Annotated in this window: 51 protein-coding genes and 1 tRNA gene (2 of these 52 cut by a window edge); 21 read left to right on the forward strand and 31 right to left on the reverse strand. The window is 71.4% G+C overall.

What is annotated here, in order from left to right:
* Both DAI20_RS00510 and DAI20_RS00515 read right to left on the reverse strand, forming a co-directional pair.
* Window positions 1-694 carry the 5' portion of an ice-binding family protein gene (locus DAI20_RS00510; protein ID WP_108248641.1) on the reverse strand. The gene continues 773 nt to the left of window position 1, outside the view, so only the first 694 of its 1,467 coding nucleotides appear in the window; its start codon is at window positions 692-694; the stop codon falls past the left edge of the window.
* A gap of 82 nt (window positions 695-776) precedes the next feature.
* A complete protein-coding gene (locus DAI20_RS00515; protein WP_108248642.1) occupies window positions 777-1,388 on the reverse strand; it encodes a hypothetical protein in 612 nt (203 codons plus the stop codon).
* Window positions 1,389-1,618: 230 nt separating this feature from the next.
* Here DAI20_RS00515 and DAI20_RS00520 point away from each other — a divergent pair, with 230 nt between their 5' ends.
* The 11 genes from DAI20_RS00520 (at window position 1,619) to DAI20_RS00570 (ending at window position 12,567) form a co-directional block, all read left to right on the forward strand.
* Entirely contained in the window at window positions 1,619-2,458 is an 840-nt protein-coding gene (locus tag DAI20_RS00520; protein ID WP_108248643.1) for an endonuclease/exonuclease/phosphatase family protein, read from the forward strand.
* Window positions 2,459-2,467: 9 nt separating this feature from the next.
* Entirely contained in the window at window positions 2,468-3,061 is a 594-nt protein-coding gene (locus DAI20_RS00525) for a DUF2238 domain-containing protein (RefSeq protein ID WP_108248644.1), read from the forward strand.
* Window positions 3,062-3,126: 65 nt separating this feature from the next.
* On the forward strand, window positions 3,127-4,419 hold the full coding sequence (locus tag DAI20_RS00530; protein ID WP_108248645.1) for an O-acetylhomoserine aminocarboxypropyltransferase/cysteine synthase family protein: 1,293 nt from the start codon (window positions 3,127-3,129) through the stop codon (window positions 4,417-4,419).
* Between the two features lie 161 nt (window positions 4,420-4,580).
* Window positions 4,581-5,084 carry a CoA-binding protein gene (locus DAI20_RS00535; RefSeq protein ID WP_240605912.1) on the forward strand — a complete coding sequence of 168 codons (504 nt, stop codon included), beginning with the start codon at window positions 4,581-4,583 and terminating at the stop codon, window positions 5,082-5,084.
* 59 nt (window positions 5,085-5,143) lie between these two features.
* Window positions 5,144-6,388: a type III polyketide synthase gene (locus tag DAI20_RS00540; RefSeq protein WP_108248647.1), complete on the forward strand. Its 1,245-nt coding sequence runs from the start codon at window positions 5,144-5,146 to the stop codon at window positions 6,386-6,388.
* On the forward strand, window positions 6,385-7,098 hold the full coding sequence (locus DAI20_RS00545) for a class I SAM-dependent methyltransferase (RefSeq protein WP_240605803.1): 714 nt from the start codon (window positions 6,385-6,387) through the stop codon (window positions 7,096-7,098). The genes DAI20_RS00540 and DAI20_RS00545 overlap by 4 nt, the downstream gene beginning before the upstream one ends.
* Before the next feature lie 7 nt (window positions 7,099-7,105).
* On the forward strand, window positions 7,106-8,242 hold the full coding sequence (locus tag DAI20_RS00550) for an FAD-dependent oxidoreductase (protein WP_240605804.1): 1,137 nt from the start codon (window positions 7,106-7,108) through the stop codon (window positions 8,240-8,242).
* Between the two features lie 63 nt (window positions 8,243-8,305).
* Entirely contained in the window at window positions 8,306-9,433 is a 1,128-nt protein-coding gene (locus DAI20_RS00555; RefSeq protein WP_159084858.1) for an FUSC family protein, read from the forward strand.
* Between the two features lie 302 nt (window positions 9,434-9,735).
* Window positions 9,736-10,005 (forward strand): GlsB/YeaQ/YmgE family stress response membrane protein, encoded by a 270-nt coding sequence (locus DAI20_RS00560; protein WP_108248650.1) that lies wholly within the window; start codon window positions 9,736-9,738, stop codon window positions 10,003-10,005.
* A 121-nt stretch (window positions 10,006-10,126) separates the two neighbouring features.
* Window positions 10,127-11,491, forward strand: coding sequence for an L-serine ammonia-lyase (locus DAI20_RS00565; RefSeq protein ID WP_108248651.1), 1,365 nt, complete (start codon window positions 10,127-10,129; stop codon window positions 11,489-11,491).
* 149 nt (window positions 11,492-11,640) lie between these two features.
* Window positions 11,641-12,567 (forward strand): sulfurtransferase, encoded by a 927-nt coding sequence (locus tag DAI20_RS00570; RefSeq protein ID WP_108248652.1) that lies wholly within the window; start codon window positions 11,641-11,643, stop codon window positions 12,565-12,567.
* A gap of 95 nt (window positions 12,568-12,662) precedes the next feature.
* Here the strand turns inward: DAI20_RS00570 and DAI20_RS00575 are convergent, their stop codons facing one another.
* Window positions 12,663-14,669 carry a thioredoxin domain-containing protein gene (locus DAI20_RS00575; protein ID WP_108248653.1) on the reverse strand — a complete coding sequence of 669 codons (2,007 nt, stop codon included), beginning with the start codon at window positions 14,667-14,669 and terminating at the stop codon, window positions 12,663-12,665.
* A gap of 1 nt (window position 14,670) precedes the next feature.
* Entirely contained in the window at window positions 14,671-15,504 is an 834-nt protein-coding gene (locus DAI20_RS00580; RefSeq protein WP_108248654.1) for an aldo/keto reductase, read from the reverse strand.
* 68 nt (window positions 15,505-15,572) lie between these two features.
* On the opposite strand from DAI20_RS00580, the gene hrpA reads away from it, so the two are divergent.
* The 4 genes from hrpA to DAI20_RS00600 all read left to right on the forward strand — a co-directional run bounded on the left by hrpA (window position 15,573) and on the right by DAI20_RS00600 (window position 23,164).
* Complete coding sequence (hrpA, locus tag DAI20_RS00585) at window positions 15,573-19,463, forward strand: ATP-dependent RNA helicase HrpA (RefSeq protein WP_108248655.1); 3,891 nt, start codon at window positions 15,573-15,575, stop codon at window positions 19,461-19,463.
* 62 nt (window positions 19,464-19,525) lie between these two features.
* On the forward strand, window positions 19,526-20,719 hold the full coding sequence (locus tag DAI20_RS00590; RefSeq protein ID WP_108248656.1) for a thiolase family protein: 1,194 nt from the start codon (window positions 19,526-19,528) through the stop codon (window positions 20,717-20,719).
* Between the two features lie 3 nt (window positions 20,720-20,722).
* Window positions 20,723-21,484, forward strand: a complete 762-nt coding sequence (locus DAI20_RS00595) for an SDR family NAD(P)-dependent oxidoreductase (RefSeq protein WP_108248657.1) — start codon at window positions 20,723-20,725, stop codon at window positions 21,482-21,484.
* Between the two features lie 216 nt (window positions 21,485-21,700).
* A complete protein-coding gene (locus DAI20_RS00600; RefSeq protein WP_159084859.1) occupies window positions 21,701-23,164 on the forward strand; it encodes an HNH endonuclease signature motif containing protein in 1,464 nt (487 codons plus the stop codon).
* Between the two features lie 588 nt (window positions 23,165-23,752).
* Here DAI20_RS00600 and DAI20_RS00605 read toward each other — a convergent pair.
* Together DAI20_RS00605 and DAI20_RS00610 are read right to left on the reverse strand one after the other, a co-directional pair.
* Window positions 23,753-25,150, reverse strand: coding sequence for an aldehyde dehydrogenase family protein (locus tag DAI20_RS00605; RefSeq protein WP_108248659.1), 1,398 nt, complete (start codon window positions 25,148-25,150; stop codon window positions 23,753-23,755).
* 105 nt (window positions 25,151-25,255) lie between these two features.
* Entirely contained in the window at window positions 25,256-25,744 is a 489-nt protein-coding gene (locus DAI20_RS00610; protein WP_240605805.1) for a GNAT family N-acetyltransferase, read from the reverse strand.
* Between the two features lie 60 nt (window positions 25,745-25,804).
* Between DAI20_RS00610 and DAI20_RS00615 the strand changes: the two genes are divergently transcribed.
* A complete protein-coding gene (locus DAI20_RS00615; RefSeq protein ID WP_108248661.1) occupies window positions 25,805-27,022 on the forward strand; it encodes an MFS transporter in 1,218 nt (405 codons plus the stop codon).
* A 72-nt stretch (window positions 27,023-27,094) separates the two neighbouring features.
* Window positions 27,095-27,928 (forward strand): aldo/keto reductase, encoded by an 834-nt coding sequence (locus DAI20_RS00620; RefSeq protein WP_108248662.1) that lies wholly within the window; start codon window positions 27,095-27,097, stop codon window positions 27,926-27,928.
* 15 nt (window positions 27,929-27,943) lie between these two features.
* Here the strand turns inward: DAI20_RS00620 and DAI20_RS00625 are convergent, their stop codons facing one another.
* A complete protein-coding gene (locus DAI20_RS00625; RefSeq protein ID WP_159084860.1) occupies window positions 27,944-29,215 on the reverse strand; it encodes an MFS transporter in 1,272 nt (423 codons plus the stop codon).
* Window positions 29,212-30,204 (reverse strand): aldo/keto reductase, encoded by a 993-nt coding sequence (locus DAI20_RS00630; protein ID WP_108248664.1) that lies wholly within the window; start codon window positions 30,202-30,204, stop codon window positions 29,212-29,214. The genes DAI20_RS00625 and DAI20_RS00630 overlap by 4 nt, the downstream gene beginning before the upstream one ends.
* Before the next feature lie 138 nt (window positions 30,205-30,342).
* Here DAI20_RS00630 and DAI20_RS00635 point away from each other — a divergent pair, with 138 nt between their 5' ends.
* Complete coding sequence (locus DAI20_RS00635; protein WP_108248665.1) at window positions 30,343-31,305, forward strand: DUF4349 domain-containing protein; 963 nt, start codon at window positions 30,343-30,345, stop codon at window positions 31,303-31,305.
* Window positions 31,306-31,321: 16 nt separating this feature from the next.
* Here DAI20_RS00635 and DAI20_RS00640 read toward each other — a convergent pair whose 3' ends face one another.
* The 12 genes from DAI20_RS00640 to DAI20_RS00695 form a co-directional block, all read right to left on the reverse strand.
* Entirely contained in the window at window positions 31,322-31,972 is a 651-nt protein-coding gene (locus DAI20_RS00640; RefSeq protein ID WP_108248666.1) for a hypothetical protein, read from the reverse strand.
* A 34-nt stretch (window positions 31,973-32,006) separates the two neighbouring features.
* Complete coding sequence (gene arfA / locus DAI20_RS00645; protein WP_108248667.1) at window positions 32,007-33,548, reverse strand: arabinosylfuranosidase ArfA; 1,542 nt, start codon at window positions 33,546-33,548, stop codon at window positions 32,007-32,009.
* A gap of 81 nt (window positions 33,549-33,629) precedes the next feature.
* Complete coding sequence (locus tag DAI20_RS00650; protein ID WP_108248668.1) at window positions 33,630-34,541, reverse strand: carbohydrate ABC transporter permease; 912 nt, start codon at window positions 34,539-34,541, stop codon at window positions 33,630-33,632.
* A complete protein-coding gene (locus DAI20_RS00655) occupies window positions 34,541-35,446 on the reverse strand; it encodes a carbohydrate ABC transporter permease (protein WP_108249653.1) in 906 nt (301 codons plus the stop codon). Before DAI20_RS00655 ends, DAI20_RS00650 begins: the two co-directional genes overlap by 1 nt.
* Window positions 35,447-35,513: 67 nt before the next feature.
* Window positions 35,514-36,869 (reverse strand): extracellular solute-binding protein, encoded by a 1,356-nt coding sequence (locus DAI20_RS00660; protein WP_108248669.1) that lies wholly within the window; start codon window positions 36,867-36,869, stop codon window positions 35,514-35,516.
* Between the two features lie 194 nt (window positions 36,870-37,063).
* Window positions 37,064-38,068 (reverse strand): LacI family DNA-binding transcriptional regulator, encoded by a 1,005-nt coding sequence (locus DAI20_RS00665; protein ID WP_108248670.1) that lies wholly within the window; start codon window positions 38,066-38,068, stop codon window positions 37,064-37,066.
* Between the two features lie 128 nt (window positions 38,069-38,196).
* Window positions 38,197-38,607: a pilus assembly protein CpaE gene (locus DAI20_RS00670; RefSeq protein ID WP_108248671.1), complete on the reverse strand. Its 411-nt coding sequence runs from the start codon at window positions 38,605-38,607 to the stop codon at window positions 38,197-38,199.
* A 167-nt stretch (window positions 38,608-38,774) separates the two neighbouring features.
* On the reverse strand, window positions 38,775-39,545 hold the full coding sequence (locus DAI20_RS00675) for a FadR/GntR family transcriptional regulator (RefSeq protein WP_108248672.1): 771 nt from the start codon (window positions 39,543-39,545) through the stop codon (window positions 38,775-38,777).
* A 42-nt stretch (window positions 39,546-39,587) separates the two neighbouring features.
* Window positions 39,588-40,361 (reverse strand): 3-oxoacyl-ACP reductase, encoded by a 774-nt coding sequence (locus tag DAI20_RS00680; protein ID WP_108249654.1) that lies wholly within the window; start codon window positions 40,359-40,361, stop codon window positions 39,588-39,590.
* Between the two features lie 11 nt (window positions 40,362-40,372).
* Window positions 40,373-41,836 carry an aldehyde dehydrogenase family protein gene (locus DAI20_RS00685; protein WP_108248673.1) on the reverse strand — a complete coding sequence of 488 codons (1,464 nt, stop codon included), beginning with the start codon at window positions 41,834-41,836 and terminating at the stop codon, window positions 40,373-40,375.
* A complete protein-coding gene (locus tag DAI20_RS00690) occupies window positions 41,833-42,642 on the reverse strand; it encodes a gamma-glutamyl-gamma-aminobutyrate hydrolase family protein (RefSeq protein ID WP_108248674.1) in 810 nt (269 codons plus the stop codon). Before DAI20_RS00690 ends, DAI20_RS00685 begins: the two co-directional genes overlap by 4 nt.
* Before the next feature lie 22 nt (window positions 42,643-42,664).
* Complete coding sequence (locus tag DAI20_RS00695; protein ID WP_108248675.1) at window positions 42,665-44,032, reverse strand: glutamine synthetase family protein; 1,368 nt, start codon at window positions 44,030-44,032, stop codon at window positions 42,665-42,667.
* A 238-nt stretch (window positions 44,033-44,270) separates the two neighbouring features.
* On the opposite strand from DAI20_RS00695, the gene DAI20_RS00700 reads away from it, so the two are divergent.
* Window positions 44,271-45,791 (forward strand): amino acid permease, encoded by a 1,521-nt coding sequence (locus DAI20_RS00700; RefSeq protein WP_108248676.1) that lies wholly within the window; start codon window positions 44,271-44,273, stop codon window positions 45,789-45,791.
* A gap of 133 nt (window positions 45,792-45,924) precedes the next feature.
* Here the strand turns inward: DAI20_RS00700 and DAI20_RS00705 are convergent, their stop codons facing one another.
* The 6 genes from DAI20_RS00705 to DAI20_RS00730 all read right to left on the reverse strand — a co-directional run bounded on the left by DAI20_RS00705 (window position 45,925) and on the right by DAI20_RS00730 (window position 51,727).
* Window positions 45,925-46,818 carry a DUF72 domain-containing protein gene (locus tag DAI20_RS00705; protein ID WP_108248677.1) on the reverse strand — a complete coding sequence of 298 codons (894 nt, stop codon included), beginning with the start codon at window positions 46,816-46,818 and terminating at the stop codon, window positions 45,925-45,927.
* Window positions 46,819-46,826: 8 nt separating this feature from the next.
* Entirely contained in the window at window positions 46,827-47,210 is a 384-nt protein-coding gene (locus tag DAI20_RS00710) for a DUF3054 domain-containing protein (RefSeq protein ID WP_108248678.1), read from the reverse strand.
* A gap of 209 nt (window positions 47,211-47,419) precedes the next feature.
* Window positions 47,420-48,436, reverse strand: coding sequence for a LacI family DNA-binding transcriptional regulator (locus DAI20_RS00715; protein WP_108248679.1), 1,017 nt, complete (start codon window positions 48,434-48,436; stop codon window positions 47,420-47,422).
* A 40-nt stretch (window positions 48,437-48,476) separates the two neighbouring features.
* Window positions 48,477-49,382: a carbohydrate ABC transporter permease gene (locus tag DAI20_RS00720; protein ID WP_108248680.1), complete on the reverse strand. Its 906-nt coding sequence runs from the start codon at window positions 49,380-49,382 to the stop codon at window positions 48,477-48,479.
* Window positions 49,383-49,384: 2 nt separating this feature from the next.
* On the reverse strand, window positions 49,385-50,362 hold the full coding sequence (locus DAI20_RS00725; protein ID WP_438501969.1) for a carbohydrate ABC transporter permease: 978 nt from the start codon (window positions 50,360-50,362) through the stop codon (window positions 49,385-49,387).
* 66 nt (window positions 50,363-50,428) lie between these two features.
* Complete coding sequence (locus tag DAI20_RS00730; protein WP_108248681.1) at window positions 50,429-51,727, reverse strand: ABC transporter substrate-binding protein; 1,299 nt, start codon at window positions 51,725-51,727, stop codon at window positions 50,429-50,431.
* Window positions 51,728-51,999: 272 nt separating this feature from the next.
* On the opposite strand from DAI20_RS00730, the gene DAI20_RS00735 reads away from it, so the two are divergent.
* Window positions 52,000-54,012 (forward strand): beta-galactosidase, encoded by a 2,013-nt coding sequence (locus DAI20_RS00735; RefSeq protein ID WP_108249656.1) that lies wholly within the window; start codon window positions 52,000-52,002, stop codon window positions 54,010-54,012.
* A 57-nt stretch (window positions 54,013-54,069) separates the two neighbouring features.
* Here the strand turns inward: DAI20_RS00735 and DAI20_RS00740 are convergent, their stop codons facing one another.
* The 3 genes from DAI20_RS00740 to DAI20_RS00750 all read right to left on the reverse strand — a co-directional run bounded on the left by DAI20_RS00740 (window position 54,070) and on the right by DAI20_RS00750 (window position 55,638).
* Window positions 54,070-54,615 carry a hypothetical protein gene (locus tag DAI20_RS00740; protein WP_108248682.1) on the reverse strand — a complete coding sequence of 182 codons (546 nt, stop codon included), beginning with the start codon at window positions 54,613-54,615 and terminating at the stop codon, window positions 54,070-54,072.
* A 72-nt stretch (window positions 54,616-54,687) separates the two neighbouring features.
* The gene (locus tag DAI20_RS00745; RefSeq protein WP_108248683.1) at window positions 54,688-55,056 is read right to left on the reverse strand and encodes a DUF7882 family protein; all 369 of its coding nucleotides are present in this window, start codon (window positions 55,054-55,056) and stop codon (window positions 54,688-54,690) included.
* A gap of 69 nt (window positions 55,057-55,125) precedes the next feature.
* Window positions 55,126-55,638 carry a mycothiol transferase gene (locus DAI20_RS00750; protein ID WP_108248684.1) on the reverse strand — a complete coding sequence of 171 codons (513 nt, stop codon included), beginning with the start codon at window positions 55,636-55,638 and terminating at the stop codon, window positions 55,126-55,128.
* Between the two features lie 136 nt (window positions 55,639-55,774).
* Here DAI20_RS00750 and DAI20_RS00755 point away from each other — a divergent pair, with 136 nt between their 5' ends.
* Entirely contained in the window at window positions 55,775-56,269 is a 495-nt protein-coding gene (locus DAI20_RS00755; RefSeq protein WP_108248685.1) for a DUF427 domain-containing protein, read from the forward strand.
* A 139-nt stretch (window positions 56,270-56,408) separates the two neighbouring features.
* On the opposite strand, the gene DAI20_RS00760 is transcribed toward DAI20_RS00755, so the two are convergent.
* Together DAI20_RS00760 and DAI20_RS00765 are read right to left on the reverse strand one after the other, a co-directional pair.
* Window positions 56,409-56,481: transfer RNA gene (locus tag DAI20_RS00760), tRNA-Ala, on the reverse strand.
* Window positions 56,482-56,562: 81 nt separating this feature from the next.
* Window positions 56,563-56,961: the 3' portion of a hypothetical protein gene (locus tag DAI20_RS00765; protein ID WP_108248686.1), read on the reverse strand. 600 nt of this gene lie beyond the right edge of the window; only the last 399 of its 999 coding nucleotides appear in the window; its start codon lies beyond the right edge, outside the window; it ends in the stop codon at window positions 56,563-56,565.

Here is a 56,961-nt window from a genome sequence, read left to right on the forward strand (position 1 = left end):
CCGGGGCGGGAGCGGCGGGGGTGGGCTCACCGGGCGCGCCCGTTCCCCGCCCCCTCCAGCGGCGGCGTCGTGTCCCGGTTCCGGTTCCTGGTTCCGCATCTGTCCCCTCGGGAGCGGCGGTGCGCGTGCCGGTGCCGACAGTTGCCGCGGCGGCGGCGATCGCGCCCGCGGTGAGCGCCAGCCAGAGGAGGAGGGCGGGGAAATGACCGTGCCCGAGCCAGACGCTCGGCAGACCGATGAACGGCACGAGCAGTCGTCCCTGGCCGATCACCTGGTCCGCCGACATGGCGACGCTGTCCGGGTCGGCGTTGGCGTCGCCCTTCGTGATGTAGGTCCCGTCCCCGTTGTCCTCGACGATGCGGTGCAACCGCGTGCGGGCGACCCCGTCCGGCTCCGCGGCCGCGGGGTTGCGGAACTGCACGACGCGCCCGAGTTCCGGCGGCTCGCCCTCCGGCAGGGCTTCCGCCAGGACGACGTCGCCGGGCCGAATGTCCGGCATCATCGAGCCGCTCTGGACGACGGACGGGTGCCAGCCGAGCAGGGCGGGTGCGAACGCGATCACCGCGAGCCCGAGCACCGTGGTGAGGTAGCCGCGCGATGCCGAACCCAGCAGGAACCAGCCCCAGCCGTCCCGTGAGAGGACGGCGCCGGAGCCGGTCCGGCCGCGACGGCCGGATGCGAAGCGCTTTCCCATGGGAGGTCCTGTCGGTCGAGGCGATGGCCGGGCGGTCGAAGCACGTGCGGCTGTCAGCCGCGGCTTCGGCCGCGGCTGTCGGCTACTTGCTCTGCAGCTCCCAGACGAGGTCGATGCTCGTGCGGGCCCCCTGCAGGGCGTCGATCTCCTGCTGGGTCATGCCCGTCGTGTCGAACTTCCAGACGCCGCGGTAGGTCTTCTTCTCGCCGGCCGTGCCCGTCGTGCTCCACGCGGAGCCGCCGGTGGCGTAGTCGAAGTTGACCTGCGCGAGGGTGGAGAGCGGCGCGGCGGGAACGGTGTCGGGGGCGGGAACGAAGCCGGTGCAGTCGTTGAACGTGCCGCCGGTGCCCTGCTGGAGGTCGAACGTGATGCGGTTCTCGAGACCCTGCGCCGACTTGGACAGGTTCTGCGTGTACGCGCGCACCTCTCCCGCCACGTTCGAGTTCGAGGTGACCACGATGCACTTCTCGCCGCCCTGTCCGGGGACGAGGTTCTCGATCGTGAACGCCGCGGCGCCCATGTCGTCGTCGGTCAGGGCGACCTGTCCGGCGCTCCAGGCGTTGCCCGCGCTGCGCGTGTTGGACGTGAAGGCCGCCTGCGAGCCCTGGAACACCAGGGCGCCGGCGACGAGGATGGCGGCGGGGCCGACGCTGAGGCCGACGATGGTGCGGACGCGTGCGCTGGGAGCGGTCATGCGCTGGGAGCGGTCATGACGATTCCAATCGGAAGAATGCGGAGGATGTGGCGGGATCCCGCCTCCGGGAATCCGGAGCGCGGTGCGTCCGCGACGAGCCACACGCTACGGCCGGGGTGAAAACCCCTCCTACGCCCCACTACGGGGGCGATTCCGCGCCCCCCGCGGAATCCCGGGGGCAGGGGGCGGCGGCAACCTCTGAACTGGGGGCGGCCGGTAGCCTCGGCGGCATGACGGACCCTGCGCTGCTCGGCCCCGCCACCCCTCCCGCCCTCTCGGTGATGACGTGGAACGTGCGACGGCGGTTGCCGCTCGCCCGGCGCTCGAGCCCGGACCGCTGGGACCGGCGCCGCGACGCGATCCGCGCCGTGCTGCAGACCGAGCGACCGACGGTGCTCGGGGTGCAGGAGGCGCTGCCCGAGCAGGTCGAGTGGATCGCGGCGAGCCTCGGCGCCCGGTGGGTGGGGCGCGGCCGGGACGCGGGCGGCGGCGGCGAGCACTGCGCCCTGTTCTACGACCCCGACCGGCTGACGCTGGAGCGGTGGCGGCAGTACGCGCTGAGCGACACCCCGACGGTCGCAGGGTCCCGGTCCTGGGGGAACCCCTGGCCGCGGGTCTTCGTCGTCGCGGACTTCACCGACGCCGCCACCGGCGCGGGCTTCCGTGTCGTCAACACGCACCTCGATCCCCTGTCCGGGCGCTCGCGCCGCCGCTCGGCGGAGCTGCTGCGTGACGTCGCCCGCGGCACGTGGCCCCCGCTCGGCGCGCCGCGGCCCACCCTCCTGATGGGCGACGCGAACGCCGGTGTCGGCTCCCCCGCCCACCGGATCCTGACCGAGGCGCTCGTCGACACCTGGGATGCGGCCGGGACCCGGGCGTCTCCCGCCTGGCGCACCTACTCCGGCTTCCGGCCTCCGCGGCAGGGCGACCGTATCGACTGGTTGCTGGCGACACCGGAGGTCGAGATCGACGTCGCGGGGATCAACGCCGCACGCCCCGGCGGGGTCGCCCCCTCGGACCACGAGGCAGTGCAGGCGATCCTGCGCCTTCCGGTCAGGGTTGGTGGATAACCTTCCGCCATGGTCGAGACGTTCCTCCGGGTTCCGCGCGACACCGGTGAGGTCGTGGCGGACGCCATCCGCCTGCTCGGGTTCATCAGCGGCGTCATCGCCGGCATGACCTTCGATCCCCTGCTGTTCGGCGTGTTCGGACTGGTCTCCATCGGGCTCGTGATGACGCGGTTCCTCGGCGTCCGGCCCGCGCTCGACATCACCACCTCGATCGTCCTGCTCGTCGCCGCGTGGGCGAATGCACTCGACCTGTACGTGCTGGCGCCGGCGATCGACATCCCGGTGCACCTGCTGCTGAACGGGCTGATCGCCGCGCTCGCCGTCGTGCTGTTCCAGCGGGTCGACGTGCTCCCCGAGCTCCCGGCGCGGGCGCTCGTCCTCGTCACCGTCGCCATCGGCTTCATGGCCGGAGTGCTGTGGGAGGTCGGCGAGTGGGCGGGGAACCGCTTCCTCGACCCCACGATCTTCGTCGCCTACGAGGACACCATCGGCGACCTCGTGGTCGGTGGCCTGGGCGCGCTGATCGCGGGCCTCTCGATGCCGTGGGTCACCGCCGACAGCCGGTGGCAGGGCTCGCGGGAGGCCGCCCCCTCCTATAGGTAGCGAGCATGGCGCCGTGTTACGGTGCCGCCGCGGTCCGCTCCGGATGCTCGGGTAGCGTGACGCGCATGGCAGATCGCGAGTACGGCTTTAAGACACGGTCCATCCACGCCGGGAACATCCCGGACGCGACGACCGGCGCCCGGGCCCTGCCCATCTACCAGTCCAGCGCGTTCGTCTTCGACGACACGGCGGACGCGGCCGCCCGCTTCGCCCTGCAGAAGTACGGCAACGTCTACTCCCGGCTGTCGAACCCCACCGTCGCGTCCTTCGAGGAGCGCATCGCGAGCCTCGAGGGCGGGCTCGGCGCGGTCGCCACGGCCAGCGGGCTGAGCGCGCAGTACATCACGTTCGCCTCCCTCGTCGGCGCGGGCGACCACATCGTGGCCTCCGCCAACCTCTACGGCGGCTCCATCACCCAGCTCGACGTGACCCTGCGCCGGTTCGGGGTCGAGACCACCTTCGTGCAGTCCTCGCACGCCGAGGACTACGCCGCCGCGATCACCGACCGCACCAAGGTGCTGTTCGCCGAGACCGTGGCGAACCCGTCCGGCGAGATCGCCGACATCGAGGGCCTCGCCGCCGTGGCCCACGCCGCGGGCATTCCGCTCATCATCGACTCGACCATCGCGACCCCCTACCTCAACCGGCCGATCGAGTGGGGCGCGGACATCGTGATTCACTCCGCCACGAAGTTCCTCGGCGGCCACGGCTCGACGCTCGGCGGCGTGGTCGTGGAGTCCGGCCTGTTCGACTGGGACAGCCCCCGCTTCCCGCTGTTCGACCAGCCGGTCGCCAGCTACGGCGGCCTCAACTGGTCGGGCAACTTCGGCGAGTACGCGTTCCTCACCCGCCTCCGCGCGGAGCAGCTGCGCGACATCGGCCCCGTGCTCGCCCCGCACTCCGCCTTCCTGCTCGCGCAGGGCGTCGAGACGCTGCCCTACCGCCTGCAGGCCCACGTCGACAACGCGCGCGTCGTGGCGGAGTGGCTGGACGCCGACCCGCGCATCGCCTCCGTGAACTGGGCGGGCCTCCCCGCCCACCCGCACCACGAGCGGGCGCAGAAGTACCTACCGAAGGGGCCCGGCTCCGTCTTCAGCTTCGAGGTGAAGGGCGGCCGCGCGGTCGGTCAGCGCTTCATCGAGTCCGTCGAGCTCGCCAGCCACCTTGCGAACATCGGCGACGCGAAGACCCTCGTCATCCACCCCGCCTCCACGACGCACGCCCAGCTCACCGAGGCGCAGCTGCTCGACGCGGGCGTGCTGCCCGGCATCGTGCGGCTCAGCGTCGGCATCGAGGACGTGGAGGACATCATCTACGATCTCGACCAGGCGCTGGACGCCGCCACGAAGGAGGCCTGAGCATGAGCTTCGACACCGGCGGGCTGCCCGCCGCCCAGACCAGCGCGCATCCCGCCGCGACGCCCGACTCCGGCCCCACCGCGCCCGTCGACGAGACGCCGGGCACCACGACGGCGGTGCTCTCCAACGGCCTCACCTGCGAGATCCCGCGCTCGAGCCCCCTGGCGAAGCTGCTGAAGTCGCAGCGCACCTGGGTGGGACCAAGCGCCAGGGAGCGGCAGGCGATCCTGCGCCGCGCGAAGTCCGTCGCCATCGTCGGCGCCTCGCCGAACACCACGCGGTCGAGCTACTTCGTCGGCACCTACCTTCTGCAGTCGAGCGACTACCGGGTCTACTTCGTGAACCCCAACGCCGACACGATCCTCGGCCAGAAGGCGTACCCGGATCTCGCCTCGCTGCCCGAGGTGCCGGACATCGTCGACGTCTTCCGCAAGGCGGGCGACATCCCGAGCGTCGTGGACGACGTGCTCGCCTCCGGCGCGAAGACCATCTGGGTGCAGCTCGGCATCTGGAACCAGGAGGCGGCGGAGTACGCGGAGAGCAAGGGCCTGACCACCGTCATGGACCGCTGCATCAAGGTGGAGCACGCCCGCTTCCACGGCGGACTGCACCTGCTCGGCTTCGACACGGGCGTCATCTCGTCGCGCAAGGCGGGCGCACGCTAGCACGGTCGGAATTTCCTCGCTCGGGGTTCTCGATCAGGCCTTCGTTCCTAGAATGAAGGATGCCCGTCACAATGAGGTCGATCGCCACAGCCGTCCCGAGGACCACGTTCTCCCAGCCCGTCGTGCGGGACGTGTTCGCACAGCAGCCCGACCTCGGCCGGCTGGCCAAGCGCCTGATCGGCGCCGCGTTCGACGCTTCCGGCATCGAGCGCAGGCACACGGTGATCGAGGAGCTCGACTTCGAGGACCGGCCCGGTGACTCCGTCTTCTACGACTCCGCGTCCGGCCGCATGCTCTCACCGGGCACCCGGGTGCGCAACGAGCTCTACATCGCTCAGGCGGCACCGCTGTTCCTCGAGGCCGGCCGGAAGGCGCTCGAGGCGTGCCCCGAGCTCCGGCCGGAGGACGTGACGCACGTCATCACCGTGTCCTGCACGGGGTTCTACGCTCCGGGGCCGGACTACCAGGTCGTGCGCGAGCTCGGCCTTGCGACGACGACGCAGCGCTTCCACATCGGCTTCATGGGCTGCTACGCCGCCTTCCCCGCCCTGCGCGCGGCGAAGGCGTTCTGCGAGGCGGACCCGGACGCGGTCGTGCTCGTGATCAGCGCGGAGCTGTGCTCCCTGCACGTGCGCAGCTCCAACGACCCGGACCAGATCGTGGCCGCCTCGGTCTTCGCCGACGGCGCGTCGGCCGCGGTCGTGACGGGCCGCACTCCTCCGCCCGACGCGGCGACGCTGCGCATCGACCACCTGACCACCGAGCTCACCCCGGTCGGCGAGGCCGACATGGCGTGGAAGATCGGCGACGAGGGCTTCGAGATGGTGCTGAGCAGCTACGTGCCGAAGATCATCGACGAGCACATCGAAGGCGCCCTCTCGCCGCTGCTCGCGCACGAGCCGCACCTCGCCGAGGCGCCCTACCGCGACATCGAGCACTGGGCGATCCACCCCGGCGGCCGCAGCATCCTCGACAAGGTCGAGGGCAAGCTGGGGCTCAGCGAGAAGCAGCTCGCCCCCTCGCGCGACACACTGCGCGACTACGGCAACATGTCGAGCGCGACCATCCTGTTCGTCCTCAAGCAGATCCTCGAGGGACCCGTCGAGGGCGGCGGCGAGCGCGTCTGCGCCATGGCGTTCGGACCGGGGCTCACGGTCGAGGCCGGCCTGCTCACCCGGGTCCCCGCCAGCGTCCCTGCCGCCGCCGCGGACCCCGCCGCCGGGTCGAGCGCGGACACCCGGGTCCCCGACACCGCCGACGGGGCCGAGTCGGCCGCGGAGGCGCTCGTTCCCGCCGCGCTGTGAGCCGGTTCGTCCTCTCCTCGCGGGCGACCGACGCCCGCGAGATCATGGACGACCCCGGCTGCGACCCGCGCGCCCTCGAGCGCACCTACCACCACTTCCGGGTGGTAAACCGGGTCGTGGCGGGCTGGCGGTCGACCTACCGGCATCTGCTCCGCCCCGCCTTCGTGCGGGGACGCGAGAACACCCTGCTCGACATCGGCTCCGGGGGCGGCGACGTGCCGCGCCTGCTCGCCGCCTGGGCGGCGCGTGACGGCTTCCGGCTGCGGATCACCGCGATCGACCCCGATCCCCGCGCGCAGGCGTACGCCTCCGTTCAGCCGCCGGTGCCCGGCCTCACCTTCCGGGCGGCGCTGAGCGGGGACCTCGTAACCGAGGGCGCCCGGTTCGATCTCGTCACCTCCAACCACGTGCTGCACCACCTGTCGCCGGCCGAGCTCGCCGCGCTGCTCGCGGATTCGGAGCGGCTGTCCGCGAGGCTCGCCGTGCACAGCGACATCGAGCGCAGTCCGCTCGCCTACGCCGCGTTCTCGATGGGCACGTGGCCGTTCTTCCGCGACTCCTTCATCCGCGCCGACGGCCTCACCTCCATCCGGCGCAGCTTCACCGGCCCCGAACTGCGGGCGGTGGCACCGGCGGGCTGGACCGTCGAGAACCGGTTCCCCTTCCGGAACCTGCTCGTCCACCGCGCCCCGGGCGTGCCACGTGCATGATGTGGTCGTGGTGGGGGCGGGCCCGGTCGGCCTGATGCTCGCGGCCCAGCTCGCCCAGGGCGGCGCGGACGTGCGCGTGTTCGAGAGGCGCGCGGAGCGGTCGGCCCACAGCCGCGCGATCGGCATCCACCCGCCCTCGCTCGACGCCCTGGCCGGCGTGGGCGTGCGCGACGCCGTCGTCGCGGAGGGCCGGCGCATCACCGCCGGCGTCGGCCGCTGCGGCGGGCGCGACCTCGGCACCCTCCCGCTCACCCGGGTCTCCCCGAGCCATCCGTTCGTCATCACGCTGCCGCAGAACCGCACGGAGGAGCTGCTCGAGGCGCGGCTCGAGCAGCTCTCCCCCGGCGCCCTCCGCCGCGGCGTCGGCGTGCGCTCGGCGACCGCCGGGGAGGACGGCATGAGCGTGCAGACCGAGGACGGCGGCGAGTTGTCGGCCCGGTTCGTGGTGGCCGCCGACGGCGGCCGGAGTACCCTGCGCGACGCCGCCGGGATCGCGGTGCGCCGGCGCACGCACCCCGACACCTACCTGATGGGCGACTTCCCGGACGACACGGCGGACGGCGACCTCGCCGTGCTCTACCTCGAGCCCGGCGGCGTCGTCGAGTCCTTCCCGCTGCCCGGCGGCGTGCGCCGGTGGGTCGCCCGCACGTCGGAGCTCGAGTCGGACCCGTCGGCGGACCGGCTCGCCCGACTCGTGGAGGATCGGACCGGTGAGCGGCTGGAAGCCTCACGCAACACCATGCTCAGCGCGTTCTCGGTGCAGCGCGGCATCGCGGAACGCCTCGGCCGGGGCCGGCTGCTGCTCGCGGGCGACGCCGCCCACGAGGTGAGCCCCATCGGCGGCCAGGGCATGAACCTCGGCTGGCTGGATGCGGCCGCGCTCGCGCCGCTCGTGCTCGCCGCGCTGCGCGACGGCACCGCGTCGCGACCCGGCGCCGGCATCGATGCGGCCGCATTCGCCCGGTACGAGCGCGACCGGCTGCGAGCCGCCCGCCGCGCCGCACTGCTGTCCGAGGCGAACATGGCCCTCGGCCGACCCAGCCGCGGCGCCACCCTCGCCCTCCGCAACGCCACCATCCGGGCGCTCGTCCGCACACCGGTGCGCGGCGCCGTGGCGTCCGCGTTCGCGATGCGCTGGTCCTGACCGCTCGCTGAATCGGTGCGGTCGCGGATGTTCTTCCCGGCCGGAGGCGACAGGATGGGGCGGATGCGACTCCCCTCCCTGGCGTTCGACCCCCGCGCCGTGCCGTCGCGGCTCCGTTCCGCGTTCCCCCCGTCGCGGCTCGTCTTCGCGGCGAAGACCGCCTTCGCCGCCGCCATCGCGTGGTGGCTCGGCGGTCTGCTCCCCGAGCCTCTGCGCGACTACTCCTACTACGCCGCCTTCGGCGCGGTGATCAGCATGAGCGCGACGGTCATCGGCACGCTCCGCTACGGCCTGCAGACCCTGCTCGGACTCGGGCTCGGCATCCTGATCGCCCTTGCGCTGCTTCCGTTCGACGCGCCGGCGGTCGTCGAGATCGCCATCGTGGTCGCGGTCGGTGTCTCGCTCGGCGGCATCCGCCGGCTCGGCGCGGGCCGGGACTACGTCGCGGTCGCCGCCCTCTTCGTGCTGGTGATCGGCGGCACCGACCCCGAGCCGTTCTCGCTCTCCTATCTCCTGCAGACGGGCATGGGCGCGGTGGTCGGGCTCCTCGTCAACCTGCTCGTGCTCCCGCCGCTGCGCATCGACGCCGCCGTCGCGAAGATGTCCGGCTTCCGGGCGTCGATCGCGACGTACCTCGACGACATGGGGACGGCCCTCACCGAAGACTGGCCGCCAGCGCACGAGGACTGGGCGGCGTCCACGGAGGGGCTCGCCGACACCGCCGCCGACGTGCGTGCCGCCCTGCAGGAGGCCGCGGACAGCCGGCGGGCCAACCCGCGCGCCCGGCTGCACCGCCGGGACGCCGACCAGGACGAGCGCGATCTCGAGATCATGGAGCGGGTCGGCTTCCATGTGCGCAACATCAGCGACACACTGGCGAGCGTGGTGTGGAAGTCCCCCTTCGACGTGAGCCTCCCGGACGATGCCCTCGAGCCGCTGAGCGTCGCGCTGCACGCCTCCGCCGACCTCGTGCGGGCGTGGAAGACGGGCGAGGATCAGGACGACCGGCTGCGGGACGCCCGCCACGCTCTCGATGCCCTGTTCGCCCGGCTGAGCGACGAGCGGGTGGCCAACCGCGACCCGGACGGCACCGCCGCATCCGTGGCCCTCGACCTGCGCCGGATCGTGCTGTCGATCCAGCCCCGCCTGCAGTCCACCGATGGGCCCCCGGAACGGGGGCGCGTCGCATGAATCGACGTCCCTCCCTGCTCGTGCCCTTCGCCATCGTCGTGGTCTGCGGGAGCGTACTCAGCCTCCTCGCGATGCTCCTGCACATAACCGTTTTGGTGCCGTGGCTGGTCATTGGCACATTAATTTTCGGAACCCGCACCTGGAGCCAATACGCCCGGTCACGGCGGGATTCATAAATAACGATTGTTATTCTTTTCTCGCCTGAGAGGAATCTTCCACTTTGCTGCTGAACTTCTTCGTGCCAGTGTTGACATCAGTAACCCCCGCGTTCGGGGGTCATGAACAACGTTTAGGAGTAAGTCATGGGCATCATCGGTTTTCTGATTCTGGGTCTGATCGCCGGCGCCATCGCGAAGCTGATCCTCCCGGGTAGGCAGGGTGGTGGCTGGCTCATCACCCTCGTTCTCGGCGTGGTGGGAGCGCTTCTCGGCGGGTTCCTCGGCGGCCTCATCCTCAACCGCCCGCTGGGCGATTTCTTCGACATCTGGACGTGGGTTCTTGCCATCCTCGGCTCGATCATCGTGCTCCTGATTTACGGCGCGGTCACCAACCGCGGTCGCTCGCGCGCGTAACACCGCTCGGAACGACGAGACCCCGGGAGCCGCAAGGCTTCCGGGGTCTTCGTGGTTTCCGGGGCCCGTTCACCCCACTGGTCGGGGTGAGCGCGTCGCGACCGCGACGTATGCTCGGAGCGTGACTGCGTACGTCTCGGCCCTCGACCTCTTCTCCGTCGGCATCGGGCCATCGAGTTCGCACACCGTCGGCCCGATGCGGGCCGCACGCGACTTCGCCGCGGAGTGCGTCGCTACCCCTCAGGGCGCGACGATCCGGCGCGTCACCTGCCGCCTGTTCGGCTCCCTCGGGGCGACCGGCCTCGGCCACGGCACGCCGGACGCCGTGCTCGCGGGCCTGGCCGGGATGTCGCCGGAGACCTGCGACCCCGCGGCGGTCCGCGGCCTGTGGCCGGGGCGCGGCGAGCGCGAGCTGCTGCTCGCCGGCGTGCTGCCGGTTCGCGTCTCCGGGGGCGACCTCACCTTCGAGCCGTTCGTGCGGCTCCCCGGGCACCCGAACGCCCTCACCCTCACCGCGTTCGATGCCGACGGCGCCGTCGTGCTCGAGTGCACCTACTACTCCGTCGGCGGCGGCTTCATCCTGCGCGACGGCGAGGACGATCACCGCCCGCTGCCCCAGGGCCTGCCGCACGCGTTCGACACGGCGGCCGAGCTCGTCGAGCTGTGCGCCCGGCGGGACACGACGTTCGCGCAGGTCGCCCTCGAGAACGAGGACGCGATTCGCGACAGGACCAAGACCCTCGCCGGGCTCGACGCCATCTGGTCCGCCATGGCCGCGTGTGTGTCGGCCGGGCTGTACGCGACGGGATCGCTGCCGGGCGGGCTCGGCGTGCGCCGCCGCGCCGAGCGGATGCGCGAGCGGCTCGAGGCCGTCGACGCGGCCCGCGAGCGCGACACGACCCACGAGTGGCTGCAGGCCTTCGCCCTCGCCGTGAACGAGGAGAACGCGTCGGGCGGCCGGGTCGTCACTGCGCCGACCAATGGCGCGGCGGGCATCCTTCCGGCCGTCGCCTCCTACTACCTGCGGTTCGTGCCGGGTGCGTCGCCGGACGGCATCCGCGAGTACCTGCTGACGGCGACCGTCATCGGCTCGCTGTTCAAGGCCAACGCCTCGATCTCCGGCGCCGAGGCCGGCTGCCAGGGCGAGGTGGGGTCCGCCTGCGCCATGGCGGCGGGCGCCCTCTGCGCGGTGCTCGGCGGCACGCCCGCCCAGGTCGAGAACGCGGCCGAGATCGCCATGGAGCACCACCTCGGGCTCACCTGCGACCCGGTCGGCGGCCTCGTGCAGATCCCCTGCATCGAGCGCAACGCGATCGCGTCCTCCACGGCGGTGAACGCCGCGCGCATGGCGCTGAACGGCGACGGCGTGCACCTGGTCTCGCTCGACACGGTGATCGAGACGATGCGCCAGACCGGGCTCGACATGTCCACGAAGTACAAGGAGACCTCGACGGGCGGCCTCGCGGTCAACGTCATCGAGTGCTGACCGCCCCCTCCCTCGCTTCCTGCTCACCCCGTGAGGTGCCCACTTCGGTCCCTCTTTCGCCGAAACAGGGTCCGAAGTGGGCACCTCACGGATTACCGCACGTGACTCCACCGGGTGCGGTCGAGAGGGATCGCGCCTAGCGTGGCCGCATGAGCGCACGCCTCTCCTCCCCCGTCGTCTCCACGCAGTGGCTTGCCGACCACCTGGGAGCCGAGCGCATGGTCGTGCTCGACGCGAGCGTGCTTTCCTACGAAACCCCGGCGGGCGGCCGGGCCTGGCTGAGCGGCTACGACTCCTACCTCTTCGACGGGCACGTGCCCGGCGCGTACTTCGCCGACCTGATCGAGGAGTTCAGCGAGCCGGGTGCTCCGCACCCGTTCACCCGGCCGACCGCGGCACGGTTCGAGGCAGCGGCCGGGGCGCTCGGCATCGGCCGCGACACGACCGTGCTGATCTACGACGTCGAGGGCGGCAACTGGGCGCCGCGCCTCTGGTGGCTGTTCCGCGCGTTCGGTCACGACGACGTCGCGGTGGTCGACGGCGGGCTCGCGAAGTGGCGGGGCGAGGAGCGCGAGGTCGAGACCGGCCACAACGAACCGTCCCCCGCGACATTCGTCGCCGAGCCCCGCGAGGAGCTGTGGGTGGACCGGGCATTCGTCGAGGCCGTGCTGCGCGGCGACGAGGATGCGGCGCTGCTGTGTGCGGTCCCGGCCGGCGAGTTCACGGGCGAGGCGGCGACCACCCGGCCCCGGCCCGGCGTGCTGCCGGGCAGCGTCAGCGTGCCGGCCGCGCAGCTGCGTGATGCGTCGTCAAAGCTGCTCGACGGTGCAAGTCTCCGCTCAATCCTCGCGCCGGTGCTGGGGGCGCCCCGTGTCGTGGCGTACTGCGGCGCCGGGATCGCGGCCGCATCCGACGCCCTGGCCCTCACGCTGCTGGGGTACCGGAACGTCGCGATCTACGACGGCTCTCTCAACGAGTGGGCGGCGGACCCGGATGCGCCGCTCGTGCTGGGCGACCCGCCGGCCCCGCCCAGCAAGCCCGCTGCGGCCCGCCGCGCCCGCGCGAAGCACCGCTGAGGTGCCCGCTTCGGTCCCGTTTCGGGCCGAATGGGGACCGATTCGGGCACCTCACGGGAGTGGGACCGGGGGTGGGACGGGGGGGACAGGGCGGGTCAGGGGGTGGGGTGGAGGAGCGCACCGAGCGCGGCCGGGTCGGTGACGGGGAGCCGGCAGACGAAGTCCGTGCAGTAGTACGCCGTGGTCTCGCCGCGCACCGGGCGCCGGCCCTCGAACAGCTCGAAGCCGGCCGACGCGAACGCCTCCGCCGCCGCGGGGCTCGCGATCGCGCAGATCGAGCCCGGTCCGAGGCCGGAGCCGAAGGCCGAGCGGGCCAGGCGGAGGATGCCCGCGGACCCCGAGTCCGCCGGCGCCGCCGAGTCCTGTCCTGACGCGCTCGACACGACTGGCTCCCCGCCATCGGCGTCCCGACCCCCCTCGCCCGTGACGACCACGAGCTGGGTGGGCTCCGTCGAGACGTGCACCATCGCCTCCAGCGTGGCGCCGAACGACACGGATGCCTGCACGGCGGACGGGGCGACCGTGCCGAGCGCGGACCGCGCCGCCTCCAGGTAGCGGGCGTCGGCGGTGAGCAGGAACAGCCGGTGCGCCGCGGAGGCGGCCGCGCTGAGGCCGGACGGGTACGCGCCCTCGCTCAGATCGACCGTGAGCGCGAGCCCGAACGCGCTGAGTGTGGGATCCGCGCCGCCCGGCACCGCGAACCCGCGGCCGGGGACGATGAGGGCGTCGATGAGCCCGCGCGCGATCGACGCGTAGCGGGCGTCCCCCCGGGCCAGCGCCAGCTCGAGCAGGCCTCCCGCGAACATGCCGTGGTCCTCGAGCGTCGCGGTCGCGGGCGAGGGTCGGCCGTCGAGGGAGGCGCGCAGGAGGGAGCCGTCCTCGCCGAGGTGGGCGTCGAGCAGGAAGTCGGCCGCCCGGGCGGCCGCGTCGACCCAGTCCGGCCGGTCGAGCGCGACCCCGGCCCGGGACAGGGCGGCGATGGCGAGGCCGTTCCAGCCGGTGAGTACCTTGCCGTCGACCGCGGGGGGCGGCTGCGAGCGCCTGGCCTCCGCGTCCAGGGAGTAGTAGACGCCCTCGACGCGCGCGCCGTCGACGTAGCTCTCCGAGTCCTGCGCGGAGCCGAAGCCGCCCTCGGGTCGCTGCAGCACCGTGGTCAGGAAGGAGGCGATGCCCGCCGCGATACCGGCGGCCTCGGCCGCCTCCTCGCCGTCCTCTTCCCCGCCGACGCCGCTCTGGGCGAGGCGGGTGTAGGCGTCGAGCAGCAGCGCGTTGTCGTACAGCATGCGCTCGTAGTGCGGGTCGGACCAGTCACGCTTGGTGGAGTAGCGGAAGAAGCCGCCCTCGACGCCATCGCGCAGGTCGGACGCGGCCATCGTCCGCAGCGTGCGCGACACGAGGGCGCGCAGCTGGGCGGAGCGCTCCGGGGACAGCAACCCGCCCGCGCCCAGCGTCTGCAGGAGCAGAAGCACGGGCACCATGGGGAACTTGGGCGCGCTGCCGAAGCCGCCGAACTCGCGGTCCTCGTGCCCGAGCAGCTCTGCGGCGATGCGGTCGAACGCGCCCGCATCCGGAAGCTCGTCCCACGCCGCAGCCAACCGCTCCGCCGCCGCGGCGAGCGCCTGGGCGAGCCGGTCGGCGTTCTCCTCGACGTCGAGCCGGCGCTCCTGCCATGCCTCCGTGACCGCGTCGAGGATCTGCCGGAACGACGGATGCCCCACGATCGGCCGGGGTGGCGAGTACGTGCCGGCGTGGAACACCCGTCCCCGCGGCGTCACGAACACGTTGAGCGGCCAGCCGAGGTTCCTCGTGAAGGCGCCGGCCGCCGCGATGTAGCTCGCGTCCACGTCGGGATGCTCCTCGCGGTCCACCTTGATGGACACGAACCCCTCGTTCAGCACGGCGGCGAGCTCCGGGTCGGCGAAGCTCTCCCGCGCCATCACGTGGCACCAGTGGCAGGTGGCGTAGCCGATGGACACGAGCACGGGCACGTCGCGCCGCTCCGCCTCGGCGAACGCGTCCGGCCCCCACGGCCACCAGTCGACGGGGTTGTCGGCGTGGCTGCGCAGGTAGGGGCTCACGGCGTCGCCGAGGCGGTTGGTCATGTCAGTTCACCTCGAAGGGGTTCCCGCCCACGCGGCCCTCGCGCTCGAGGGCGCTGATCGCCGTCACCTCGTCGTCGCTCAGCTCGAAATCGAAGATGTCGAGGTTCTCGATCATGCGCTCGCGCCGGTTGGACTTGGGGAACACGACGTTGCCGGTCTGGATGTGCCAGCGCAGGATCACCTGCGCGTTCGACTTGCCGTGCGCCGCGGCCGCGTCGACGATGGGTGCGTCCTCGGGGATCGCCCCGGCCGCGAGCGGGCTCCACGCCTCGGTCACGATGCCGTGCTCCCGCCCGTAGGCGGTAACCTCGGGCTGCTGGTGGTAGGGGTGCAGCTCGATCTGGTTCACCACGGGCACCGTGTCCGTCTCAGCGGCGAGGCGCTCGAGGTGCGGCACCATGAAGTTGGAGACGCCGATGGAGCGGGTCCCGCCGTTCTCGCGGATCTTCTCGAGCGCGCGCCAGCTGTCGACGTAGAGGTCCTTCGCGGGGCACGGCCAGTGGATGAGGTAGAGGTCGACGTAGTCGAGGCCGAGCTGCTGGATGCTGGTGTCGAACGCGCGGAAGGCCGAGTCGTAGCCCTGGTCGGTGTTGAAGAGCTTCGTCGTGACGAAGAGCTCCTCGCGCGGGATGCCGGATTCAGCGATGGCCCGGCCGACGCCCTCCTCGTTGCCGTAGATGGCGGCGGTGTCGATGTGCCGGTACCCCACGGCGAGCGCGTCGCTCACGATCTCGTACGCGCGGTCGGGATCCACCTTGAAGACCCCGAATCCGAACTGCGGGATGGTGGTGCCGTCGGAGAGGGGAAGTGCGGGTATTGATCGAGTGTCCGTCATACCTCAGGTCTACTCGCGCGGTCGCGAGCACGCTCCCGCGCGAACCCGAGGACGTACGATGGAAGGCCATGTCACCCACGCCGCCGGAAGCCGTCGCCCCCGAAAGCGTCGCCCCAGAGAGCGCCGCACCCGCGGACGCCGGCACCCTCGTCATCTCCTACCCGGCGGAGCTGCCGGTCAGCCAGAAGCGCGACGACATCGCGGCCGCGATCCGGGACAACCAGGTCGTCATCGTCGCGGGCGCCACGGGCTCGGGCAAGACGACCCAGCTGCCGAAGATCCTGCTCGAGCTCGGCTGCAGCAGCATCGGGCACACCCAGCCCCGGCGCATCGCCGCCCGCACCATCTCGGAGCGCATCGCGGAGGAGCTCGGGTCCGAGGTCGGCCGCCTTGTCGGCTACCAGGTGCGGTTCACCGACCGCGTCTCCGCCGAGACGCGCATCAAGCTGATGACCGACGGCATCCTGCTGAACGAGATCCACCGGGACCGCACGCTCGCCAAGTACGACGCGATCATCATCGACGAGGCGCACGAGCGCAGCCTCAACATCGACTTCCTGCTCGGCTACCTCAAGCAGCTGCTGCCGACCCGTCCCGACCTGAAGCTCGTGATCACCTCCGCGACCATCGACCCGGAGAGCTTCTCCCGGCACTTCGACGGCGCGCCCGTGGTCGAGGTGTCCGGGCGCACCTACCCCGTCGACATCCGGTACCGCCCGCTCGTCGCCGAGCAGCTGGACGACGACGACCCTGATGCGGAAGCCGACGACGGCATCAAGGCCGACGACCGTGACTACCTCGAGGGCATCAACGCCGCGCTCGACGAGCTCGCGGGCGAGGCGCCCGGCGACGTGCTCGTGTTCCTCTCGGGCGAGAACGAGATCCGAGACGCCGAGGAGTCGATCCGCGGCCGGCTCTCCTCCGGCTCGGCGCTCGACCGGGCGACCGAGGTGCTGCCGCTCTACGGCCGCCTCTCCGCCGCGGACCAGCACCGCGTGTTCCGCCCCTCGGCGCAGGCCGGCATCCGGCGCCGCGTCGTGCTCGCCACGAACGTGGCCGAGACGAGCCTCACGGTGCCGGGCATCAAGTACGTCATCGACGCCGGCACCGCCCGCATCTCCCGGTACAGCGTGCGCGCGAAGGTGCAGCGCCTGCCCATCGAGGCCATCTCGCAGGCGTCGGCCAACCAGCGCTCGGGTCGATCCGGCCGCACCAGCCCCGGCATCGCCATCCGCCTCTACTCCGAGGAGGACTTCACCCGGCGTCCCGAGTACACCGAGCCCGAGATCCTGCGCACCAACCTCGCCGCGGTCATCCTGCAGATGGTGTCGCTCGGCCTCGGCGACATCGCGGCGTTCCCGTTCCTGCAGCCACCGGACCCGCGCGGCATCAAGGACGGCATCGACCTGCTCGCCGAGCTCGGCGCCGTGGTGCGCACCAAGGAGGGCCAGCCCGCGCTCACCCGCGTCGGCCGCGACCTCGCCCGCCTGCCCATCGACCCCCGTTTCGCCCGCATGGTCGTCGAGTCGAAGCGGCACGGCACAAGCCGCGAGGTGATGATCATCGTCGCGGCCCTCACCATCCAGGACGTGCGCGAGCGTCCGCTCGAGCGCCGGCAGCAGGCGGACGAGATGCACGCCCGGTTCACGGATCCGACGAGCGACTTCCTCACCCTGCTCAACCTCTGGAACTACCTGGAGGAGAAGCAGCGCGAGCTCGGCTCGAGCGCGTTCCGCCGGCTCTGCAAGGCCGAGTACCTCAACTACCTGCGCGTGCGGGAGTGGCAGGACGTTCTTCGCCAGCTCCGCCAGCTGGCGAAGCCGCTCGGGCTCACGATCGGCGAGCCGAGCGTGAACCCCGACGGCATCCACAAGTCGCTGCTCGCCGGGCTGCTGAGCCACATCGGCCTGAAGGACGCGGCGAAGAAGGACTACATCGGCGCACGTCAGTCGCGGTTCCTGATCTTCCCGGGCTCCGCGCTCGCGAAGCGGCAGCCCGCCGCCGTGATGAGCGCCGAGCTCGTCGAGACGTCGCGCCTGTTCGCGCGGATGAACGCCGCCATCGATCCCGCCTGGGCCGAGCCCATCGCCGGCGAGCTGGTGAAGCGCAGCTACAGCGAGCCGCACTGGGAGAAGAAGCAGGGCGCCGCCGTGGCGTGGGAGCGGGTGACGCTGTTCGGCGTGCCGATCATCGCCCGCAGGCGCGCGCAGTTCGCCCGCATCGACCCCGCCTACGCCCGGGAGCTGTTCCTCCGGCACGCCCTCGTCGAGGGCGAGTGGCCGAACGAGACCGGCCGTGACCGGCTCTTCGACTTCGACCGGGAGAACCGCCGGCTGCGCAGGGAGCTCGCCGAGGTCGAGGAGCGCACCCGCCGCCGCGACATCCTGCTCGACGACGAGGCCGTGTTCGAGTTCTACAACCGGCGCATCCCGCAGGACGTGAACACCGTGCGGGGGTTCACCTCGTGGTGGCGGAAGGCGCGCGAGGGGCAGCCCGACCTCCTCACCATGACGGCGGAGGCGCTCGTCGAGGACGACGACGGCGTCGATGTGGACGAGAACGCCTTCCCCGCCGCGTGGCGGCAGGGCGACCAGCGGCTGAAGCTGCGCTACCGGTTCGAGCCCGGCGCGGAGGACGACGGCGTCACCGTGACCGTTCCCCTCGCGCTGCTGGCCCGGCTCTCGCCCGAGGGCTTCGACTGGCAGGTGCCCGGGATGCGCGCAGAGCTCATCACCGCCCTGCTGCGGAGCCTGCCGAAGGCCATCCGGCGCAACTTCGTGCCTGCCGCCGAGTGGTCGGACCGGCTGCTCGCGGCGCTTCCCGCAACGGTCCCGGACCCCGCGGAGGGCACCGGCACCGGGGGTTTCCTCGTGACCCTCTCCGCCCTCATGACGCGCCAGACCGGCGTCCGGGTGACCCCGGAGGACTTCGACCTCGAGCGGGTGCCCGCCCACCTGCGCATGTCGTTCTCCGTCGTCGACGAGCGGGGCCGGCCCGTCGCCCAGGGCAAGGAGCTGCCCGAGCTGCAGCGGAGGCTCGCGAGCCGAGCCCGGGAGAGCGTGGCCGAGGCGTCCTCCCGCACGCATCACGCGATCGAGCGTGCGGGCATCACGACCTGGGACTTCGACGAGCTCCCCCGCTTCCTCGACACCAGGCAGGGCGACGCCGTCATCCGCGCCTACCCGACCCTCGTCGACGAGGGATCGAGCGTCGCGATCCGGCTGATGAGCACACCCGCCGACCAGGCCCGCGAGCTGCCGGCCGGGGTGCGGCGGCTGCTCCTGCTCGCGGTGCCCTCCCCCGTCGCCTACGTGCAGCAGCACCTGACGTCGGCCGAGAAGCTGACCCTCACCCAGAGCCCCTACCAGAACACCCAGGCGCTGTTCGAGGACTGCCTCGTCGCCGTCGTCGACTCGGTACTCGAGCGGGTGCAGCCCGACGGGCAGATCTTCCAGCGCGTGCAGTTCGAGACGGCGCGGGATCGCGTCTCCGGCGTGGTGATGGACAGCATGTTCGAGACGGTCGCGACCGTGACCCGCATCCTCGCCGCCGCACGCACCGCGGAGAAGGCGGTGAAGGCCGCGACCAACATGTCGCTGCTACCCGCTCTCACCGACGCACGCGAGCAGATCGCGGGGCTCGTGCACCCGGGCTTCGTCTCCCGCGCGGGGCTCGCCCATCTGCGCGATCTGCCCCGCTACCTCGCGGGCGTGACCGCGCGCATGCAGAAGCTTGCGGACAACCCGGCCCGGGACCGCGCCTGGCTCACCGAGGTGCAGACCGCGACCGCCAGGTACGCGGACGCGGGCGGGACCATCCCGCTCGCCGCGCACGCGCCGCCGCACATCGTGCAGGCCAGGTGGATGCTCGAGGAGCTGCGGATCAGCCTGTTCGCGCAGCAGCTCGGCACGTCTGTGCCCGTGTCCCTGCAGCGCATCCAGAAGGTCCTGGCCCGCTAACCGCTCCCTCCTCCAAAGAGGGAGAATGGACGCATCCCGATCGACGAGGAGGGGGCTGCGGCATGCCGAATGCGGTGATCGTGGATGCGGTGCGCACCGCATCCGGACGGGGCAAGCACGGGGGTGCGCTCGCCATGATGCACCCGGTGGACCTGCTGGGCACGGTCCTGCGCTCGCTCGTGGAGCGCGTCGGACTCGATCCGGCCCTGCTCGACGACGTTATCGGCGGCTGCCTCTCCCAGGTGGGCGAGCAGGCGGTGAACATCACCCGGAACGCGGTGCTCGCGGCGGGCTTCCCGGTGTCCGTGCCCGGCACCACCGTCGACCGGCAGTGCGGATCGAGCCAGCAGGCTGTGGCGTTCGCGGCGCAGGGCGTGCTCGCGGGCGTCTACGACGTCGTCATCGCCTGCGGGGTCGAGCAGATGAGCAGGAACCCCATCAACGCGGCGACCCTCGGCCGCGACCAGTGGGGGCCGATGGTGCGTGAGCGCTTTCCCGAGGGCCTCGTGCACCAGGGCATCTCGGCGGAGCTCATCGCCGCCCGCTGGAACCTCGACCGGGAGGCGCTCGACGAGTTCTCGGCCCGCTCGCACCGGCTCGCCTGCGAGGCGACGACCCGCGGCGCGTTCGCCCGCGAGATTCTTCCCATCGAGGTGACGGATGCGGAGGGCGCGACGCGCGTGCACGACGTCGACGAGACGATGCGGCCGGGGACGACGGTCGAAAGATTGGGCGCCCTGCACCCCGCGTTCCGTGACGAGGAGCTGGGGCGGCGGTTCCCCGAGATCGACTGGCGCATCACCGCGGGCAACTCGTCGCCCTACACGGACGGGGCGTCCGCCGTGCTCATCGCGAGCGAGGCCGCGGCGGAGCGGCTGGGCCTCACCCCCCGGGCCCGGTTCGTGGACTTCGCCGTCGTCGGTTCCGACCCGATCGAGATGCTCACCGGCATCCTGCCCGCCACCCGCAAGATCCTCGACCGCAGCCGCCTGGGCATCGACGACTTCGACGCCGTCGAGGTGAACGAGGCCTTCGCGCCCGTTCCGCTCGCCTGGCAGCGCGAATTCGACGCCGACCCCGAGCGCATCAACCCGCGCGGCGGCGCGATCGCCCTGGGCCACGCGCTCGGTTCCTCGGGCACCCGGCTGCTGACGACGCTCGTGTCCGAGCTCGAGGACTCGCGCGGGCGGTACGGGCTGCAGCTCATGTGCGAGGGCGCGGGCATGGCGAACGCCACGATCATCGAGCGGATCTGACCGGTGCGGATCGACGGCTCGGTCGCCCTGATCACCGGCGGGGCCTCCGGGCTCGGCTTCGCCACCGCCGCCGAACTCGTGGCGGCCGGCGCCCGGGTCGTGCTGCTCGACCTCCCGTCGTCCGCCGGGGCCGATGCCGCGGCATCCCTGGGCGAGAACGCCGCGTTCGCGCCCGCCGACGTCGCCGACGAGGCCTCGGTCGCCGCCGCGGTCGACCTCGCCGCTGGGCTGGGCGACCTGCGCATCGTCGTGAACTGCGCGGGCATCGCGACGCCGGGCCGCGCGGTGAGCCGCGGCGGTCCCCTCCCGCTCGCCGACTTCGAGCGCGTGGTGCGCGTCAACCTCACGGGCACGTTCAACGTCATCCGGCTCGCCGCCGCCCGGATGCGGGAGGTGCCGCCGCGGGGCGAGGAACGCGGCGTGATCATCACCACGGCATCCGTCGCCGCCTTCGACGGCCAGATTGGGCAGCCCGCCTACGCCGCGTCGAAGGCGGGCGTCGCGGGCATGACGCTCCCCCTCGCCCGCGAGTTCGCGTCCGCGCTACTGCGGGTCGTCACGATCGCGCCGGGCGTCTTCGAGACGCCCATGATGGCGGGACTGCCCGCGGACGCGCAGGCGTCCCTTGCCCGCGAGGTGCCGCACCCGGCCCGCCTCGGCCGGCCCGAGGAGTACGCGGCGCTCGTGCGCCACATCGTGGAGAACCCGATGCTGAACGGGGAGACGATCCGCCTCGACGGCGCGATCCGCATGCCCCCGCGCTGAGCGGGTGCGGTGCGAGGGTGCTGGATGCGGGGTGCGATCCCTGAGCCTGTTGAAGGAACGCAGATCGCCGCTTCGCCCGCGACACGGTCCCGTCACGGTCCCTGAGCCTGTCGAAGGGACGCTGGCCGTCACGCCCGCGACGTCGTGGACGAGCAACTTTTCCACAGTTCAAAAGTTCATCATCGAAGAAACTTTCGACGTGGTAGAATGTGTGCTATGAGAACCCCGGCAGCGACGCTCCTCCGCACAGCGGATACGGTCGCGCGCCTGGGCTCCTCGCCCACTTCTTACGCCGCGCTCCCGAAGCAGGATCTGCTGAACGCCCTGCACGTTATCTCGGACGCACGACACTGCTGCGACACCATCACCGCCGCGATAGCCGCGGAACTGAGCCGACGCTCCGAGCCGGATCTCGGCTCGGCCGGCCTCGCCCAGCAGGAGGGCTACCGCACCCCGCAAGCGATGGTCGAGGCCATCACCGGGACCACCAAAGGCGGCGCCCTCTCGATCGTCGAAGTGGGCAAGATGCTCGCCGAGACGGACGCGGTCGAGACACTGAAGCGCGAGCACCCCGAGCTACCGGCCCCGCCGACTCCCTGGCACGCGCCTGTCGCGCACGCGGTCACCGACGGAAAGCTCTCGATAGCTCAAGCCGACGCGATCCGGGCCGGGCTGGGGTTGCCAACGGAATCCGTGCCGCCCGAGGCGCTGTCCGAGGCGGCAAGAGAACTCCTCGATGACGCGACCACGCTGACGGCGGGGCAACTACACCGCCGCGCGCGCCAGCTCCGCGACGACCTGAACGACGCCGAGGTCGCCGACCGCGAGAAGGCGCAGCTCGAGCAGCAGCACCTCAAGGCCTGGAAACGCCCCGACGGGATGGTGGAGGGCAAGTTCCTCTACGCTCCTGAACCCGGCGCCTTCCTCCTGTCGGTACTCGACGAGCTCACCAGCCCGCGCAGGGGCGGGCCGAGGTTCGTGAAGGAGGAGGATCGGGCGCGCATCGACGCGATCGCGAACGACCCGCGCCCGACCGACCGTCTCGCGGCGGACGGGTTCCTGGAACTGCTGCGGATCGGGGCCGACGCCGACCCAGGCCAGGTCTTCGGGTCGCGACGCCCGGCGGTCCGGGTGATCGTGACGAAGGAGACCCTCGACTCCGGCGAAGGCCACGGCTCGATTCAGGACACCGGCGAGGCCGTGAGCATCGGCACCATCCGCCGCGAGATCTGCTCAACCGGAACGGTAGCGGTGGTCCTCGACGACGACGGCCAGTGCATCAACGTCGGACGGGAGCAGCGCCTCTTCACCGCACGCCAGCGCATCGGACTCGCGGTCCGAGACGGCGGGTGCATGTGGCCCGGCTGCGACCGACCACCGTCCTGGTGTGAAGCCCACCACATCAACCAGTGGAAACGGGACCACGGCAAGACAGACATCGCCGACGGAGTCCTGCTCTGCAAGCACCACCACCTGCTTCTGCACAACAACGGCTGGGATATCCGACGAACGGGCGGGCGCTACATGTTGCTGCCACCGAGGTCGGTCAGTCCAAACCGCGAGCCGCGGCACTTGGCGACGAAGAGCAGAGCGGTCCAGGACTGGAACGCCCGCCGACACCGCCTCCGGGTGCACGACCGGGACCGCTTCCCAGAACCGACCCCACCAAGCGGTAGATGATGCTCCCCTTCGTTCGCGGCCGCCGGTCCCCCACGGTCCCTGAGCCTGTCGAAGGGACGCGACGAGCCTTGCGTCGCTTCGACAAGCTCAGCGACCGTGATGACAGTCTACGGGACGGCCACGAAAGCGGGCGACTGCACCACCCGCATCACCGTCGCTGCTCGCGAAGCTTTCAAAACGACCAGCGCGGACCGACGGCACCATCCCGGTCCCTGAGCCTGTCGAAGGGACGCGACGTCACCTCCCGTCGCTTCGACAGGCTCTGCGACCGTGGTGACCGCGTGCGGATCGCTCCCCGCCCCGGCAGCCGCACCACCCGCATTCTGTCGCTGCTCGCGAAGCTCTCGGGATCGGCCAGCGCAGACCGATGGCACCATCCCGGTCCCTGAGCCTTCCAAGGAACGCGTTGGACCTGACGTCGCTTCGACAAGCTCAGCGACCGTATCCGGGACTCGGGCTGACCCCGGACACCGCACCACCCGCTTCACCGTCGCTGCTCGCGAAGCTCTCGGAAACGACCAGCGCAGGTCGGCGGCACCATCTCGGTCCCTGAGCCCGTCGAAGGGACGCGCCGCACCGCACCGCGGACTAGCGGCGGAGGAGGCGGCGGATCAGGGCCGCGCGACGCGGCGTGAACGGCGGCATCAGCGGGGCGAGGGTCTCCGGCCGGAGCGGCTTGACCAGCACCGCCTTCCGGTGGCTGAACACGGTGACCGACCGCTCGCCGTGATAGCTGCCCGTGCCACTCGCCCCGACGCCTCCGAACGGGAGCCCCGGCACCGCGAGGTGCACGATCGACGCGTCGAACACGATCCCGCCCGAGCTCGTTCGGCGCAGCCACTGCCGCCGCGCCGCGCGATCCTCGGTGTACACGTACAGCGCGAGCGGCTTGTCGCGGGCCGCGACGAACTGGATCGCGTCCTCGAGACCGGCGACGCGCACGACGGGCAGGATCGGCCCGAAGATCTCCTCCCGCATGGCTGCGGAGTCGCGCCCGGCATCGGCCAGGACGGTCGGCGCGATGTACCGGCTCGCCCGGTCGGACTCGCCGCCCACCGCCGGCGTCTCCTCCGCGAGCATGCCGACGAGCCGGTCGAAGTGCTGGTTGTTGATGACGCGGCCGTAGTCAGCGCTCGTCGCCGGGTCCGGCCCGTACAGGTCCCGCACCGCCTCCGCCAGCCGCTCGACCAGAAGGTCGGCGACCGCGGGTGTCGCGAGCACGTAGTCCGGCGCGACGCAGGTCTGGCCCGCGTTGATGTACTTGCTCCAGGCCAGCCGCCGGGCCACCGCGCGCAGGTCGACGGTGTCATCGACGTACGCCGGCGACTTGCCGCCCAGCTCCAGCGTCACCGGCGTCAGGTGACGCGCCGCCGCCTCGAGCACGAGCCGCCCCACCCGCCCGTTGCCCGTGTAGAAGATGGAGTCGAAGCGCTGCTCGAGCAGCTCCGCCGCGACCGACGAGTCGCCCTCGACGACCGCCACCGCCCGCTCATCCAGGTATCGCGGGATCAGCCGCGCCAGGGCCGCCGACATGGCCGGCGCGAGCTCGCTCGGCTTCAGCACCACGCAGTTGCCCGCGGCGAGCGCGCCGAGCATCGGCGACAGGCAGAGCAGGAGCGGGTAGTTCCACGGCGCCATCACGAGCACGACGCCGAGCGGCTCGAGCACCGTCCGCGCCGTCGCGGGCATCGCGACCGCGGGCACCGGCACCCGCTGCGGACGCAGCCAGCGCGCGAGGTGCCGCCGCGTGTGGGCGAGCTCGGCGCGCACGAAGGAGATCTCGGCGATGAACGACTCGATGCCCGGGCGGCCCATATCCGCCCGAAGCGCCTCCTCGAGCTCCGGGCCGTTCTCGTCCAGCAGCCGGCCCATCGCCTCGAGCTGGGCGAGCCTCCACGACAGGGGGCGCGTGATCCCCGTGCCATGGGCGGACCTCAGGCGGCCGACCACGGTTGCGACGTCCTCGATCGGTCGGGTGTCCGTCATGGCGGCCTCCTCGCATCGGCGATGAGCCCATTCTGCCCCCGCGCGTGTACCTGGAGACGGGATCGCGAACCTCGGATCCCGGGGTCGCAGCGGCCGTAGCGGCCGCTACAGCGCCTTCTCGAAGCAGATGCTGTTGTGGATGATGTCGTACGGCGGGAACACGTCGATCGTGCGGTAGCCGATGCTGCGGTAGAGCGACACCGCGTCGGGCTGGCGGTCGCCGGTCTGCAGCACGAGGCTCTCCGCCCGATGCTCCCGCGCGATCTCCTCCGCCTCCGCCATCAGCATCCGGCTGAGTCCGCGGCCCCGGGCGTCCGGCGCCACGAACACCCGCTTGACCTCGAGCCGCTCGCCCAGCCGCCGCACCGCGAGGTGCGCGAGCGCGTCGCCCGCCTCGTCCTCGAGCAGGACGGTCGCGACCACGTCGGCGGGGTCCACCGCGAACGCGCGGGCGGCCTTGGCGGGGAAGTCGGGATCGTCGTCGTGACGGCCCGCGTACCGCTCGGCCATCTCCTGGTCCATCGCCGCCCGGAGCCGCGCCGCCCGCCCGTCCTCCCAGTCGACCCGCCTTGCCCGCACACCGCTCTTCGTCACCATTCCAGCGTATGCGGGATTCCCGGTGCCCCCGTTCGCGCTTGATACCATTGATCTCTTGTGAGCAGCTACTCGGACCTTCTGAAGACCCGTGGAGTCGCCCGCATCATCTCGGCCCAGCTCCTCGCCCGCTTCCCCGGCGGCATGCTGTCCCTCGCCTTCCTGATGCACGTCGAGCGCATCCACGGCTCCTACGGCGCAGCCGGCCTCGTGCTCGCGGCGACCAGCATCGGCCAGGCCGTCGCGGGCCCCCTCACCAGCCGCTGGATGGGCCGCTGGGGGATGCGCCCCGTCCTCGCGCTGACGACCGCGGTGTGCACCATCGCGGTCGTGGTGATCGCGCTGCTCGACACCCCCGAGCCGACCCCCGTGCCCATCTACATGGCGTTCGGGCTGCTCGCGGGGCTCGCGAACCCGCCCGTCCAGCCCGCTGTGCGCACCATCTACCCCAAGATGGTCAACTCGAAGCAGCTCACGCCGCTGTTCTCCCTCGACGCGTCCGCCCAGGAGATCATCTGGGTCTTCGGCCCCGTCATCGCCACGTTCCTCGCCATCCAGGTGAGCACGACCGCGGGCATCCTCGTCGCCGCGGCCTTCATGGTCGGCGGCGGCCTGTGGTTCATCTCCTCCCCGGAGCTCGGGCTCGTGCGCATCCCGCGCAGCAAGCGCAAGTTCGGCGTCGTCCTGCGCCGCCCGTCGGTGCTGCTCAGCACCGTGGTCGGCTTCCTCCTCATTGCGGCCTGCGCCGCCATCGAGGCCGGCGTCGTCGCCGTCTACGGGCACGACGGGGCGGAGGCGGGCATCGTGCTCGCGATGTTCGCGATCGGATCCCTCGTGGGCGGTCTCGCGCTCGGGCACATCCCGATCGGGCCGTGGGCGATGGCCCGCCGCATCTTCATCGTGTTCGTGGGTACCGCCCTCGCGGCGCTGTGGATGAACTTCTGGTGGCTCAGCGTGTTCCTGTTCGTCGCCGGCGTCGGCATCGCGCCCGCCCTCGCCGTGCTGTTCGCGGTCGTCTCGTCGACCGTGAAGTTCAGCGACACCGCCGAGGCCTACGGCTGGATCGGAACGGGGCAGCTCATCGGCGCGGCCCTCGGCTCGGCGGGCGCCGGCTTCCTCATCGACGGGATCGGGCCCCAGGGCGCCTTCCTCGGCGCGGCGGCCATCCTGGTGTTCGGGGTCCTGATCCCGGCCACGTTCCGCAGGCACTCCCCGGACCTCCGCGGACGTGAGGCGGGCCCGATCCCCGACACGGAGCCCGTGCCGGTCATCACCTGACCCCTGCCGCGCTCTGCGCTGGAACGTGCCGCGTTCCACACCGGAACGGGCCGCGCCGCGCATAATCGAGGGATGCCTCCCCTCCCCCTCTCGCCGGTCGTCGCGCTCAACGACGGCCGCACCATTCCCCAGCTCGGCCTCGGCGTGTACAAGGTCGCGGACGACCGGACGGCGGACACGGTCCGGGTCGCGCTCGAGGCGGGCTACCGGCACGTCGACACCGCGGCGCTCTACCGGAACGAGGCCGGGGTGGGCGAGGGCATCCGGCAGGCCGGCATTCCCCGCGACGAGCTCTTCATCACCACCAAGGTCTGGAACGATCGCCACGGCTACGACGAGACCCTGCGGGCGTTCGACGAGAGCCTCGGCCTGCTCGACCTCGATCGCGTGGACCTCTACCTCATCCACTGGCCGGCGCCGAAGCAGGATCGCTACGTCGAGACCTGGCGCGCGCTCGAGCGCATCGCGGCGGACGGCCGGGCCACGTCCATCGGCGTGTCGAACTTCGAGCCCCACCACCTCGACCGGCTGCTCGCCGAGTCGGGCGTGACCCCGGCCGTGAACCAGGTGGAGCTGCACCCGTGGCTGCCGCAGACGGAGCTGCGCGCCTACGACGCGGCGCACGGCATCGTGACCGAGGCGTGGTCGCCGCTCGCCCGCGGCCAGATCCTCGGCAATCTGGTGCTCGATGAGCTGGCCGCCAAGCACGGCAGGACCCCCGCACAGGTCGTGCTGCGCTGGCACCTCGAGCTCGGCAACGTCGTGATTCCGAAGTCGGTCACCCCCGAGCGCATCCGCGAGAACCTCGACGTGTTCGGCTTCTCGCTCGACGCGGACGATCTGGCGGCGATCGCCGGTCTCGAGTCCGGGGAGCGCACGGGACTGCACCCCGACGCCCACGGCTGAGCCGGCGCCCCGCCCTCAGGCCGCGACGGCCTCGTCCCCGTTGTCCACGTCCTCAGGATCCGGCAGGCTCACGAGGAACCGCCACAGCGGCACCGTCGCGAGAAGCCCGATGGCACCGCCGAGCACGAACGGGACACTGAGGTCGATGCGCGCGAGCAGGCCGCCGACCACGTAGCCGAGCGGCATCCCGCCCCAGAGCAGCGTGCGCCAGGTGCCGTGCACCCGCCCGAGCAGCCGGCCCGGGATGACGGCCTGGCGCAGCGACATCACGAGGACGTTCCAGACCGTCACCCCGATCGTCACGATCACCCACATGGCACTGGCCACCCACACGTTCGGGACCAGGCCCATGACGAGCAGTCCGGCCAGCAGCAGGACGTTGCCGAGCGCGATCGCGCGTCCGGCTCCGAGGCGCTTGGCCAGGGGCGCCGTCACGGCGGTGCCGAGGAGGCCGCCGACGGCGCCGGTGAGCATGAACACGCCGAACAGCGCCTCGGGTACGGCGAGCCGGTCGAGAGCGAACAGCACGAGCGTCGCCGTCGCCGCCGAGATCCAGAAGCCGGTGAACGTGCTGAACAGCCACAGCGTGCGGAGCATCCGGTTCGCCCAGATGAAGCGCAGCCCGTCCAGGAACTGCCGCCGCCACGGCACCTTCTCCTCGCTCGCCGGGCGGGCGAACTGCCGTCCGGATGCGACCCGCGGCAGCAGCACGGCCAGCACGGCGGCGAGGGCGAACGCGGCGGCGTTGACCCCGAGCGGAATGAGCACGGACACCGCGAACAGCACGGACGTGAACGGGCCGGAGAGGAACGTCTGCACCACGAGCTCGCCCGCCTCGATGCGGGAGTTGGCCCGCGGAAGGTTGGCCTTCGCCACCACGCTGGGCACGACCGCGCGGGCGGCGCCGTCGTAGACGGTCTCGAGCGTCCCGTAGACGAAGATCACCGTGAAGAGCCAGCCGATCGTGAGCGAGCCCGTCGCGGTCAGCGCGCAGAGGGCGAGCGCGAGGAGCGCGCGCACGCCGTCGGCCACGGCTAGCGCCCGCCGCCGGTCGACGGCGTCGACGATGATCCCGGCCGGGATGGCGAAGAGCAGCCAGGGCAGCAGCGCCATCGCCGACAGGATCGCGATCGCGAGGGGGTCGTGGGTGAGCCGCGCCGCGAGCAGCGGCATCGCGGTGCGGGCGATCCCGTCCCCCAGGCTGGAGGCGAGGTTCGCCGTGAAGAGGTTGGCGAACGCAGGCCCGAGCGACCGCGGCGTGCCGCGATCGCCCGGGCCTGTGCTCACCAGCGGCCGTGGATGGCGGCGCGGAAGTAGCGGTCGTAGATGTCGCGCACGGCGGCGTCGAAGGTCTCGCCGAGCGGCGGCACCGACCCGGCGACCGCGTTCGAGCGGGCCTGGTCGACGTTGCGGGCGCCCGGGATGACGGTGGAGACGCCGTCGAGCTGCGCGATCCAGGCGAGCGCAGCCTGCGCCGGGCTGAGCTCCGGGTTGGCCTCCTTGGCCGCCCGGGCGAACTCCTGGGCCGCGGTCACGCCCTGCTCGAAGTCGACGCCGGAGAAGGTCTCGCCGACGTCGAAGGCACTGCCGTCGCGGTTGTAGGTGCGGTGGTCGTTCTCGGCGAACGTCGTCTCGGCCGTGTACTTGCCACTGAGCAGCCCGGACGCCAGCGGCACGCGGGCGATGATCCCCACCCCCGCCTCGCGGGCGGCCGGAAGCACGGCGTCGAGCGGCTTGAGCCGGAACGCGTTGAGGATGATCTGCACGCTCGCGGTCCCGGGCCGGGCGATCGCGGCGAGCGCCTCGTCTGTGGTCTCGACGCTCACGCCGTAGTTCGCGATCGCGCCCTCCTGCACGAGAGTGTCCAGCGCGTCGTAGACGGCGTCGCTCGAGTACACGGGCGTGGGCGGGCAGTGCAGCTGCACGAGGTCGAGCCGGTCGACGCCGAGGTTCTCGCGCGATCGGTCGGTCCAGGCGCGGAACTTCTCCAGCGTGAAGTTGGCCGGGTCCTGCTCCTCGCGGCGGCCCATCTTGGTCGCGACGGTGATGCCGTGCCCCGGGTTGGAGGCGAGGTATTCGCCGATGAAGCGCTCGCTCCGGCCGTCGCCGTAGACGTCCGCGGTGTCGAAGAAGGTGACGCCGGCATCCACCGACGCGTCGAGCACGGCCCGCGCATCCGCGGGGTCCACCTCTCCCCAGTCGGCGCCGAGCTGCCAGGTGCCCAGGCCGATGACGGAAACGGTTCTGCCGGTGCGGCCGAGTGTGCGATTGTCCATGCGTCCGACCCTACGCATCCTCGCGATTCGAGGCACCATCGTTGCCCGGCCGCCCCAACGATTCCGGGGTGCAACAGGCCCGTCACGAAGCCGCCCGAACCCTGGACCGGGCATGCGCGCGGGCGGTTGCATGGCCTCATGACCCGCCGACTTCGCGCCCTCGCCCTCGCCGCCGTGCTCGCGGTGTCCCTCGCCGGCTGCACGGCGGGATCCGGGACGTCGGAGTCCTCCCCCGACATCGGGGTCCCGGTCCCCGCGACCGACGGCAGCACCGCCGGCGGGGACACGGCCGGCGGCGAGTCCGGCGGCGTGCCCGGTGCCGCCCCCGGCGCGGCTCCCGACGGGTCCGGCGGCGGGGGGTCGGCGGAGGACGGCGTGGACCGCGACGTCGTGACGACCGGGACCATCACCATCACGGTCCGCAACCCCGCCGCCGCGGCCGAGGAGGCGGCGGACCTCGTCGAGTCCGCGGGCGGGCGGATCGAGGCCCGCGTCGAGCAGGCGCCCACCCCGTCGGACCGCGGCCGAGCGACGCTCACGGTCCGCGTGCCGTCTGCCGCGTTCTCCGCGGCGCTCGAGGACCTCAAGGACCTCGGCCGCGTGGAGAGCGTGAACCTCACGGCGATGGACGTCACGTCGCGCACCCAGGACCTCGAGGCGCGCATCCGCGGGCTGCAGACGTCGGTCGACCGCCTGCTCGGCCTGCTGACAACGTCTGCGGACACCGATGCCCTGCTCAAGGTCGAGGGCGCACTCGCGGAGCGGCAGACCGAGCTCGAGAGCCTGCAGTCGGAGCGGGACTCGCTCGCGGACGCCGTGGCCCTCACCACGGTCACCGTGCAGCTGCTGTCGGCCGGCATCGCGCCGGACCCCGAACCCGACGACTTCTGGGCGGGTGTCGTCACGGGCTTCTCCGGACTCCTCGCCGCGCTCGGGGTGGCCGCGGTCGGCATCGGCGTCGCCCTGCCCTGGCTGGTATTCCTCTCCGCCGTCGGGGCGCTGCTGTTCCTCGTGCTGCGACTGATTCGGCGTCGCTCGCCGGAGCGGCGCCGTGCGACCGCCGAGCCCGCGGCGCCGCCCGCCGGCGGGGATGCGGCCTAGCCCAGCCGGCCCCGGCTCACTCCTGCGGCGGCCGCCAGCGCGCGGCGTGCAGGAAGAGCACGCCGATGCCGGTCGCCAGCCCGACCACGAACACCCACGGGCCGAACTGCCCGCCCAGCTGCGCCCAGTAGATGTCGTCGCGGGAGTCGACGCTCGTCGAGTTGAACACGCCGTACGCCCGCGTCACCAGCACGACGCCGAACGCCATGCAGGCTGCCGACAGGGCGCTGAGTCCCACGGTGTACGCGGTCCACATGCGGTGGGCGTGCGCGCGCATCGCGGCGGCGCGCTCCTCCGCCTCGGGATCACCGGCTTCCCCCGAGGCCGCGACGCCCGCCGCGGAGCGCGTCCCGGCGCCGGAGCCCGGAACGCCCGCAACCGGGTCGACCTCCGCGCTCACGGACCCGCCGCCGACGAACCACGAGGACTGCCCCGACCCCGCGGACCGGCTGCCCGAGTCCACGTTCGTTCCCGCGCTCTGCTCTGCGGTCTCGGATCCGGAATCCGCGGCGCCCCGCAGGGGCAGCCGCGTCGGGCGGCTACCGGCATCCCGGCCGCTGCCGTCGAAGCCGCGCTGGAAGGCCGGGTCGTAGCGGGGATCGTACGCCCCGCCCGACCCGGCCGATCCCGCGGAACCGCCGTGTCCGGCCGGCCCTCTGGTCGCCATGATGCCTCCTCGAAGGCGCTCGGACGCTCCTCGACTAGGAGGCGGTGACCGCCACCTCGATCACGGCCCAGGACAGCGGCGGCAGCGTGAGCGTCATGCGTCCGCCATCGATCTGCACGTTCTCCAGGGGCTTCAGGCCCACCTGCTCGCCGGTGTCGAGGTTGTTCGTGGCGAAGCGGTCCTTGCCCTCGGGGGCGACGAGCACCTCCGCCCGGGTGACCTTCGACGCGGCGAAACCGCGGAGCGCCACCTCGACCTCGGCCGAGTCGTCGAGGCCACGGTTGGCGAGGAAGAAGGCCGCGCGGCCGTTCTCCTCGTCCCAGGTCGCGCTGACGTCCACGAGGTCCGCGTCACCGAACTGCGCGGTGTCGACGCGGTCCGAGACGGTGCTCGTGCGCAGGATCTGGCCCTTGGCCAGCTCCGCCATCCGGGCGAACGGCCAGAAGATGCTCTGCCGCCAGGCCGGCCCGTTCTCCTCGCTGCGGATCGGGGCGATGACGTTCACGAGCTGCGCCTGGTTCGCGATCTTCACCCGGTCGCCGTGGCGGAGCAGCGAGTTGAGCAGGGTGCCCACCACGACCGCGTCCGTCACGTTGTACTCGTCCTCGATCACCCGCGGGTGTTCGCGCCAGACACCCGACTTCGTGATGTTGTGCGGCTGGTCCTCGCCGTCGAGGCCACGCTGGTACCAGACGTTCCACTCGTCGAAGGAGAGGTCGATGAACTTCTTGTGCTTGCCCCGCGCCCGCACCGCATCCGCCGTGGCCACGACGGACTCGATGAAGTAGTCCATGTCCACGGCGCTGGCGAGGAAGCTCTTCGCGTCGCCGTCCTGCTCGTAGTAGTAGGCGTGCATCGACATGTAGTCGACCTCGTCATACGCGTGGGTCAGAACGGAGTACTCCCACTCGCCGAACGTGGGCATGCGCGAGTTCGAGCTACCCACCGCGACGAGCTCGATACTCGGGTCGACGTAGCGCATGGCCTTCGCGGCCTCCATGGCGAGGCGGCCGTACTCGTCCGGCGTCTTGTGCCCGATCTGCCACGGCCCGTCGAGCTCGTTGCCGAGACACCACAGCTTGATGTCGAACGGCTCCTCCGCGCCGTTTTTGCGCCGCAGGTCCGACAGGTAGGTGCCGCCGGGGTGGTTCGCGTACTCGACCAGCTCGCGTGCCGCGTCGACGCCGCGGGTGCCGAGGTTGATCGCCTCCATGATCTCGACGTCGGCGAGCTTCGACCACTTCGCGAACTCGTGCAGGCCGAACTCGTTCGTCTCCAGCGTGTGCCAGGCGCCGTCGAGGCGTCGCGGGCGCTGGTCGACCGGCCCGACGCCGTCCTCCCAGTTGTAGCCGGAGACGAAGTTGCCGCCGGGGTAGCGCACGACGGAGACGCCCATCTCCTTGGTGAGGTCCAGCACGTCCTGGCGGAACCCGTCCTCGGTGGCCGTCTCGTGTCCCGGCTCGTAGATGCCGGTGTACACGCAGCGGCCCATGTGCTCGACGAACGAGCCGAAGATGCGGCGGGGAACCTCGCCGATGGTGAAGTCGCGGTCGATGGTGATGCGCGCACGCGTCATGAAGCTGTTCTCCTTTGCTTGGGGGTGAGGGAGGAAACGAACGAAGGCGGGCCCCGTGGGGCCCGCCTTCGCCGTGCTGGCTTACTGTCCGCCGAAGCCGGTGGTCGCGAAGCCCTTGATGATCTGCCGCTGGAAGAACAGGAAGACCACGATCAGGGGCAGTGCGGCAAGCACGGCGCTTGCCATGTCCTGCGCGTACTGCACACCGAACGCGCTCTGCACGGTCTGCAGGCCGACGGGGAGGGTCATCAGCGAGGCGTCGTTCGTGACGATGAACGGCCAGAGGAAGTTGTTCCATGCGCCGACGAACACGAAGATCGACACGGCGGCGAGGATCGGCCTCGAGAGCGGCATGACGATCTGCAGGAACACGCGCATCCGGCTCGCACCGTCGACGCGGGCCGCCTCCTCCAGCTCGATCGGCACCTGGTCGAAGAACTGCTTCAGGATGAACACGATCGCCGGGTGGATGAGCTGCGGCAGGATGATTCCCGCGTAGGTGTCCACCATGTCAAACGCGAGCATCTGGTAGAAGAGCGGCACGATCAGCATCTGCGGCGGCACGATGATCGACGCGATGGTCAGGTAGAACAGCCACTTCTTGCCCGCGAAGTTGATCCGCGAGAACGCGTACGCCGCAAGCGCGGAGATGGCCACCGAGACCGCCGTGATGACGACCGAGGTGAACACGCTGTTGAACGCCCACTGCGGGATGTTCCCCTCGGAGAGCACCGACGTGTACGCGTCGAGCGTGAAGCCGCCCTCCGGGATCCAGGTGACGGGCGTCGCGCCGGCGTCGGCCTCGCTCTTCAGCGAGGTGACGATCGCCCAGGCGAACGGCAGGAGCCACAGGATCGCGAGGATCGCGAGGATGACGAACGCGATGATGCTCGACGGCCGCAGCGGCTTGCGCTTGTCGCGACCCTGCCGGGCGCTCGGCACACGTCGGTCGGTGGAGGCTTCAGTACGATTCAGAACTTCGGTCGTAGTCATTACTTTGCTCCCCTTCGAGACGTGATGACCATCTGGGCGACGGACGCGATGACGATGATGGCGAAGAACACGTACGCAACGGCGGACGCGTAACCGAGTCGGTACGCGGTGAAGCCGGTCTCGTAGATGTACTGGACGATGGGCCGGGTGGCACCGCCGGGTCCGCCGCCGGTCATGATGTAGATCTGGTCGAACACCTTGAGCGAGGCCAGGATCTGCAGGATCACGATGACCAGCGTGGTCGGCGCGAGCTGCGGGATCGTGATCGAGAACAGCTGGCGCCACTTGCCCGCGCCGTCGAGCGACGCGGCCTCGTACTGCTGCTCGGGGATGTTCTGCAGGGCGGCGAGGTAGAGCAGGAAGTTGAAGCCGACCGTCCACCACACCGTGGTGATGACCACGGAGATCATCGCCGTGTTGGAGTCGGTGAGCCAGGCCGTCTGGCCGCCGAGGATCGAGTTCACGAGACCCAGTTGCGGGTTGTACATCCAGATCCAGAACAGCGACACGACCGTGGACGCGAGCAGGAACGGGGCGAAGAACGCCAGGCGCCAGAGCCACTGCCCCGGCAGGCCCAGGTTCACGAGCAGCGCGAGGATGAGCGCCACCAGCACCAGCGGAACGGTGCTGAGCACCGTGAACCAGAGCGTGTTGCCGAGCGAGCGCCAGACGTCGGCGTCGCGGAAGGCCTCGCCGTAGTTCTCGAAGCCGATCAGCTCGCTGTTCGCGCCGGTGATCGACTGGCCCGTGAGGCTCAGGTAGAACCCGTAGATGATGGGCCAGACCAGGAACAGCAGGAACGCGATCACGAACGGGGCGGCGAAGGCCCAGCCGTGCAGCGTGTCCCTGCGGCGCGCCGAGTTGGGTACCCGGCCGTCCCGCCTGTTGAGGGCGCTAGGGCCTATGCCCTGAGCCCGGTTGAGTTGAGGTGTTGTCGTCACGAATCGACTCCTTCGTCAGTTTCGTCGCGTACTACGCGGACTCGAGCGGGTTGGGCCGGTTGAGCATGATGTTCAGGCGTCGGGCGAAGCCCTCCATGCCCTTCTGCGGGTCCTCGCGACCCAGGAACACGTTCTGCACGTTCTCCGCGAAGTAGGCCTGGAAGTCCGAGCCGGATCCGCTGAACCACGCCGCGGGGTCGAACACGACCTGCTGGGCCGCCTCGGCGTAGTGGATCTGCGGGACGAGCTCGCCGTACGCCGGGCTCTCCACGATCGGCTGGTAGGCGGGGATGTGGCCCGCCTCGGCCCAGCTGATCGAGTTCTTCAGGATGCTCGCGACGAAGCGGTAGGTGTCGCGCCGCTTCGCCTCGTCCGGGTTGTTCTGGTGCGGAAGGACGAACGCGTGCGAGTCGGCGTAGGTGGCCGGCGTGCCGTACATGGTCGGGATGACCTGCGCGTCGACGGGCAGCTCCGCGTTCACCATGGTCGGGAGCTCCCAGACGCCGGTGAAGAAGAGACCGCTGTCGCCGCTCACGAACTCGCTGACGGCCGTGCCGTAGTCGCCGGTCTGGGCCGCGATCGTGCCGTCGAGCAGCTGCTGGATGAACGTGAGCGAGTCGACCGCCGCGTCCATGTCGTACTCGACCTCGCTGCCGACCTCGAGCTTCATCTCGGCGCCGTGCTGTGCGTACAGCGTGTAGAAGAGGCGCCACATCTGGGCACCGTCGTTCAGGAAGCCGTAGGACAGGCCGTGCACCCCGGTCACGCCCTGCATGGCGCGCGCAACCTCGAGGAACTCGTCGGGCGAGGACATCGCCGGCAGCCTGCCGCTGCCGTCGAGGAGCCCGGCGGCCTCCGCGTGCTCGGTGTTGAACATCATGATGAACGGGTGCGTGTCGAGGGCGATGGAGTACAGCTTCCCGTCCATCACGCCCTTCTCCCACACGCGGGGCAGGAACGTCTCCTCGGTGACGCCCTCCTCGGCCAGGATGTCGAGGTCCCACTCGTCGAGCAGTCCGCCGGGCGCGTAGCCGGCGACGCGCGTGGCGTGCATGACCGCGAGCTCCGGGGCACGACCGCCGACAGACGCCATCGCGAGCTTGGTGTAGTAGGGCGTTCCCCAGGTGAGCACCGTCTGAGTCGCGTGGAACTCGTCGGAGAACTCGTCGTTCGCCTGCTGGACGAGGGCGTTCATCTTGATTCCGTCACCACCGCTGAGGAGGTGCCAGAACTTCAGCTGCTCGACTGCGCCGGCCGCGATGGCCGAGCAGCCGGACAGGGTGGACGGGAGCAGGACGCCACCCAGCAGGGCGGCTCCTCCCGTCAGAACCGTTCGTCGAGACAAACCGGTGGTGGACTTTTCGAACGCTGAGTTCGTGTGTTTCACCCGTCACTCCTTTGAGACGCGTCGCTGTACTGTGGCGCGAGCCCCGGGCGGGCGTCGCGTGTCGTTCAAATTACATCGTTGTAAAGCAGTTTGGCAATACGGGAGGCGAGCCGAGTTCGGGTGGCTCTGTGGTCGCATTCTGCTCCCACGGTCGCCAAACGGCGATAGGCGCGCGCGAATGCGTGTCCGGTCCGTTATGTGCGCACGGCCACGCGGGTGGTGCCGCGCTCCACGATCCGGTGTCCGACGACGACCAGGCGGGGCTCGAGGTCGCGGTCCTGCATGCGCTCCACGAGCATGGTGAACGCCCGCCCGGCGAACTCGCGCTTGTCGAACGAGACGGTCGTGAGCCCCGGTCCGAGGAACTGCGCGGCGTCGATGTCGTCGAATCCGGCGAGCGCGACATCCTGCGGCACCCGGTGCCCGCGGGCCGTGATCGCGCTGAGCGCACCCATGGCCATGCCGTCCGTGAAGCAGAAGAACGCATCGGGCAGCGGGTTCGAGTCCAGGTAGGCGCCGACCACTCGCGCGGCGGCCGCGGGGGCCCAGTCTGCCTCCTCGATCTCCCGCGCCGGCAGGCCGGCCTCCGCCATGGCCTCGCGATAGCCGATGCCGCGCAGGTGACCGGCGGCCGAGACCGACCGCTCTCCCCCGCCGACGCTGACGATCTGCCGGTGTCCGCGCTCGATCAGGAACCGCGTCATGTCCCGGGCCGCCGCGACGCTGTCCACGGCGACCCGATCGGCGATCTCCTGCTCGACCTCCCCGATGAGCACGACCGGTGGCAGGGTGACCCCGCGCTCCAGGGCGCTGGCCTCGAGCACGACCGGGTTCAGGATGAGGCCGTCGATCTGGTGCGCCCGCGCCTTGACGAAGAGCTCGTGCTCGCGCACCGGCTCCATGCCCGTCTCCTCGAGCTGCACGCTCCAGCCCGCCTCGTGCGCGAACTCGACCACGTGGTGGGCGATCTCGGCGGAGTAGGCCGTCTCGAGCTTCGGCAGCGCGAGGGCGATGAGGCCCGAGCGGCCGTTCCGCAGCCCGCGGGCCGAGAGATTGGGGACGTACTCGAGCTCCTGGAGGGCGAGCTCCACCCGCTTCCGCGTTGCGGGGCTCACCGGAACGAGCCCGTTGACCACGTTCGAGACCGTCTTGGGCGACACCCCGGCGCGCCGGGCGACGTCTTTGACGGTTGCTCGCATGCGAGCAATCTAGCGCAGGGGGCGCACCGGGAAGCCCCCGTTGTTGCGGAGCGCGGGAGGAGCGGCGGACGAGCGGCGGCCGGGAGGCGTGCGGGCTACCGTGCGGGCCGCGTCTTCCCGGCGGCGCGTCAGGCCAGGGCCGAGGCGCTGATCAGCGCGAGCAGGGCCCGGGCGTACGCGTCGGCGGGATCGGCCTCGGCGAACACCGTCGTCTCGCCGCGCTGGTCGATCTCCACGGCGAACCCGTCGTCCGTGCGGCGCAGCGAGCGGAAGCGGTCGCCGATAAGCTCGCGCAGCTGGTCCTCGCGGGGCAGCCAGAGCGAGTCCTCCAGCGCCACGGAGTCCAGCGCCCACTCGGTCGTGCCGTTGAAGCCGAGGACCGTGCCGGTCGAGTACTCGTGCGCCTCGATGGTCATGTCGCTCACCGTGAAGACCTCGCTCTCGAAGTCGTTCCGGTGGATGAGGAAGCGGTCGCCCGCGGTCGGGCGCCAGGCCAGACCGGACGCGTTGAGAGCGAAAGCGAGGTCCGAGGAGATCATGCGGTCATTATGCGCCGCGAACCTTGGCTCGGCATCCGCCCTCGGGGCACGGTGCCCCTTCGGCTCTCCCTCCCCCGTGAGGTGCCCACTTCTGCTCTTCCTGGGCCGAAATGGGGACCGAAGTGGGCACCTCGCGGGTGTGCGCGGTCGAGGAGCGGGGGCGGGGGTCAGGCGAGGAAGCCGCGCAGCAGGGCGGCCGTTCCCGCAAGGTGCTCCCGCACGGCGGCCGCGGCACCATCGGGATCCCCGGTGAGGATCGCGAGCACGATCGCCTCGTGCTGCTGGTCGGAGTGGGCGATGTTGGGTTCGAGCAGGGGGATGCGGTCGAGGAAGTCGTTGACGCGCGTGCGGCTGTCGGCCAGCAGCGGCACGAGGGAGGGGATGCCCGCGAGCTCGCCGACGGCGAGGTGGAGCCGGGAGTCCAGGCGCCGGTAGTCCTCGGGAGGCGCACCCCGGCACTCGCGCAGGCTGTCCCACAGCGCCTCGCGGTCGGCCGCGCTGAGGCTCCGCGCGGCGGCGGCCCGGGCCGCGCCCGTCTCGAGGAGCTCCCGCAGCCCGAGCACGTCGTCGAGCTCGGCCGCGGAGACCTCTCTCGACGGCTCCGCCGCCCCGGCCGCGGAGCCCGCTCCGGCGGGCGGCAGGACGTCGCAGACGAAGGTGCCGCCGTACCGGCCGCGCCGCGACACGACGTAGCCGGCGTCCGCGAGGGAGCGGAGGGCGTCCCGCACCGTGTCGCGGCTGACGGCGAACCGCACCGCGAGATCCCGCTCCGGCGGCAGCGCCTCCCCCGGCGCGACGACGCCGAGCCGAATGGTCTGCAGCAGCCGGCCGACCGTGTCCTCGAAGGCGTTGCCCGCGCGCACCGGCCGCAGCAGCGCGTCGCTCGCGATGCTCGGCCGCTCGGCCTCCGCCGGGTCCGGCGGGGCGCCGTCCGTCACGGTCGCGCGCTCACGGTCGGCGGCTCACTGTGCGTCGTCCCGTCACAGCGGGGTGACGTAGGCCGCGCTGATGCCGCCGTCGACGAGGAAGGTCGAGCCGGTGATGAACGACGCGTCGTCGCTCGCGAGGAAGGCGACGGCGGCCGCGAGCTCCTCGGGCTTGGCGAACCGCCCGACGGGCACGTGCACGAGTCGCCGCTGGGCGCGCTCCTGGTCGGCCGCGAACAGCTCCTGCAGCAGCGGGGTGTCGACCGGTCCGGGGCAGAGGGCGTTCACCCGGATCCCCTGCCGGGCGAACTGCACGCCGAGCTCGCGGCTCATGGCGAGGACGCCGCCCTTCGACGCCGTGTAGGAGATCTGGCTGGTGGCGGAGCCGAGCACGGCCACGAAGGACGCCGTGTTGATGATGGAGCCGCGGCCCGCGGGCACCATGTGCCGGAGCGCCGCCCGCGAGCACAGGTAGACGGACTTCAGGTTCACGTCCTGCACCCTCTGCCAGGCGGGCAGCTCGGTGGTCTCGATGGAGTCGTCGTCCGGCGGCGAGATGCCCGCGTTGTTGAACGCGATGTCGACCGAGCCGTACCGCTCCGCCGCGGCGTCGAACAGGGCGTCGACCTGAGCCTCGTCCGTCACGTCGACAGCGACGAAGAGCCCGTCGACCTCGGCGGCGGCCGCCTCGCCCGCCGCGCGGTCGACGTCGCCGATGACCACGCGGGCCCCCTCGGCGGCGAATCGCCGGGCCGTCGCGAGCCCGATGCCGCTTCCGCCGCCGGTGATGACGGCGACGCGGCCGGCGAGGCGCTGGGCGAGGTCGATGCTTGCTACGGTCACGGGCGTGCTCCCTGCTCCGGGCCGATGGGCTCGGGGGTGGTGGGCTGGGCGGGCGGAACGGCGGCCGGCTGCGCCGGCGGGAGGTCGGCCGGGGCATCAGGGATGCTCAGGAAGACGTTCTTGGTCTCGGTGAAGGCCTCGGCCGCATCCGGGCCGAGCTCGCGCCCGAGACCGCTCTGCTTGAAGCCGCCGAACGGCGTCGAGTAGCGCACCGAGGAGTTCGAGTTGACCGACAGGTTGCCGCTCGCGATGCCGCGGGACACCCGGAAGGCGCGGCCGAGGTCCCTCGTCCAGATGGACCCCGAGAGGCCGTAGTCACCGGCGTTGGCGAGCGCGATGGCGTCCGCCTCGTCCTCGAAGGGGAGCACGGCGACCACGGGGCCGAAGATCTCGTCGGTCACGGTGCGGTGCGATCGCGAGGTGGGCAGGAGCACCGTCGGCGGGAACCAGAATCCCGGTCCGTCCGGCGCGCTGCCGCGGAACGCGACGGGCGCATCGTCCGGCACGTATGCGCTGACCCGATCGAGGTGCGCCTTCGCCACGAGCGGCCCCATCTCGGTCGCGGCGTCGCCCGGGTGGCCGACGCGGACGCCCTTCACGGCCGGCTCCAGCAGCTCGAGGAAGCGGTCGAGGGCGCTCCGCTGCACGAGGATGCGGCTGCGCGCACAGCAGTCCTGGCCCGCGTTCTCGAACACGGCGTAGGGTGCCGTGGCCGCCGCGAGCTCGAGGTCCGCGTCCGCGAACACGACGTTCGCGCTCTTGCCGCCGAGCTCGAGCGTCACGGCCTTCACGTTCTCGGCGCAGCCGGCCATCACGCGCTTGCCCACGGCGGTGGAGCCCGTGAAGACGATCTTGCCGATGCCCGGGTGGCTCACGAATCGCTCGCCGACGACGTCGCCGCGGCCGGGCAGCACCTGGAACAGTCCGGGTGGCAGGCCGGCCTCGCGGCCGAGCTCCGCGAGCCGGAGGGCCGTCAGGGGCGTCCACTCGGCGGGCTTCAGCACGACGGCGTTGCCCGCGGCGAGCGCGGGCGCGAACGCCCAGCTCGCGATGGTCATGGGGAAGTTCCAGGGGACGATGACGCCGACCACGCCGATGGGCTCGAGGAACGTCACGTCGATGCCGCCCGCGACCGGGATCTGCTTGCCGATCATCCGCTCGGGCGCGGCCGCGTAGTAGGTGAGCACGTCGCGCACGTGGCCCGCCTCCCAGCGGGCCTGCCCGATCGGATGCCCGGAGTTGGCGACCTCCAGCGCGGCGAGCTCCTCGATCGCTCCCTCCACCGCGGACGCGAAGCGTCGCAGGGCCGCCGCTCGCTCGGCCGGTGCGAGGGCCGACCAGGCGCGCTGGGCCTCGGCCGCGCGGGCGACGGCCTCGTCGACCTGCTCCACGGTGGAGTGCGGAACCGTGCCGAGGACGGTCTCGTCCGCGGGGTTGATGAGGGTCGTGACGTCGCTCATCGGGTCGCCGCCACGAGCGCCGCGAACAGCCGGCCGTCCGCCGCGTCCTCCTCCGGGTGCCACTGCACGCCGACGCCGAACCGCGCGGCGGGCATCTCGACGGCCTCGATCACGCCGTCCTCGGTCGTCGCGGTCACGGTGAGCCCGCGCGCGACGCGGTCGAGCGCCTGGTGGTGGTAGCACTGCACGGTGAGGCCGGCCGCCTCGCCGCCGAGCACGTCCGCGAGGAGGCTCGGTCCGGTCACGGTGACGTCGACCGCGCCGAACACGCCGCCGCCGGGCTGGTACCGCTCGGTGCCCACGACCTCGGGGAGGTGCTGATGGAGCGTGCCGCCGAGCGCGACGTTCAGCAGCTGGGCCCCGCGGCAGATCGCGAGGAAAGGCAGGTCGCGCTCGATGGCGCCGCGCAGCAGCGCGAGCTCCCACGCGTCGCGGTCCACCCTGGGCTCGCTCGTCTGCTCGTGCCTGTCCTGCCCGTACAGGCCCGGATCCACGTCGGCGCCGCCGCTCAGGACCAGGGCGTCGAGCGCCTCGAGCACGCGATCCACCGCCTCGGGCGTCGGCTCCTGCGGGGGAAGCAGCACGGCGATCCCGCCGGCGGTGGTCACGGAGTCGAGGTAGACCTGGGGCAGGACGGCGGAGCGCACGTCCCAGACGCCGGTGCGGGCCTGCTCGAGGTAGGTCGTGATCCCGACGATCGGCGCGGTGGCGGCGGGGGGCGTCCCCGCTCGCCCGGTGCTCTCGCTCGCCGCCGTGTCCGTGCGCGTCCCGATGCTCGTGCTCGTGCTCGTGCTCGTGTCCGTCATTCCGTCCCCCTCGTACAGCGTGTCAGAAGCGCTCGAAGCCACGCACGCGCTCCCAGTCGGTGATGGCCGCGTCGTAGGCGGCGATCTCGATCCGCGCGTTGTTGACGTAGTGGTCGACGACCTCGTCGCCGAACGCCTCCCTCGCCAGGGCGGAGTGCTCGAACAGGTCGGCGGCCTCCCGCAGCGTCGTCGGCACGCGCGCGGCTGCACTCTCGTAGGCGTTGCCGGGCGTGAGCGGCTCGAGCTCCAGCTCGTTCTCGATCCCGTGCAGGCCGGCGGCGACGAGGGCGGACACGGCGAGGTACTGGTTCACGTCACCGCCCGGCACCCGGTTCTCGACCCGCATGCCGCTGCCGTGCCCGACGACGCGCAGCGCGCATGTTCGGTTGTCGAGGCCCCAGGCCACGGCGGTGGGAGCGAAGGAGCCGTCGACGTAGCGCTTGTAGGAGTTGATGTTCGGCGCGAAGAACAGGGTCAGCTCGCGCATCGCGGCCAGCTGGCCGGCCACGAAGGACCGGAACATCGGGGACATGCCGTGCTCGGCGCTCTCGTCCGCGAACACCGCTCCGCCGTCCGTCGACCGCAGGCTGATGTGGATGTGGCAGCTGTTGCCCTCGCGCTCGTTGAATTTGGCCATGAACGTGAGCGACTTCCCGTGCCTGTCCGCGATCTCCTTGGCGCCGTTCTTGTAGATGGAGTGATTGTCGCAGGTGACGAGAGCCTCGTCGTAGCGGAACGCGATCTCCTGCTGCCCGAGATTGCACTCCCCCTTCACGCCCTCGCAGTACATGCCCGCGCCGTCCATGCCGAGGCGGATGTCGCGCAGCAGCGGCTCCATGCGCGTGGACGCGAGCAGCGCGTAGTCGATGTTGTAGTCGCTGGCCGGGGTGAGGCCGGTGTAGCCGCGGCGCCAGGCGTCGCGGTAGCTGTCCTCGAACACCAGGAACTCGAGCTCCGTGCCCACGAACGCGGCGAGCCCGCGGTCGGCGAGGCGGCCGAGCTGCGCCTTCAGGATTTCCCGCGGCGACGGCGTCACGGGCCTCTCGTCGAGCCAGGTAAGGTCGGCCATCACGAGCGCCGTCCCGGGGATCCACGGCACGAGTCGCAGGGTGGCGAGGTCGGGGATCATGGCCATGTCGCCGTACCCCTTCTCCCACGAGGACATGCTGTAGCCGGCGACGGTGTTCATCTCCACGTCGACCGCGAGCAGGTAGTTGCAGCACTCCGCGCCGTGCGGGGCGACCTCCTCGCGGAAGAAGCGGGCGGCGACGCGCTTGCCCACGAGACGCCCCTGCATGTCGGTGAAGGCGACGATGACGGTGTCGATCTCGCCGGCGTCGATGAGGTCGCCGAGCTGATCGGTGCTGAGCATTCCTGTTCGTGCGGGCATCCGTTGCCTCCTCGTCGAGCGCGGCCCCGACTCGGCCTGCCGTCACGACCGACGGCGGCTCCATTGTGGCAGCGCCCGACCATTAGAGCACAGCGGGTCCGCCGCCCGGCGGAACTCGTAACGCGCTGGTTACACGCAAAGGTAGACAGCGGGTACCAATAGGTCGATACGCTGCCCTCAGTCCGCACGTGATGACGCGTGCCCACCTCGCCGCCGCTCCACCCGAACCGGAGGAAGAATGACGAACTCAGGCAACCGCAGCGCGTCCGGAGTCAGTTACAGCCGCGCCGAGGAGGGGTACTTCGAGAAGCGGAGCCTGAAGCGCACAGCGGGCGTTGCCGGCCTCTGGGGACTCGGGATCGCCGCCGTCATCTCGGGCGACTTCTCGGGCTGGAACTTCGGCCTCGAGACGGCGGGCTGGGGCGGCATGGTCATCGCCTTCGTCATCGTCGTCGTCATGTACTTCACGATGCTGTTCAGCATCGGCGAGATGTCCGCCGCCATGCCGCACACGGGCGGCGCCTACTCCTTCGCCCGGGCGGCCATGGGCCCGTGGGGCGGCTTCGTGACCGGTCTCGCCGAGACGATCGAGTACGTCGCCACCACCGCGGTGATCGTCTACTTCTCCGCGGACTACGCGAACGGCATCACCGACGCCCTGTTCAACTGGACGCTGCCCAACTGGCTCTGGTGGATCGTGCTCTACATCGTGTTCATCGCGCTGAACACGGCGGGAGCGGCCATCTCCTTCCGCTTCGCCACGGTCGTCGCCATCATGTCCATCGCTATCCTCGCGATCTTCGCGGTCACCGCCGTGTTCTCCGGCGCCTGGAGCACGGCGAACCTCTTCGACGTCGCTCCGGATCCGGGCCAGAGCGAGTTCCTCCCGCACGGCATCCTGCCGATCCTGCTCGTGCTGCCCTTCGCCATGTGGTTCTTCCTCGGCATCGAGGAGCTGCCGCTCGCCGCCGAGGAGGCGCACAACCCGGCGAAGGACATCCCCCGCGCCGGCATCCTCGGCATGATCACGCTCGTGATCTGCGGCGCCGTCGTGCTCGTGCTGAACCCGGGCGTGAACGGCTCGAGCGCGCTGGCCGCGTCCGGCGAGCCACTGCTCGACGGGTTCCGCGCGATCCTGCCCGAGGGCCTCGCGGCCGTGCTGTCGGCGTTCGCGCTCATCGGCCTGCTCGCGTCGCTGCAGGGCATCATGTTCGCCTACGGGCGCAACATGTACTCGCTCTCCCGGGCGGGCTACTACCCCAAGATGCTCTCCCTCACCGGCAAGCGCCAGACGCCGTGGCTCGCGCTCATCTTCGGCGCGGTCATCGGCTACATCGCGCTCGTGATCGTGGAGCTCACGGGCGGGGCGGCCGGCTCCGGCGGCGCGATCGTGCTGAACATCGCCGTCTGGGGTGCGGTGCTCGCCTACATCCTGCAGATGGCGTCGTTCGTGATCCTGCGCCGCAAGTTCCCGACCGCGAAGCGCCCGTACGTCAGCCCGACCGGCGTGTGGGGCGCGGTGCTCGCCGGCGTGATCGCCGCCGCGATCTTCGTGGGCTTCCTGCTCAACCCGCCCTACCTCCCCGCCATCGTCGCGATCGCGATCGTCTACGTGATCATGCTCGTCGGCTTCGCGCTCTTCGGCCGCCACCGCCTCGTGCTCTCCCCCGAGGAGGAGTACGCGCTGAGCGGCGGTCTGCACGGCGACCCGCAGCTGGAGGGCTACGACGCCATGGAGGCGGAGCTCGACAAGAAGTAAGGGCGGTCCGGGGTCTAGCTCGTCCCAGGGCCGTCACGGTCCCTGAGCTCGTCGAAGGGACGCAACCTGACCGGGTCGCGTCCCTTCGACAGGCTCAGGGACCGTGAGGCGGGCGACGCGGCCCCAGCTACCCCTACGCGTCGAGGAGGGCGCGGAGGTTCATCGCGTCGAAGGGCGCGTGCACCTTCGCGTCGTTGTCGAAGTAGACGTATACGGCGCGGCCCTCGCTCAGCCAGGCGCGGCAGCGGGTCGCCCAGTCCGCCAGCTCCTCGGGCGAGTAGCCGCTGACGTACAGCTCCTCGGAGCCGTGCAGGCGCACGTAGACGACGTCCGTCGTGACGCGCGAGATCATCGGCCACTTGCCCGCCGAGTCGGCGATGACCATGCCGACGTCGTGCCGCGCGAGCACCTCGGCGCACTCGTCGCTGTCGAAGGTCGGGTGGCGCGGCTCGAGCACGTGCCGCAGCGGCCGGTCGACGACCTCGCCGAGCCAGCTGCGGCCCTCCAGCTTGGCGTCGTGCTCCCGGGCGAGCGTGAGCGCCTCGCCCGTCGTCCGCGGCATCAGCGTGAAGAAGGCGTCGAGCACCTCGGCGTCGAACCGCACCCGCTCCGGCAGCTGCCACAGGACCGGGCCGAGCTTGTCGCCGAGCGCGAGCACGCCGGACGCGAAGAAGTTGGCGAGCGCCGCCCGGGCGTTCTGCATCCGCAGCATGTGCGTGATGTACCGGCCGCCCTTGACCGCGAAGACGAAGCCCTCCGGCGTCTCGTCCCGCCAGCGCTCGTAGCTCTCCGGGCGCTGCAGGGAGTAGAAGGATCCGTTGATCTCCACGGAGTCGAAGCGCTCGGCCGCGTACTCGAGCTCCCGGCGCTGCTGCAGTCCCTTCGGATAGAAGCCGCCACGCCAGCCCGCGTAGCGCCAGCCGGAGATGCCGATGTACGCCCGCGCCCGTGCGGAACTGCCTCCGGCATCCGCGCCGACCCCGCCCGCGCCGAGCCCATCCGCGCCGGTTCCGTCCGCGCCGTCCATCGCGAGCCCTAGGCGGCGATCCGGCGGCGCGAGAGCAGCATGGCGAACGCGCGCCAGCCCACGAGGAGCGCGCCGAGCACCACGGCGGTCACGACGATGAAGCTCGTCTCGGCGCCGACACCCGTGACGAAGCGCAGCAGCACGCCGAGAACGACGGTCGACGCCCACACGATGAGGCCCGGCCGCACCACGCCGTAGGGCCGGCGCCAGGCGACCGACGCGATCCAGCCGATCGCGAGCCCGACCAGGAACGGCCACGCGGTCGAGAGCACACCGCCGGCGTCGACGGCCTCGCCGTGGCTGACGCGGCCGACGAGCACGAACAGGATCACGGACACCAGGTCGAACACCGCGGCACGAGCGGCGCGGGCGGAGGGAGAGAGCGTTGCCACGCCCCAAGCCTAGGCCGGGTGATCGGAGCGGTCCGGGCATGGTCCCCCTATCCCCGCCCCGACCCGTCCCAGCCCCTCCCCGCCGTGCGCTGTAAGAGGTTCACAATTCAGGCTCAGCTGCGACACGCCGCATTTCGAGGCCTCCAGATGCGGCGTGTCGCAGCACAGCCTGAATCCGGAACGGGGCATCGCAACTCCCCGCACACCCCCTAGGCGGACTCGCGGACCACGAGCTCCGTCTGCAGCGTCATGGCCGCGGGGCGCTGCCCGTCGATGACCTGCAGCAGCAGCCGCACCATCTCCACGCTGATCCGCTCGAACGGCTGGCGCATCGTCGTGAGGGCCGGCGACACGGTCGCCGCGAGGGGCGCGTCGTCGAACCCGGCGACGGCAACGTCCTCGGGCACCCGCTTGCCGAGCGCGTGCAGCGCGTCGATCGCGCCCGCGGCCATCAGATCGTTGGCGGCGAAGACGGCGTCGATGTCGGGGGCGGCCGCGAGCAGCTCCCGCATGGCCCGGGCCCCGCTGGCGCGGCTGTAGTCGCCCTCGGCCACGAGGGCCTCGTCGAACGCGTCGCCCAGCTCCTGCCGGTACGCGTCGAACCGGTCCCGACCGCCCGCCGTGTCCATCGCGCCGGTGATGGTAGCGATGCGCCGGTGGCCGCGGCCCTTCAGGTACGCCACCATCTCCCGGGCCCCGTCGCCGTCGTCCGCGGCGACCCAGCCCATGCGCCTCTCGAAGCCGAGCGGGGCGCCGCACGCGATCGCGGGCACGCCGGCATCCACGATGTCGCCGACCACGCCTCCCCGCCCCGCATGCGCGGAGACGAGCAGCACGCCGTCGACGTGGCCCGCGGTGATGAACTCGGTGGCCCGGCGACGCTCGTCCTCGGTGCCCGCCATGATGAGCACGAGCGAGATGTCGTGCTCGGCGAGGGCCGCGGCCGCCCCGCGCATGAGCACCGCGAAGTTCGGGTCCTCGAACAGCCGGTCGTGCGTCTCGGTGAGCAGGAACGCCACGGAGTTCGCCCGGCTCGTCGCCAGGCTTCGGGCGTGCGGGTTCGGGCGGTAACCGGTCTTCTTGATCGCGGCCTGCACGGCGGCGAGCGCATCCGGGCTGACCCAGTGTCCGCCGTTCAGCACGCGCGACACCGTGCCCCGGGACACCCCCGCCGCCTGGGCGACGTCGTCGATGGTCGGCCGGCGTCGGCCCTTGGCGGCGGTCACCGTTCCACCCTAGGACCTCCGGTGGAACCTTCCGCGCGGCTCACGCCTTGACGGCGCCAGCGGCGAGGTCGACGCGCCAGAAGCGCTGCAGCAGCAGGAACATGGCGATGAGCGGCAGCACGGACAGCAGGGCACCGGTGATGACGAGCGTGTACAGCGCGGGCACGGTGGCGCCCTGGTTCAGCAGGCCGTTCAGGCCGACGGTGATGGGGAACAGCCCGTCGTCACCGAGCATGATGTACGGCAGCAGGAAGTTGTTCCAGATGGCCACGAACTGGAACAGGAAGATCGTCACCAGCCCGGGCAGCATCATCGACGTCGCGATGGTGGAGAAGATGCGCATCTCGCCCGCACCCTCGGTGCGGGCCGCCTCGATCACGTCGGTCGGCACCGACGCCGCCGCGTAGATGCGGGCGAGGTAGATGCCGTACGGGCTGATGATCTGCGGCAGCAGCACCGACCAGTAGGTGTTCGTGAGGCCGAACTGGGCGAAGAGGAAGTACTGCGGGATCGCGAGGATGACGCCGGGCACGAGCACGCCCATCAGCAGCACGCTGAAGACCGTGCTCTTGCCCGGGAATGTGAACTTCGCGAGCACGTACCCGGACAGCGCGGACACGTAGGTGGAGAGCAGGGCACCGACCCCCGCGTACAGAGCGGTGTTGAGCATCCAGCGCCAGAAGACGCCGTCGCGGTAGGCGGTGAGCTCGACGATGTTGTCCCAGAGGTGGGAGCTCGGCGCGAAGGTGAACGTCGAGAACAGCTCGGAGCCGTCCTTCGTCGAAGCGGTGAGGACCCAGAAGACGGGCAGCAGGCAGTAGAGCGCGCCGAGCAGCAGGATCACGGTGGCGATCCAGTTCGGCTTGCCCCGGTTCGCGCGGTCCTTGCCGGCACGGGGCCCGGTGACGCGCGGGAGGTCGACGGGAGCGGTTGCGGTGGCGGTCATGGTCAGTCCTCCTGGCCGAAGGCGCGCTTCTGCACGATGCGCAGGAACAGGAACGAGAGAAGAAGGGTCGCGAGCGCGATGACCACGGAGGTTGCGGCCGCCGAGTAGATGTCGTCGCGCGTGAACGCGTCGCGGTACACCTTCATGAGCGGCGTCCAACTCGTGGACAGCGAGTTGCTGAGCGGGCGCAGGGTGGTCGGCTCCGCGAACACCTGCAGGGTCGCGATGAGCGAGAACAGCGACGTCATGACGATGGACGGGGCGATGATCGGCACCTTGATCCGCAGCGCGATGTCCACCTCGCTGGCGCCGTCGAGCTTCGCGGCCTCGTAGATCTCGGTGGGCACGGCCTTGAGCGACGTGTACATCACGATCATGTTGAAGCCGACGCCGCCCCAGAGCGCGATGTTGGCGATGCCGAACAGCACGAGGTCGGACGACAGGATCTCCGGTGCGTCCCAGCCGAGGGAGTCGAAGACGAAGTAGAAGGGGCTGACGCCGGGGAGGTAGAGGAAGCCCCAGAGCAGAGAGCTGATGACGGCGGGCACCGCGTAGGGCAGGAAGATCGCGACGCGGGAGAAGCCGGCGGCCCGGGTGCCGCGCGCGTCGAGCAGCAGCGCGAACAGCAGGGCGAGGCCGAGCATGGCGGGCACGAGCACGAGCCCGTAGAGCAGCACGCGGCCGATGCTGGCCGCGAACTCGGGGTCGGCCAGGGCGGCGACGTAGTTCTCGAAACCGACGAAGACCTGCTTGCGGGCACCGGAGCCGAGACCCAGGCCGGTCACCTGCGTCTTCTGGAAGCTGAGGTACACGGCGTAGACGATGGGGGCCGCCATGAAGGCGAGGAAGAGCACGATGCCCGGGGCGAGCATCGCGTAGGGGGTGAGCACGCGGCTGCGGAACGAGCTGGCGCCTCCGCCGCTGCGGCGGCGGGCCGGAACGGGCGTCGCCGCTGCGGTGCGGGAACGGGTGATGGTCACTGCGGATCCTTGCCTCTCGGGCGAGCGGGCCGGCGCGGGACCGGATGGTCCCGCGCCGGCGTTCGCTCACTTGACCGTGAAGCCGCTCTTCTTGAGATCGGCGACGGTGATGTCCTGCATGGCCGCGACCGCGTCCGTGAACGCGGTGCGCGTGCGGGCCTCGGCGGCCTTGGCGAACTCGTCGTTGTACGCGCTGAAGGCGACGTTGACGTTCGGTCCGTAGGTGAACGGCGACACCGTGTCGGCGACGCCCGCGGCGACCTCGTAGAAGTCGGGCTGGTTGCTGAAGAACGCCGGCGGCTCGGTCAGAGCCTCGTCCGCGCCCGTCTGGTCGGCCGGGTAGATGTTGGCGGTCTTCACCAGGGCCTCGATGGCCTCGGGGTTGGTGTTCAGCCACGTCGCGAACTCGGTGGCCTCCTCCTTGTGCTCGGACTGCGTCGTCACACCGGTCGAGGATCCGCCCCAGTTGCCGGTGGCCTGCTCGGAGCCCCACTGCGGCATCGGGGCCGCCTTCCACAGTCCGGCCGTGTCCGCGGCGTTGCCCGCGAGCACGCCGGGCGCCCAGACGGCGGAGAGCCAGCCGACCTGACCGCCGTCGTTCAGCGCGGAGTTCCACTCCGGCGTGTACATCGGCTTGTTGTCGATGACGCCCTCCTCCACGAGGCCGCCCCAGTAGTCGGCGACCTTCGTCGTCGCGTCACCCTCGATGTCGACGCCCCAGGCGTCGCCGTCGATGGACCACCAGGAGGCGCCGGCCTGCTGGGCGAGGCCGGTGAACCAGCCTGCGTCGTTTGCCGAGAACGTGCCGAGGTACTTGCTCGGGTCGGCGGCGTGCAGCTTGCGCGCCACGTCCGCGTACTCCTCCCAGGTGGTGGGCACGGAGAGGCCGAACTGGTTCAGGATGTCCTCGCGGTAGTAGAACATCATCGGGCCGGTGTCCTGCGGCACGGCGTAGAGCGCGTCGCCGCCCAGGGTCACGGACGACCAGACGCCCGCGGCGAAGTGGTCCTCGAGGTCCGCGGCGCCGTCCGAGATGTCGGCGAGCGCGTCGGCCGACACGAGCGTCGGGATCTTCTGGTACTCGGCCTGCATGAGGTCGGGCGCGCCGCTGCCGGCCTTGATGGCGGTGAGCAGCTTGGTGACCGCGGGGTCGCCGCCGTCCTGCTTGTTCACCGTCACCTGGATGTCCGGGTTCTTCTCGTTCCAGATGTCGACGACCTTGTCCAGGTTCGGCGCCCAGGCCCAGTAGGTGAGCTCGACGGGGCCCGAGCCGTCGCCGGAACCGGCGTTGGCCGAGCAGCCGCTGGTGATGAGCGCGGTCGTGGCGAGAACCGCAACGGTCCCGGCGCGAAGAAGCTTGCGCATTCGTCCTCCTTGTCGAAAGCAGTGGTGCTTGGCTCGTCGCCGCCCGTCCGGAAGGGCACCGGATTCGCAGGCGGCTGGGAGCGGTATTAGTAATCCACACCGTTTTGGCAAAGTCAATCCGGCGGCATCAGCGGATTCGCGGCAGGTTCCGCGGATTGAGGCGGACGGTCGCTGTGATAGAACTGTGACCGCACACAGTTCGAGACGATGGAGTAGTTGTGACCGAGGACACCCCCCGCGCGCAGTCGACACAGGTCGACAGGCCCACCTGGATGCCGGGGAGCACGAAGCTCCGCTACGGCGGCGACTACAACCCCGAGCAGTGGGATCGCGCCACGTGGCTGCAGGACATCGACCTCATGCGCCGCGCGGGCATCAACCTCGTGAGCGTCGGGATCTTCTCCTGGGGACTGCTCGAGCCGCGCGAGGGCGAGTACGACTTCTCGTTCCTCGACGAGATCCTCGGCCTGCTCCACGAGGCCGGCATCGACGTCGACCTCGGCACCCCCACCGCGGCCCCGCCCGCCTGGTTCTGGAAGAAGTACCCCCAGGCCCGCGTCGTGACGCGCGAGGGCGTGACCCTCGGTCACGGCTCCCGCGGCATGGGCAGCCCCAGCTCCGCCGAGTACCGCCGCGCGGCCGCGGGCATCACGTCGGCCCTCGCGAAGCGGTACGCGGATCACCCCGCGGTCGTGATGTGGCACGTCCACAACGAGTACGGCGCCCCCGTGAGCGAGTGCTACTCCGAGCAGTCGGTGCTCGCGTTCCGCGAGTGGCTGCAGCGCCGGTACGGGTCGCTCGACGGGCTCAACGCCGCCTGGGGCACCACCTTCTGGAGCCAGCAGTACCGCGAGTGGGACGAGGTCGACGCCCCGCGCCTCTCGGCGAGCATCGTGAACCCCGCCCAGCGCCTCGACTTCAAGCGCTTCTCCTCCGACGCGCTGCTCGAGTCCTTCGTGATGGAGCGCGACATCCTCCGCGCGGCCACCCCGCATCTGCCGGTGACCACGAACTTCATGGCCACCAACTGCCCGTCCGTCGACTACTGGAAGTGGGCGCGCGAGGTCGACGTCGTTGCCAACGACTACTACCTGGTGGCCGAGCGGGAGGACAACCACGTCCTCGCCGCGATGGACTCCGACTTCACGCGCTCCATCGCCGGCAACCGGCCGTGGATGCTCATGGAGCACTCGACGTCCGCGGTGAACTGGCAGCCCCGGAACATCGCGAAGCGGCCCGGCGAGCTGGCCCGCAACAGCCTGAGCAGCGTCGCCCGCGGCTCGGACGCCGTGCTGTTCTTCCAGTTCCGCGCCTCACGGTACGGCGCCGAGAAGTTCCACTCCGCGATGCTGCCGCACGCCGGCGAGACCTCACGCGTCTGGCGCGAGGTCGAGGCGCTCGGAGCCGTGCTGCAGGGCATCGAGGAGGTGCGCGGCTCCCGCGTCGAGGCCCGCGTCGCCCTGCTCTGGGACGTGGAGTCGTTCTGGGCCCAGGACCTCGAGTGGCGGCCCTCCGTCGAGCTCGACCACCGCGAGCGCATCGAAGCGTACTACTCGGCGCTCTGGCGGCGGGGCGTGACCGTGGACTTCGCGCACCCGTCCGCCGACCTGTCCGGCTACGACCTCGTCTTAGCCCCCGCGCTCTACCTCGTCGACGCCACGTCCTCCGCGAACCTCGAGGACTACGTCGCGGCAGGCGGGAACATCGTCGTGTCCTACTTCTCGGGCATCGTGAACGAGAACGACGCGGTGCCGGCCGGGCCCTTCCCGGGCGGCCTGCGCACCGTGCTCGGCCTCAGCATCGAGGAGTTCCTCCCCTTCCGCGAGAAGGAGACGGCGAGCCTCAGCTCCGGCGCCACCGCGCGGTCGTGGGCGGACGACATCGTGCTCGGCACGGCCGAGGCCGAGGCCACACACCTCGACGGGCGCGCGGAGGGCCGGGCGGCCATCACCCGCAACGCTCTCGGGGCGGGAACCGCCTGGTACGTGGCGACGAAGCTCGAGGGCGACGATCTCGGCGCGTTCCTCGACACCGTTCTCGAGCGCTCCGGCGTCGCGGTGGGCCCCGTACCGGCGGCGGGCCTGGAGGTCGTGCGGCGGGAGGCCCCGGATGCGACCTACACCTTCCTGCTGAACCACTCCGAGCAGGAGGCCTCGTACGACGTCGCCGGCACGGACCTCGTCACGGGCGAGACGGTCGATACCGCAGTCGTCCCCGCCGCCGGGGTGCGGATCCTCCGCACGGATCGGAACGGGGCCGACGCGACGAGCGCCGGCGCCCGCTGACGAGGCGCCCGCTGACGTAGCGCCCGGTCACGAGGCGGCCGGTCACACCGCCCGCCGTCAGGCCTCGCGGCCCGGCTGGCGCCGCGGCCTGACCTGCTCCGTACGACCCTGGCCCCGTCCGGCATCGCCGGGCGGGGTCCCGGTCGTCCGGGGACCGACGCGCTGCTGCTGGCTCGCGGGGCCGCCCGACGGCCCCTGTCGCGCCGCCCCCGCGGCGCCCGATCCGCCGTTCGGCGGGCCCGACCGGGCGGCGCTCGCCCCGCCACCGCTCGGCGGTCCCGTCGGGCGCGTCCTTGGTGCGCCCGGCTGTCCCGACAGTCCGGCGTGCGTCGAGCCGCCGCCGTTCGGCGGGCCGGAGCGGGCGGAGAGCACCGGGGGCCGGAACTTGACCGACTGGTCCGCCTCCTCGAGCGTGCGGTAGTAGCCGACCAGCTCGCGCCCCGCCGACGTCTCCGCCCAGGTGACGACGCGGAAGTACCACTCCCGCCGCGCGCCCAGCTGCAGGTGCCGCACGATGGCGGCGGGCTCGCGGCGGCTGTCCCGCATCAGGATCCACTCCCCCGCTCCGATGCGGATGGGGGGCCACGGGGGTTGCCAGCTCACCAGTGCTCCTCACGTTCGTTCGGGGAGCAGTCCGGCCACTGCGGAATCGATGCTACTGGGTGGCCACCGACGTTACTTGGCCTGGGCGGGCGCCTCGGTAGTTCCCGCGCGATGATGCAGGTGCGCTCCGGGCTGATGCGGCTCCTGCCCCGGCTCCGGGAGGTACTGCAGCCCCGTGGACGAGTTCGCGCTCGTCATGAGCAGGTCGAGCCACTCGCGGTTCACCGCGACCTTCTCCTGCTCCTGCATATGGAACTGGATCGGCGTGCTGCGGCTCAGCCAGATGGCGCTGCGTCCCCCGCCGACGGCGGCGGAGTCGTGCCAGCTGAAGAAGAAGCACTCCCCGCGGCGCAGCTTGCCCGTGATCACGATCTGCAGGTGAGTGAGCGTGCGGTCATCGATGGTGACCTCGATGTTGGCCCCGTACATGAGCGTGCCCATATCGCTGCCCCTGTGCGTCGATGCTGGGGCGCCCCGAGTCAGGGCGCGTGCCCACACTCTAGTGCAGCGTCACGATCCGGCGCGGCGCGAGATTCCGAGCACGTACGCGGCCTGCCCGGCGTGCTGCAGGTCGTCGGACAGCACGCTCACGAGGCGCACGGCGAGCGTCACCGGCGGATCGTAGGAGTCGTCCACGACGCGCTCGAGCGCGTCGTCGTCGATGCCGCGGAGGCACTCGACCGTGCGGGCGTGCACGGCGTCGAGGTAGCCCCCGAGTAGCTCGGCGGAGGCGTGCACGGCGCCGACCTCCTCGGCGGTCTGCCCGTACCCGGTCTCGCCAGCGTTGAAGGGTAGCTGGAACCGCTCGACCCAGCCTCTCGCCGTCCACACCTGCTCGTGGCCGAACGCCTCCGCGATGTGGTCGTCCTGCACGCGGGTCAGGTGCCAGACGAGCCACGCCACCGTGTTGGCCTCCGAGTCGATCCGGTGCACGAGCTGATCCTCGGTCGCGCGCCTCAGCGTCGAGTGCACGGTCTGGCGCACCCGGTCGAATCCGTCGATGAGGATGTCGTCGATCGCCATGCTCCGCCTTCCGCGCGTCCGTGAACCCCGCGGGCACCCGGGTCCGTGAGTCCCCGTGTCCCTGAGTCCTCAGCGAACCTACGCCTCCCCGGCGGCGGTCGGCGTCCGCCCAGCGCGGCTGCCTAGGTTGGGGCGCATGACGATCTCACGCATCCAGCCCGGCCCGGACCAGGAGTCGGTGTGGGACTACCCCCGGCCGCCGCGCGTCGAGGAGACCACCGAGCGCGTCGTGGTGCGATTCGGCGGCGAGGTCGTCGTCGACACCCGCAGCGCCCTTCGCGTGCTCGAGACCAGCCACCCGCCGGCCTACTACCTGCCGGTCTCCGCCTTCGCGCCCGGCTCGCTCGTCCCCGCCCCCGGCTCGTCCATGTGCGAGTACAAGGGCCGTGCGGCCTACTTCGACATGCGGGCGGGCGGGGCCGTCGCCGAGCGCGCCGCCTGGGCCTACCGCAGCCCCCTGCCCGGCTTCGAGGCTCTCGCGGACCATGTGTCGCTCTATCCCGCGGCGATGGACTCGTGCGAGGTGAACGGCGAGCGCGTCGTGCCGCAGGAGGGCACGTTCTACGGCGGCTGGATCACCTCGCGCGTCGTCGGCCCGTTCAAGGGGAGCCCCGGCACGCTCGGCTGGTGAGACGGGCCTGATCGGGCACTGCGGAGCCTCGCCGGGCACCGCGGAGCTTCACCGCGCACTGAGGAAGACAGGGCGCCCGAGAGATCAGGACCCCGGCGAACGACGAAGGGCCGGTCCTCGCGGACCGGCCCTACTCGGGTGGAGCTAAGGGGATTCGAACCCCTGACCTTCTCATTGCGAACGAGACGCGCTACCAACTGCGCCATAGCCCCGAACTGCCTGTCGAGATTATCACGACCCGGCGGGTGCGAATGACACCCGGGGTGGGACGGCCGACGAGGCTGGGGTGCCGCCTAGCTCGCCTGGCGGCGGCGACGCAGCACGGCGTCGAGGTCGGCCATGCCGGGCTGGGCCTCCTCCACGATGCCCATGCGGGCGAAGCGGCTCAGCGGCGCGGCGGGCGCCTCGGGGGCGGCCGGGACGGCCTGCACGGCGAAGACACGCTCCGCTGCCGGCGACTCGGCCGCGGGCTGCTCGACGACTGCCTGTTCGACGACAGGCTGCCCGACGACGGGCAGCGAGGCGACCTCCGGCTCCTCGTGCGCCTGGCGCAGCGCGCGGTCGGCTGCGGCGAGGGCGGCCGCCAGCTCGCGCTCGGCGGATCCTGCGTCCGAGGCCGTCGGCGCGGGAGCGGCGGAGCGGGAGAGGTACAGGGGCTTCGGCACGGGCACCGGCGTCCAGGGCTGCGCCTC

The sequence above is a fragment of the Planctomonas deserti genome (assembly GCF_003067705.1).
Lineage (GTDB): Bacteria > Actinomycetota > Actinomycetes > Actinomycetales > Microbacteriaceae > Planctomonas > Planctomonas deserti.

Excerpts from the sequence above, each read along its gene's own strand:
- DAI20_RS00515 (WP_108248642.1), bottom strand. The coding sequence starts at position 1,388 with ATGACCGCTCCCAGCGCACGCGTCCGCACCATCGTCGGCCTCAGCGTC.
- DAI20_RS00520 (WP_108248643.1), top strand. The coding sequence starts at position 1,619 with ATGACGGACCCTGCGCTGCTCGGCCCCGCCACCCCTCCCGCCCTCTCG.
- DAI20_RS00525 (WP_108248644.1), top strand. The coding sequence starts at position 2,468 with ATGGTCGAGACGTTCCTCCGGGTTCCGCGCGACACCGGTGAGGTCGTG.
- DAI20_RS00530 (WP_108248645.1), top strand. The coding sequence starts at position 3,127 with ATGGCAGATCGCGAGTACGGCTTTAAGACACGGTCCATCCACGCCGGG.
- DAI20_RS00540 (WP_108248647.1), top strand. The coding sequence starts at position 5,144 with ATGCCCGTCACAATGAGGTCGATCGCCACAGCCGTCCCGAGGACCACG.
- DAI20_RS00555 (WP_159084858.1), top strand. The coding sequence starts at position 8,306 with ATGCGACTCCCCTCCCTGGCGTTCGACCCCCGCGCCGTGCCGTCGCGG.
- DAI20_RS00560 (WP_108248650.1), top strand. The coding sequence starts at position 9,736 with ATGGGCATCATCGGTTTTCTGATTCTGGGTCTGATCGCCGGCGCCATC.
- DAI20_RS00570 (WP_108248652.1), top strand. The coding sequence starts at position 11,641 with ATGAGCGCACGCCTCTCCTCCCCCGTCGTCTCCACGCAGTGGCTTGCC.
- DAI20_RS00575 (WP_108248653.1), bottom strand. The coding sequence starts at position 14,669 with ATGACCAACCGCCTCGGCGACGCCGTGAGCCCCTACCTGCGCAGCCAC.
- DAI20_RS00580 (WP_108248654.1), bottom strand. The coding sequence starts at position 15,504 with ATGACGGACACTCGATCAATACCCGCACTTCCCCTCTCCGACGGCACC.
- hrpA (WP_108248655.1), top strand. The coding sequence starts at position 15,573 with ATGTCACCCACGCCGCCGGAAGCCGTCGCCCCCGAAAGCGTCGCCCCA.
- DAI20_RS00590 (WP_108248656.1), top strand. The coding sequence starts at position 19,526 with ATGCCGAATGCGGTGATCGTGGATGCGGTGCGCACCGCATCCGGACGG.
- DAI20_RS00600 (WP_159084859.1), top strand. The coding sequence starts at position 21,701 with ATGAGAACCCCGGCAGCGACGCTCCTCCGCACAGCGGATACGGTCGCG.
- DAI20_RS00605 (WP_108248659.1), bottom strand. The coding sequence starts at position 25,150 with ATGACGGACACCCGACCGATCGAGGACGTCGCAACCGTGGTCGGCCGC.
- DAI20_RS00620 (WP_108248662.1), top strand. The coding sequence starts at position 27,095 with ATGCCTCCCCTCCCCCTCTCGCCGGTCGTCGCGCTCAACGACGGCCGC.
- DAI20_RS00630 (WP_108248664.1), bottom strand. The coding sequence starts at position 30,204 with ATGGACAATCGCACACTCGGCCGCACCGGCAGAACCGTTTCCGTCATC.
- DAI20_RS00635 (WP_108248665.1), top strand. The coding sequence starts at position 30,343 with ATGACCCGCCGACTTCGCGCCCTCGCCCTCGCCGCCGTGCTCGCGGTG.
- DAI20_RS00640 (WP_108248666.1), bottom strand. The coding sequence starts at position 31,972 with ATGGCGACCAGAGGGCCGGCCGGACACGGCGGTTCCGCGGGATCGGCC.
- arfA (WP_108248667.1), bottom strand. The coding sequence starts at position 33,548 with ATGACGCGTGCGCGCATCACCATCGACCGCGACTTCACCATCGGCGAG.
- DAI20_RS00650 (WP_108248668.1), bottom strand. The coding sequence starts at position 34,541 with ATGACTACGACCGAAGTTCTGAATCGTACTGAAGCCTCCACCGACCGA.
- DAI20_RS00665 (WP_108248670.1), bottom strand. The coding sequence starts at position 38,068 with ATGCGAGCAACCGTCAAAGACGTCGCCCGGCGCGCCGGGGTGTCGCCC.
- DAI20_RS00670 (WP_108248671.1), bottom strand. The coding sequence starts at position 38,607 with ATGATCTCCTCGGACCTCGCTTTCGCTCTCAACGCGTCCGGTCTGGCC.
- DAI20_RS00685 (WP_108248673.1), bottom strand. The coding sequence starts at position 41,836 with ATGAGCGACGTCACGACCCTCATCAACCCCGCGGACGAGACCGTCCTC.
- DAI20_RS00690 (WP_108248674.1), bottom strand. The coding sequence starts at position 42,642 with ATGACGGACACGAGCACGAGCACGAGCACGAGCATCGGGACGCGCACG.
- DAI20_RS00695 (WP_108248675.1), bottom strand. The coding sequence starts at position 44,032 with ATGCCCGCACGAACAGGAATGCTCAGCACCGATCAGCTCGGCGACCTC.
- DAI20_RS00700 (WP_108248676.1), top strand. The coding sequence starts at position 44,271 with ATGACGAACTCAGGCAACCGCAGCGCGTCCGGAGTCAGTTACAGCCGC.
- DAI20_RS00705 (WP_108248677.1), bottom strand. The coding sequence starts at position 46,818 with ATGGACGGCGCGGACGGAACCGGCGCGGATGGGCTCGGCGCGGGCGGG.
- DAI20_RS00720 (WP_108248680.1), bottom strand. The coding sequence starts at position 49,382 with ATGACCGCCACCGCAACCGCTCCCGTCGACCTCCCGCGCGTCACCGGG.
- DAI20_RS00730 (WP_108248681.1), bottom strand. The coding sequence starts at position 51,727 with ATGCGCAAGCTTCTTCGCGCCGGGACCGTTGCGGTTCTCGCCACGACC.
- DAI20_RS00735 (WP_108249656.1), top strand. The coding sequence starts at position 52,000 with ATGCCGGGGAGCACGAAGCTCCGCTACGGCGGCGACTACAACCCCGAG.
- DAI20_RS00745 (WP_108248683.1), bottom strand. The coding sequence starts at position 55,056 with ATGGGCACGCTCATGTACGGGGCCAACATCGAGGTCACCATCGATGAC.
- DAI20_RS00750 (WP_108248684.1), bottom strand. The coding sequence starts at position 55,638 with ATGGCGATCGACGACATCCTCATCGACGGATTCGACCGGGTGCGCCAG.
- DAI20_RS00755 (WP_108248685.1), top strand. The coding sequence starts at position 55,775 with ATGACGATCTCACGCATCCAGCCCGGCCCGGACCAGGAGTCGGTGTGG.